Origin of the sequence: Stenotrophomonas rhizophila (genome assembly GCF_007667275.1) — a bacterium.
Lineage (GTDB): Bacteria > Pseudomonadota > Gammaproteobacteria > Xanthomonadales > Xanthomonadaceae > Stenotrophomonas > Stenotrophomonas maltophilia_AE.
Map to the genome: position 1 here is coordinate 115,344 of NZ_VDQT01000002.1, position 56,867 is coordinate 172,210.

Genomic DNA, 56,867 nt, shown 5'->3' on the forward strand with positions numbered 1-56,867 from the left:
TGCGCTCGGTCAACGCGATCATGTTCGCGCTGATGAGCGGCGATGCGCAGGCGCTGTCGGCGCAGTTCACCGTCAAGGTCGACGCACTGCCCGACAACGGCTGGCGCATGCACCTCACCCCGCGCTCGCCGATGCTGGCCAAGGTGTTCAGCGCGCTGGAACTGAGCGGTGACCGCTACGTGCGCGAGGTGCAGATCACCGAAGCCAACCAGGACGTCACCCGCATCCACTTCGCCGCCCTGAGCGAAACCCCGGCGCAGCTCAGCGCCGACGAGGGCCGCCGGTTTGAATGAGTCGTTGAACTCGGCCTGGCGCGAGAACGGGCGGTTGCAGCGCGCCTGGCGCTGGCTGGCGGTGGCCTGGCTGCTGGTGCTGGTCGGGCTGGGCCTGCAGCAGTGGCAGCTGTGGTCGACCGAAGCGCGGATCGACACCGACATCCTCGCGCTGCTGCCACAGGACGCGCACGATCGCCTGCTGTCCGACGTCACCCGGCGCATCGCCGACGCGAATTCGCGTCAGGTCGTGGTGCTGCTCGGCAGCACCGACGCTGCCCAGACCAAAGCCGCAGAAGCCGCCTTCCGCGCCACCATCACCCCACCAGATACCACCGTAGAGCGGGGCTCTGCCCCGCTGCACGCACACCCGGACCGCCCGGCGGCGCAGAGCCCCGCGCTACAGGAAAGCGGCTCGATCGAAGGCTGGTTCGACCAGGCGCGCGCCTTCTACGCGCCCTACCGCGATCGCCTGCTGACCGACCAGCAGCGCCAGCGCCTGCAGCAGGACTCCCCGGAAAGCCTTTCCGAATCCGCGCTCGCCGCGCTGTACGGCCCGATGGGCGCCCCGCGCCTCACCGACTGGCGCCAGGACCCGCTGTCGCTGTGGCCGCAGTGGTGGCAGGAACGCGCCCTCGGCTCCGGCCTGCGCATGGGCGACGACGGCCTGCTCGAAGCCGATGGCAAGCACTGGTCGGTGATCCAGTACGAAACCACCGGCTCGGCGTTCCAGCTCGATGGCGAACGCCACGTCGACCTGCTGCTCGATGCCGCCACCGCCGCCGCCACGAAACATGCGCCGGGGCTGGAAGTGCTGCGCGCGGGCGTGCCGCTGCATGCCGAGGCCGCCGCCGTGCAGGCCAACCGGGAAATCAACACCATCGGCTGGGGATCGCTGGCGGCCGTGCTGCTGCTGGTCTGGCTGGCGTTCCGCTCGCTGCGCCCGATCCTGCTGGTGGCCGCCTCGCTGCTGATCGGTTGCGGGGTCGCGCTCGCGGTCACCGTGCTGGTGTTCGGCAAGGTCCACGTGCTCACCCTGGTGTTCGGCGCATCGCTGGTCGGCGTGGCCGAGGACTACGGCATCCACTGGTTCGCGTCGCGCCAGGCCGAACCGGCCGACCGCCGGTGGAAACTGCTGCGGCACCTGCTGCCCGGCCTGTGGCTGGCGCTGCTGACCAGCGCGCTGGCGTACCTCGCGCTGGGCCTGGCCCCGTTCCCGGGCCTGCGCCAGATGGCGCTGTTCTCGGTAGTCGGCCTGGCCGCCGCGTTCCTGACCGTGATCTTCTGGTTCCCCTGGCTGGACGGCGGCGAAATCCGCAGCACGCGTTTCGCGCGCTGGCTGGGCGCCACCCTGGAGCGCTGGCCGCGCCTGCAGGGACGCCGCCCGGTCGGGTTGTTCCTGGGCGTGGTGGTGGTGCTGTCGGCGGCAGGCATCTGGCGGCTGCAGGCCGATGACAACCTGCGCAGCCTGCAGTCCTCGCCGATGGCGCTGATCAACCAGCAGATCCGCATCAGCCAGATGCTGGGCATGCCCAGTCCGGCGCAGTTCTACCTGGTGCAGGGCGACAACGCCGAACAGGTGCTGGAACGCGAGGAAGCGCTGATCGCGCGCCTGCGCGTGCTGTCGGCGGACAAGCAGATCGGCGGCTACCGCGCCATCAGCGACTGGCTGCCGTCGGTGCAGCGCCAGCGCGCCGATGCCGCGCTGACCGCGCGCGTCGAGCCGCAGGTACTGGCCGCCGTGGGCGAGGCCGTGGGCGAACCGCTGCAGCGCCCGGACTACGCCGCGCAGGACCTGCAGGCCGAGGCCTTCCTCGCGTCCCCGGCGGCCATGCCGTTCCGCCACCTGTGGCTGGGCGAAGTAGGGCAGGGCGTGGCCTCGGTGGTGATGGTCGACGACCTCTCGCGCGCCGATGCGCTGACCCTGCTGGAAGCGCAGGCCAAGGGTATCGAGGGCGTGCGCTGGGTCGACCGCACCGCCGATTTCTCCGCGCTGCTCAAGCATTACCGCAAGCTGATGAGCGCCCTGCTGCTGGTCGGCATCGTGCTGGTGTTCGCGGTGCTGTACTGGCGCTACCGCGCGCAGGCATGGCGGGTGTTCGCCCCCACGCTGGCGGCCGGCGCGCTCACCCTGGGCCTGCTTGGCCTGTTCGGGCAGCCGCTGCAGCTGTTCAACGTACTGGCGCTGATGCTGCTGCTGGGCATGGGCATCGACTACGGCATCTTCCTGATCGAACACCGGGGCGATGCCAGCGCCTGGTTGGCGGTGTGCGTGGGCGCGGCCAGTACCTGGCTCTCGTTCGGCCTGCTGGGCCTGTCGGCCACGCCGGCGCTGCGCGCGTTCGGCCTCACCCTGCTGTTCGGCATCGGCCTGGTCTGGCTGATCTCGCCCCTGTTCCGTCCACCGCCCCACGACGCACCGCACTGAGCGACCGCGCCGACCCCACTTTCCCTTGATCAAGGATGTATCGATGACTGCTGCACTGGAAACAACCGAAATCCTGGTGATCGGCGCAGGTCCCGCCGGGTCGGTCGCTGCCGCCATGCTGCGCCGGCAGGGCCGCCAGGTACTGATGCTGGAGCGCCAGCAGTTCCCGCGCTTCTCCATCGGCGAGAGCCTGCTGCCGCAGAGCATGGAATACATCGAAGCGGCCGGGCTGCTGCAGGACGTGGTCCAGGCCGGTTTCCAGTACAAGAACGGCGCGGCCTTCGTGCGCGGCGACCGCACCACCGAGTTCGATTTCCGCGACAAGTTCTCGCCGGGCTGGGGCACCACCTACCAGGTGCAGCGCGCCAACTTCGACGACGTGCTGGCCCGTGGCGCTGAGCGCATGGGCACCACCCTGCGTTTTGGCGATGAAGTGCTCTCGGTCGAGCCCGGCAGCCCAGCGCGCGTGCAGGTGCGCCGCCCGGATGGCAGCGAATACACCATCGAAGCCGGCTTCATCCTCGATGCCAGCGGTTTCGCCCGCCTGCTGCCGCGCCTGCTCAACCTCGAGTCGCCGTCGAACTTCCCGGTGCGTGGCGCGATCTTCTGCCACGTGCGCGACCACATCCCGGCCGACGCCAACTTCGACCGCAACAAGATCCTGATCACCACCCATCCCGAGCACGTGGACGTGTGGTACTGGACCATCCCGTTCTCCAACGGCTGCTGTTCGCTGGGCGTGGTGGCCGAACCGAGCTTCTTCGAGAAGTACCCCGGCACCGACCTGGAGAAGCTGCAGGCCATCGTCGGCGAAGACCCGAACCTGACCCGCCTGCTGAAGAACGCCGAATGGGCGGTGCTGCCGGTACGTACCATCACCGGGTATTCGGCCAACGTCAGTTCGCTGTGGGGCGAGGGCTACGCGCTGCTGGGCAACGCCGGCGAGTTCCTCGACCCGGTGTTTTCCTCGGGCGTGACCATCGCCTTCAAGTCCGCGCAGCTGGCCAGCGATTGCCTGGCGCGCCGCCATGCCGGCGAGCAGGTGGACTGGGAACGTGAATTCGCCGTGCCGCTGCGTGCCGGGGTGAAGACCTTCCGCCGCTTCGTCGAAGCCTGGTACGCCGGCGGTTTCCAGAAGATCATCTATCACCCCGATCCGCAGCCCGACGTGCGCCGCATGATCTCCTCGATCCTGGCCGGCTATGCGTGGGACACCAACAACCCGTACGTGGCCGATGACAGCGGCCGTCGCCTGCGGGTGCTGGAGGAACTGTGCACCGGCTGATCCTGACCCTGCTGCTGGGCGTGCTGCTGGCCGCCTGCGCCAGCACCCGCATGCCAGCGCCGCTGGTGCAGCTGCCGACCCTGCAGCTGGCGCCGTCGGCGCTGGCCGAGCCGCTGCAGCTGCAGCAGCGCCTGCAGTTCCGTTTCGGCAGCCACGAGCGCACGCTGGACGCGCTGCTGGAAGCCGACGGCGAGCAGGTGCGGCTGGCGGTGCAGGCGATGGGCCAGACCGGCGTGCGCATGGTCTGGGATGGACATACCCTGGAACAGACCCGCGCGCCCTGGCTGCCGCCACAGGTGCGCGGCGAGCGCGTGCTGGACGACCTTCAGTTCGCGCTGTGGCCGGCCGATGCCATCCGGGCTGCATTGCCGGCAGACTGGCGCCTGGTGGAGGCCGACGGTGGCCGCCGCCTGGAGCAGGCGGGCAAGGCATGGCTGGTGCTTGAACCGCTGGACGACGGGCAGGTGCGGCTGCGCAACCTGGCCGAAGGCTACGAACTGGTGATCGAATCGTTGGACATGGGACAGGCACGACAGTGAGCAGTACTGCGGTATATCTGAACGAGCTGGGCGTGATCTGTGCGCTGGGCAGCGGGCGCGCGCAGGTGCGCGACGGCCTGTTCGCCGACCAGCCCGGCGGCCTGCGCGACAACGACCAGATCCTCGCCGGCCGGACCCTGGCCCTGGGCGAAGTGACCGGCCCCTTGCCCGACCTGTCGGCGCTGCCGGTCGCCCTGCGCGGGCGCAACAATGCGCTGCTGGAAGCGGCGCTGCAGCAGATCCGCCCGGCGGTGGATGCCGCCGTGGCCCGCCATGGGGCCGACCGCGTCGCGGTGATCATCGGCACCAGCACCTCCGGCATCGGTGAATCCGAGGGCGCGCTGCGCCTGCAGGCCGACGAAGGCCGCTGGCCTGACGATTTCGATTACGCCCAGCAGGAAATGGGGACCTCGGCGCGTTTCGTGCGCGAACGCATCGGCAGCCTGGGCCCGGCCTGGACGATCTCCACCGCGTGTTCGTCCAGTGCCAAGGCGCTGATGTCCGCCGCGCGCCTGCTGCGCAGCGGCGTCGTCGACGCAGTGGTCGCCGGCGGCGCCGATTCGTTGTGCCGCTTCACCGTGGCCGGTTTCAGCGCGCTCGAGTCGGTGTCGGCGGCGCGCTGCAATCCGTTCTCGCGGCATCGCAACGGCATCAACATCGGCGAGGGCGCGGCGCTGTTCCTCATGAGCCGCGAGCCCGGGCCGGTGCGCCTGTCCGGCTGGGGCGAGTCGTCCGACGCCCACCACATGTCCGCGCCGGACCCGCAGGCGCGTGGCGCGATCGATGCCATGCAGCAGGCGCTGGAGCGCGCCGGGCTGGCGCCCGGGCAGGTCGATTACGTGAACCTGCACGGCACCGCCACTGGCCACAACGACGCCATGGAAAGCCTGGCGGTGGCCAGCGTGCTGGGCCCGCAGGTGCCGGCCAGCTCGACCAAACCGCTCACCGGGCACACTCTGGGTGCGTCCGGGGCGATCGAAGCGGCGCTGTGCTGGCTGACGTTGGCCGACAATCCCGACCAGCAGCTGCCCACGCACTGGTGGGATGGCCAGGTCGACGACGCGCTGCCGGCGCTGGCGCTGGTCGCGCCGGGCGCGCGCGCGGCCCGGCCGCTGCAGCATGTGCTCAGCCACTCGTTCGCCTTCGGTGGCAGCAATGCCGTGCTGGCGCTGGCACGGGGATGAGCATGCCGCTGCCCAGCGATATCGAAAGCCTGCTGCCGCACCGCGACAGCATGCGGCTGATCGACCGGGTGGTCGATTGGCAGCCTGAATCCATCGTCGTGGAGGTGGATGTACCCGAACGTGGCCTGTTCTCCGGCCCCGACGGGGTGCCGGCCTGGGTCGGCGTGGAGTACATGGCGCAGGCCATCGCCGCCTGGGCCGGGTGCCGCGCGCGGGCCGAAGGACGGCAGCCGTCGATCGGCTTCCTGCTCGGCACGCGGCGCTACACCGCCCACCAGCCGGCCTTCGCCCCGGGCGCCTGCCTGCGGGTGGAGGCACATTGCGAGCTGATGGGCGAAAATGGTCTGGGAATGTTTGCCTGCCGGATCCTGGCCGGCGAGCAGGAATTGGCGGTCGCCAACGTATCGGTGTTCGAACCACGCGATGCGATGGCCTATCTGGAGAGTGGAGAGGCATGACAGGGAATCTGACCGTGCTGGTGACTGGCGCCAGCCGGGGCATCGGCCGCGCCGTGGCGCTGCGTATCGCGCGCGACGGCTTCGACGTGGTGGTGCATTGCCGCAGCCGGATCGAGGAAGCGCAGGACGTGGTCGCGCAGATCCAGGCACTCGGCCGGCAGGCCCGCGTGCTGATGTTCGACGTGTCCGACCGCGAGGCCGCGCGTACGGCGCTGGAGGCTGATGTCGAGGCGCATGGCGCCTACTACGGCGTGGTCTGCAACGCGGGCATCGCCCGTGACGGCGCCTTCCCGGCCATGCCCGCCGAGGACTGGGACGCCGTGGTGCACACCAACCTGGACAGCTTCTACAACGTGCTGCACCCGCTGGTGATGCCGATGGTGCGGCGGCGCAAGCCGGGCCGCATCGTCACCCTGTCCTCGGTCTCGGGGCTGGTCGGCAATCGCGGCCAGACCAACTACAGCGCCGCCAAGGCCGGCATCATCGGCGCCACCAAGGCGCTGGCGCTGGAGCTGGCCAGCCGCGCGATCACCGTCAACTGCGTGGCGCCGGGCCTGATCGAGACCGAGATGGTCAACCAGGAAGTGCTCGACCACGCGCTCAAACTGATTCCTGCCGGGCGCATGGGCCAGCCGGACGAAGTCGCGCATGCGGTCTCCTTCCTGCTTTCCGAATCGGCGGGGTACATCACCCGCCAGGTGATCTCGGTCAACGGAGGCATGGTCTGATGCGCGCGCCCGAACGTCGTGTGGTGGTGACCGGTGCGGCCGCGATCAGCCCGCTGGGCAATGACTGGCCGAGCATCCGCGCGCGCCTGCATGCGCGCGAAAACGCGGTGCGCTACATCCCCGGCTGGGAGGTCTTCGATGGCCTGAACACCCGCCTGGCCGCACCGGCGGAAGACTTCGAGCTGCCATCCAACTACAATCGCAAGACCACCCGCAGCATGGGCAAGGTCGCGGTGATGTCGGTGCGCGCCACCGAGCTGGCGCTGGACGCGGCGGGCCTGCTCGGCCACCCGGTGCTGCGCAGCGGCCGGGCCGGCGTGGCTTACGGCTCGTCGTCGGGCAGCCATGAAGCGACCGCCGAATTCGGCCGCATGCTGCATGACCACACCACCGAAGGCATCAGCGCCACCACCTACCTGAAGATGATGAGCCACACCTCGCCGGTGAACATCGGCGTGTTCTTCGGCCTGTCCGGGCGGGTCTACACCACCTCCAGCGCCTGTACCTCGGGCAGCCAGGGCGTGGGCTCGGGGTATGAGGCGATCCGCAGCGGCAAGCAGACGGTGATGGTCACCGGCGGCGCCGAACAGCTCGATGCCACCGCCGCGGCGGTGTTCGACACCCTGTTCGCCACCAGCGTGCGCAACGACGCACCGCAGACCACCCCCAGCCCGTTCGACGCCAACCGCGACGGCCTGGTGCTGGGCGAGGGTGCCGGTACGCTGATCCTGGAAGAACTGGAACACGCGCGCGCACGCGGCGCCACCATCCTCGCCGAAGTGGTCGGCTACGGCACCAACAGCGACGGCCAGCACGTCACCCAGCCCACCGCCGAGACCATGGCCCAGGCCATGCGCCTGGCGCTGGAAGATGCCGGCCTGGAACCGGGCCAGATCGGCTACGTCAACGCACACGGCACCGCCACCGAACATGGCGACATCGCCGAGACCCAGGCCACCGCGCAGGTGTTCGGCGCCGGCATGCCGATCAGCTCGCTGAAGAGTTATGTCGGCCACATGCTGGGTGCGTGCGGCGCGTTCGAAGCCTGGGTCACCATCGAAATGATGCGCGAGGGCTGGTTTGCTCCGACCCTGAACCTGCACCAGGTCGACCCGCGCTGCGGCGAACTCGACTTCATCCGCGGCGAAGGGCGCCAGATGCAGCCCGAGTACGTGATGAGCAACAACTTCGCCTTCGGCGGCATCAACACCTCGTTGATCTTCCGCCGCTGGCAGGACTGAACACCCCCGCTTCACCAACAAGGAGAAAGTTGAATGCGTCGTTTTGCCCTGATTGCCACCGCTGCCCTGCTTGCCGTCGCCAGCACCGCCCAGGCCCGTGACACCCGCGTCGAGCTGCCGCTCGGCGAACTGCTCGGTTCCCAGGCCGCCAAGGATGCCGGTATCGACGGCAGCGTCCGTTTCTACCTGGCCGGCCAGAAGGTCAATGTCCTGGACCGCCTGGGCGAGGATGTGACCAACAAGAAGACCAACGCCGCCAACAAGAGCGACGAAGAGGCATGCCGCTGGGTGGCCCTGTCGGCGATCAAGGCCCTGCAGGACGGCGCGAAGTCGCGCGGCGCCAACGCCGTGGTCGACGTTGTCAGCTACTACAAGAAGAACGAATTCAAGAGCGCCACCAACTATGAGTGCTACGCCGGCACCATCCTCGCCGGCGTCGCCCTGAAGGGCACCTACGCAAAGGTGAAATAACGCAAAGCGTTATTTCACCGGTAGCAGCCGACCGTTGGTCGGATGGCCTTGCCACCGTCGTTCCCCGCGAACGACGGTGGCGGCTCTACCTGAACAACCCGACCACATTGATGAACCTGAATCTGTCCCGCGCCAACAAACCGGCGCCTTTCCCGGCAGATGGCTATCGGACCCGCGTGGTTTCCGACACAATCGACGTATCTATTCCCAGGGCGACCGCCCCGCGGGCAATGCAAGCCTACGTCTACAAAAGCCAACGCAAGCAGGACACCTACGTCTACCTCGCCGCCCGCGACGCCTTCGATGCACTTCCAGATGCATTGAACGCCACCCTGGCGCCGTTCGCATTCGTGCTGGAAGTCGCCCTGACCCCTGACCGTCGCCTCGCCCTGGCCGACGTCGAGCAGGTGCGCGCCAACCTGGCCGAACGCGGGTTCCACCTGCAGATGCCGCCGCCGCTGGTCGCGCCGGTGCGGGTCCCGCGCCGCGATGACCCGCGATGACTGAGTCCCTGCGCAGCCGCGCCATCGCCATTGCCGTCACCCTCGGCAGCCTGCTGTCGCTGGCCGTGGTGCTGGGCGGCGTGCCGGCAGCGCTGGGTGTCGCGCTGGCGCAGCCGGCGTTCGCGCTTGGCGTGTCCTGGTGGCGCCGCAGCCGCACGGTTCCCGCGCTGGCCCAGCTGGGCCGACAGGATCTGCCAGCGCTGGCCGCGCTGTGGTCGCTGGGGCCGGCGGCCTTCGCGTTGCTGGTGTCCTGGCCGCTGGGCGCGCTGCACGACAGCGGCAGCCTCGCTGCCGCACTCGGCCTGAGCGTGGCGGTGAGCGCCGCGCTGCTGGGGGTCTGGCGGACCTGGCCGCTCTGGAACGAAATCGAACGCAGTGACGGCAGCCTGGCGCGGCATTGGCGCAGCCTGGCCACGCGCGACCTCAGCGCCTGGCGCGGCCTGGCCGTGGCCGCCCTGGTCGTGGCCGTCTGCGCCCTGGTGGTGGTACCGGCATGGCCCGGCCTGCTGGCCGACAGCCTGCGCTGGCCGTTCGCACTGGCGGTGCTGATCGGTTCGCCGCTGGCCCACTTCGCCCTGCAGCGCATCGCCCCGGCCGACCCGCTGGCCGCACGCAGCGTGCTGGAGCCGGCCGACGCCGTATTCGCTGCCGCTGCCCACGACGATGGCACGAGCCAGCCATTGGAACCGCTGGGCCAGCATGAACGCCTGCCGGCGCTGTACGAGGCTGCGCGTAGTGGCCGCGTTGATCGGGCCTTGCAGCTGCTCGCCGCCGGCGCCGATCCGCATGGCCTGCCTGACCCGGGCTGGCGCGACCAGCGCAGCCTGGTGGTGCTGGCCGCCGTGCTGCCGGACCTGCGCCTGCTGCGCGAGCTGATCGCGCGCGGCGTCGGCGTCAATACGCCGCACCGCGGCATGACCCCGCTCCTGGCAGCGACCCGCGACAGCTGGCACGGCCGCCCCGAAGCGGTGATGACCCTGCTCGCCAACGGCGCCGATTCGCGCGCGGTCGACAGCGACGGCAACACCCCGCTGCATCATGCCGCCCGCAGTTCCGACCCCGGCGTGGCCGCACTGCTGCGCGACGCCGCCGCCGAGGTGGATGCCCTGAACCACGACGGCTGGTCGCCGCTCGCGGTGGCCTGCCAGGTCGGCAACTGGCGCCTGGCCCGGTTCCTGCTCGAGCGCGGTGCGCGCACTGAACCGGCTGACGGCACCCCGGTACTGCTGGCCGCGGCCGGCACCGAAGAAGACGATCCGGCCGGCGTACAGCTGCTGCTCAAGCACAAGGCCCGCGCCGACGCCCGCGACCGCCAGCGCCGCAGCGCCCTGCACGAAGCCGCCCTGGCCGGGCATGTGGACATCATCGACGTACTGCTGGCCGCGGGCGCCAACCTGGAAGCGCGCGACGCGCTGTCGCGCACGCCGTGGCTGGAAGCGGCGCGTGCCGGTCGCGCGGCGGTGGTCGAACACCTGCTGCCGCACAAGCCCGACCTGCATGCGCTGGACGTGGAAGGACGCAATGCGGTGCTGCTGGCGTGCATGGCCGACAGCGTGTCGCCGCTGCTGGTGCGCCGCCTGCTCGACCTGGGTATCGCCGCCGACGTGCCCGACCCGCAGGGGCGCCGCGCCGTGGACATTGCCGCCGCCGCCGGGCGCTGGGCCATCGTGTCGCTGCTGGACCGCAGCTATCCGCTGCCGGTCGCGGTCACCGATGGCCTCGCCGGCGCCGGCGACGCCGCGATCGAGCCGGGCGCGCCGAGCCTGCCGGACCGACCGCCGCTGGACCTGCTGCGCGAAGCGCTGGGCTTCGGCAATGTCGATGGCATGCCCACGCTGGCCCGCCTGTGTACGCCGGAGGAGCTGGGCGGCCTGCTGCACGACGCCGAACTGGCCCTGGACCCGCACGCGGTGGAATGGCTGCTGGCGCACGGCGCCGCGCCGGAAGTGCTGGATGCGTGCGGCGACACCCCGATGTTCGCGCTGCTGGCGCGCGGCATCGACGCGGTGCCGGCGCTGCAGGTGCTGCTGCGCCGGGGCGTGTCGCCGGCCGGTGCCGGCGGCCTGGCCCGCCTGCTGGCCGCCTGTGCCCAGCACGACCAGGCCGCGCGCGGCCTGGAACAGCTCGCGCTGGAACTGCTCGAGCGCGGTGCCGACCCGTTCGCGGCCTCGCCCGCAGGTGATCCGCCGCTGTCGCTGGCGGTGCGGCTGGGCTGGCTGCGCCTGCAGCAGGCCCTGCTGACCCTGGGCGTGGATCGCGAAGCCCGCGACAGCCACGGCATGACCGCCCTGCACCTGGCCACCGCGCTGGCCCGCGAGGGTTCGCTGAAGCTGCTGGTGCAGCAGGGCGCATCGCCCGAAGCACGCGCCGCCGACGGCCAGACCCCGCTGGGCGTGGCGCTGTCGATCGGCCGCCGCGACCTCGCCGACTGGCTGGACTGGCGGGTGTGGCCGCTGCCGCGCCGCGCGCTGCGTGCGGCCGACCTGCCGGCCGCGGCCATGGCCGGCGACGCGGATGCGGTGCGCCGTTTGAACGACTTGGGCTTTGCCGTCGACGTGGTCGATGCGCAGGGCTGCACCGCGCTGCTGCGTGCTGCAGGCGGCGGCCACCTTGCGGTGGTCGACCTGCTGCTGGCACGCGGCGCCAACCCGCAGCACGCTGCGGCCAGCGGGGCCACGCCGCTGTCGGCAGCGGTCAGCATGCGCCAGATCGACATCGTCTCGGCCCTGCTCGATGCCGGTGCCGAACTGGAATATCGCCTGCCCGGCGGGGTGACCGTGCTCATGCTGGCCTCGGCGCTCGGCCTGCCCGACATCGCCGCACGCCTGCTTACCGCCGGTGCCAACGTGCATGCCGGCGACGCCCAGCAGCTGGGCCCGCTGCACTGCGCCGCGCTGTATGGCTTCGGTGCGCGCGACCGCTCGCGCCTGCTGGCGCTGCTGGATACGCTGCTGCTGGCCGGCGCCGAACCCGACCAGGCCGCCGCCGGCGCGGTCACGCCGCTGCTGCTGCTGCTGGGCGCCCGTGCCGAGCCCGGCACCGCCTGCGACGAACAGGTGGTGCTGGCGGCGGTCGAGCGCCTGCTGGATGAAGAAGTGTCGCTGGACGTGCGCGACCCGCGCGGCTTCGGTCCGCTGCACCTGGCCGCCCTGCACGGGTTGCCGCTGCTGGTGCAGCGCCTGCTGCGTGCCGGCGCCGACCCCGACGTACGCGACGCCCTCAACCGCAGCCCGCGCGAGATCGCGGTGATGCGCGGTTTCATCGACGTGGCCGGCGAGTTCGAGCCGCGCGTGCCGGGCGTGTCCTCGATGGCAAGATTCCTGCGCGATAACGGGTAATCGCGGCGCGCCTCGTCAATCGCGGCGGTCGGCGTCGGTTCCGTCGGCGCGGCCGGCATCGGCCTCGAACAGGCGCATCAGGTCCGCCCTGGCGTCGCGCGAGGTCTGCATCACCGCGGCCTCGTCGTCGTAGACCAGGTACTGGTCGCGGAGCAGTTTTTCATCGTGCTCGCGGAAACGCTCCACGTGGTTGCGGGCCGTGTCGCCGGGGATGCCCAGCGCGGTCAGCACGCGCTCGCTCATGTCCAGGCTGGTCCCGAACACCTCGCGGAACGGTTCGGCCGACATGTCCATCAACCGCCAGGCATGCTGGCGGTTGCGCGCACGCGCCAGCACCACTGCATTTGGATACATGCGCCGGATCAACCGTGTCGCGTGCATGTTCGCGTCCGGATCATCCAGCGTGATCACGAACACGCGCACGTTCTCGCCGCCGGCCGCGCGCAGCATCTCCGGTCGGGTCGGGTCGCCGTAGTACAGCTTGTTGCCGAAACGACGCAGGTCCGACACCGTATCCGGGTTCGCTTCCAGTGCAATGAACGGGATCTTCTGCGCGGTCAGCAGGCGCGCCACCACCTGGCCGAAGCGGCCCATGCCGGCGATCATCACGCTGGGCTGGGTGCCGCCCGTGTCGATGGTGTCGGCCGCGGGCCTGTCGCCGGCGACCTCGTGTTCGCCGCCCAGCAACCGCAGCAGCCCGATCAGCAGCAGCGGCGTGAGCGCCATCGACAGGCCGACGATCGCCACCAGCCGGTCGTGGTTGGCGTTGCCGAGCAGGTTCGCGCGCTGCGCTTCGTTGAACACCACGAACGCGAACTCACCGCCCAGCCACAGCACGCTGCCGAGCAGCAGCGCGTGCCGCGTGCTCAGTCTGGCCAGCTTGCCGATGCCGAACAGCAGGCTGAACTTCACCACCAGCAGCACCGCCACCCCGAGCGCGATCGCCCACGGTTCGGCCACCACCCGGTCCAGGTCGATGCCCATGCCCACGGCGATGAAGAACAGGCCCAGCAACAATCCCTTGAACGGCTCGATCTGCGATTCCAGCTCATGCCGGAATTCCGAATCCGAGAGCAGCACGCCGGCCAGGAACGCGCCCAGGCTGGGGCTCAGACCCACCGTCTGCATGAACCACGCCGTGCCCAGCACCACCAGCAGCGCCATCGCGGTGAACACTTCCGGGCTGCGCGTGCGCGCCACGGTGTTGAACAGCCAGCGCAGCACCGGTCGCCCGCACAGGATCACCACCGCCAGTGCGCCCAGCGCCACCGCCACGTCGTTCCATTGCAGGGTTTCATTGCGGGCCCCGCCCAGCAGCGGAATCGCCGCCAGCAGCGGAATCGCGATCAGGTCCTGGAACAGCAGGATGGCAAAGCCCAGCCGGCCGTAATCGGTGTTGAGCCCCTTGTGTTCGGACAGCAGCTGCAGGCCCACCGCGGTGGACGACAGCGCCAGCGCGATGCCCACGATCAGCGCCCCCTTCCAGTGGAAGTGGTCCAGCATCAGCAGGCTGCCCAGCACCACCGCGCTCAGCGCCACCTGCGCGGTGCCGGCACCGAACACCGAGCGCCGCATCACCTTCAGCCGCGTGGGCGACAGCTCCAACCCGATCACGAACAGCAACATCACCACGCCGATCTCGGCCGCGCCGAGGATCCGGTCGGCGTCCTGTACGAAGCCCAGCCCGTCCGGGCCGAGCACCACGCCCGCCGCCAGGTAGCCCAGCACGGCACCCAGCCCGAGTTTCTTGAACACCGGCACCGCGATCACCGCAGCCAACAGCAACACCAGGGCCAGGACCAGCGCACCGCTATGCATGGGGAAACCTGCGCATCGCATCATCGGCCTGTCGCCGGCGGCCCATTATGCGGCCCGGCGCGTCAAACGACCTTCAACCGGGCCCGAACGAGGGCCCGCAAGGGGTTGACCCGGTCTGCGCGCGGGTCCAGACTGCCGCCCGCTGACCGCGCCGGCACGGTGCGCCCAGCGAAACCCTTCCGGAGTCCACACCCATGTCCAGCGACAGTAGAAGTCGACCTTGCTCGACGCCAGCGATGGCCACCGCCTGACACGGGACGGTTCGCCAGCGTTGGCGTCGCGCATACGCGATCCACAAGGCGAACCCCATGAACCAGAAAGACCTCCTGCGCCCGGCGGCCGATGCGGCCCTGGGCGCGCCCCTGCAGGACTTCAACACCGCCGACGCGGTGGAATACCTCAACACCCTGGAGCTGTCGCGCGCCGCCGACACGCTGGCCGCGTTGCCGCTGCCGCGTGCGGTGAAAATGCTCGAACAGCCCGAGCTGACCCGCAGTGGCGACCTGGTCGCCGCGTTGCCGGAAACCAAGGCGGCCGCGCTGCTGGGCCTGATGGCCGACGACCGCGCCACCGACATCGTCCATGAGCTGGACGAAGACGAACGCGCCCGGCTGATCCCGCTGCTCAGCGCCGAATCGCGCCAGGCCATCCAGCAGCTGCTCAGCTATCCCGCGCACACCGCCGGCGCATTGATGACCACCGAGTTCGTCAGCGTGCCGGCCGACTGGACAGTGGGCCGCACCCTGCAGCACATCCGCGAGGTCGAGCGCACCCGCGAAACCGTGTACGCCATCTACGTGCTCGACCCGCACAGCCAGGCCCTGCAGCAGGTGGTGACCATGCGCCGCCTGATCACCGGCCTGCCCGACGAGCCGATCCTGGAGGTTGCCCAGGTCAACCCGCCGGTGACCGTCGATGCCATGCTCGACCAGGAAGAAGTGGCGCAGCTGATCCGCCGCCACGACCTGCTGGCCATTCCGGTGGTGGACGCGCGCCAGCAGGTGCTGGGCATCGTCACCGTGGACGACATCCTCGATGCCCTGATCGAAGAATCCACCGAGGACGCGCACAAGTTCGGCGGCATGGAAGCGCTGGAAAAGCCGTACATGCAGATCGGTTTCTTCGAGATGCTGCGCAAGCGCGCCGGCTGGCTCAGCGTGCTGTTCCTCGGCGAAATGCTTACCGCCAGCGCCATGCAGCATTACGAGGACGAGCTGGCCCGCGCCGTGGTGCTGACCCTGTTCATTCCGCTGATCATGAGTTCGGGCGGCAACTCCGGCTCGCAGGCCACCTCGCTGCTGATCCGCAGCCTGGCGTTGCGTGAACTGCGCCTGCGCGACTGGTGGAAGGTGGCGCTGCGCGAAGTGCCGACCGGCATCACCCTGGGCGCCATCCTTGGCGTGCTGGCGATCATCCGCATCGTGTCCTGGCAGCTGCTCGGCCTGCACGACTACGGCGAGCACTGGCAGCTGCTGGCGCTGACCATCGGCGCGGCCCTGGTCGGCATCGTCACCTTCGGCTCGCTGTCCGGCTCGATGCTGCCGTTCATCCTGAAGCGTCTCGGCTTCGACCCGGCCAGCGCCTCGGCACCGTTCGTGGCGACCCTGGTCGACGTGACCGGGCTGGTGATCTATTTCAGCATCGCCGCGATGATCCTGCGCGGCACGCTCCTTTAGTTGGATGGGATCCGACCCTACCGCTGTCGCGCCATGCGTGTGGTACGGCATACCCCGTCGGCGCTGCTGGAACATCTGGCCTCTCCTGCGCGGGATCATCCCAACCGCACCGCGAGCCGTGTACCGTGTCACCACGTGTCCCGGTGACAGTTCGACCCGATGAGCATCTACCACCTGCAATCCGTGTTCCGCCCGCAATCGGTGGCCGTCGTCGGCGGCAGCCCGCGCGAGCGCTCCGCCGGCCGCGCGGTGATGCGCAACCTGCGCGCCACCGGCTTTCCCGGCAAGGTCGCCTGGATCAACCCGCGCTACGGCGAGATCGACGGCATCAGCACGGTCAAGCGGCTCAAGGACCTGGACTGGGTGCCCGAGCTGGTCGTCATCACCGCGCCGGCCAGCATCGTGCCGCAGGTGGTCGCCACCGCCGCCGAGCGCGGCGTGGCGGCCGCCATCATCCTCACCGCCAACCTCGGCCAGGGCCCAGGCTCGCTTGCCGAACAGGTCGAAGCCGCCGCGCGCCCCAAGGGCCTGCGCATCCTCGGTCCGCACTGCCTGGGCGTGATCGCGCCGCACGCCCGCCTCAACGCCAGCATCGCCGCGCATTTCCCGCAGGCCGGCGACCTGGCGCTGATCTCCGAATCCAGCGCGATTGCCGCGGCGCTGGTGGAGTGGGGCGTGGCACGCTCAGTCGGCTTTTCCGCCGTGGTCTCGCTCGGCGACGCACTCGACGTCGACTTCGGCGACCTGCTCGACTACTTCGCCACCGACTACCGCACCCGCGCGATCCTGCTCTACGTCGAACACATCCGCGACGCGCGCAAGTTCATGTCGGCCGCGCGCGCCGCCGCCCGCGCCAAACCGGTGGTGGTGGTCAAGTCCGGTCGCCACATCCGCATCGATCCGGACGGCGACACCCACGTGCAGGCGCTGGCCAGCTCCGACGCGGTGTATGGCGCTGCCTTCAACCGCGCCGGCCTGCTGCGGGTGAGCGCGCTGGACGAACTGTTCACCGCCGCCGAAACCCTGGGCCGGCTGGGCACCTTCCCCGGCCGGCGGCTGGCCATCCTCAGCAACGGTGGCGGGGTGGGGCGCCTGGCCGTGGACCAGCTGCTGGCGCTGCGCGGCAGCCTGGCCGAGCTCTCGCCCGGCACCATCGCCGAACTCGACGGCGTGCTGCCCGAGGGCTGGTCACGCAGCAACCCGGTCGACATCGTGGTCGACGCGGACGGCGATCGCTACGCGGCCGCCATCGATGCGCTGATGTCCGACCCCGGCAACGATGCGGTGCTGGTCGTCAACGTGCCCACCGCCTTCACTTCCTCGGCCGACGCGGCGCAGGCACTCACCCGCACGCTGGGCCTGCGTCCGCGCCACCACCGCGACAAGCCGGTGTTCGCGGTGTGGCTGGGCAACGACGACCGCGCCACCGCCACCCTCAACGCCGCGCGCGTGCCCACCTATCCGACCGAAGCCGAAGCCGTGCGCGGCTTCCAGCACCTGGTGCGCTACCGCGACGCGCAGGCCGCGCTGATGGAGACCCCGCCCAGCCTGCCGCAGGATTTCGTGGTCGATACCGCCGCCGCGCGCGCCATCGTCGACGCCGCGCTGGCGGCCGGCCAGCAGTGGCTGGACCCCATCGCCACCTACCAGCTGCTGACCGCCTACGGCATTCCGTCGGCGCCGGTGATGCAGGCGCGCGATGCGCATGAGGCCATGGACCTGGCCCAGCCGCTGCTGGAGCAGGGCGCCACGGTGGCGGTGAAGGTGTTCTCGGCCGACATTCCGCACAAGTCCGATGTCGATGGCGTGCGCCTGAACCTGGGCACGCTGCAGGCGGTGCAGGCCGCCGCCAGTTCGATCCTGGCGCGTGCCCACGAACTGCGCCCGAACGCGCGCATCGACGGCGTGCTGGTGCAGCCCACCATCGTGCGGCCCAAGGCGCGCGAATTGATCGCCGGCATTGCCGACGATCCCACCTTCGGTCCGGTGGTGGTGTTCGGCCGCGGCGGCACCGCGGTGGAAGTGATCGACGACAAGGCGCTGGCGCTGCCGCCGCTGGACCTGCGCCTTGCCCACGAGCTGATCGGCCGCACCCGCGTTTCACGCATCCTCAAGGCCTATCGCGACGTCCCGGCCGCCGACGAGCGCGCGGTCGCGCTGATCCTGGTCAAGCTGGCCCAGCTGGCCGCCGACATTCCCGAAGTGCGCACGCTGGACATCAATCCGCTGCTGGCCGACCGCGACGGGGTGATCGCGCTGGACGCGCGCGTGGCGATCGCCCCCTCGCGCAAGCTGCACAAGGGCCGCGGTCATCCACGTTTCGCCGTGTTCCCGTACCCGAAGGAGTGGGAGCGTACCCTCACCCTGTCCGACGGCGCACCTGCGTTCGTGCGCCCGGTGCGGCCGGAGGATGATGCATTGTTCCGCGCCTTCTTCGCCCGCGTGACCGACGATGACCTGCGCCTGCGCTTCTTCCAGTCGGTGAAGCATTTCAGCCACGAGTTCATCGCCCGCCTGACCCAGCTCGACTATGCCCGCTCCATCGCCCTGGTCGCGATCGATCCACGCAGCGGCGACATGCTCGGCGCTGTGCGCCTGCATGCGGATGCCGACTACGACCGCGGCGAATACGGCATCCTGATCCGTTCCGATCTCAAGGGCCACGGCATCGGCTGGCGGTTGATGACCATCATGATCGAGTACGCCCAGTGGCTCGGGCTGAACATCGTCGAAGGCCAGGTACTGCGCGAGAACAGCACCATGCTGGCGATGTGCCAGAGCCTGGGGTTCAAGACCAGGCTCGATCCCGACGACCCCACGGTAATGGTGGTGACCCTGCCGGTGCAGAGCGTGCAGGTGCCCGAGCCGCCGGAGGGCGTGATGCATTGAGCCGCGCGGGGCGGCTGCTGCAACACACCGGGCCGCAGGCGGTACGCCACCGCCGCCGCTATCGCCGACAATGACCGGATGACTGAACGCATTCCCCTGCTGTTGCTGCCCGGCCTGCTCAACGATGCCGAGCTCTGGAGCGCGCAGAGTGCCGCGCTCTCCGACATCGCCGACTGCACGGTTGGCGACCAGACCCGGGGCGAGACGATGCAGGCCGTGGTCGAGGACGTGCTGGCCCAGGCGCCGCAGCGTTTCGCCCTGGCCGGCTTCTCGCTGGGCGGCTTCGTGGCCCAGCAGATCCTCCGGGTCGCGCCCGAACGCGTGCTGCGGCTGGCGCTGATCGATACCTCGATCCATGCCGACTCCCCGGAACGCGCCGCCCAGCGCCAGTCGCAGCGCGCCAGCGTGCGCCTGCCCGGCGCCTTCCATGGTTTCGGCGACAAGCTGATGCGCAGTTACATCGACGCCTCACGCCTGGACGACTACGTGCTGGTGCAGCGCGTGCGCGACATGACCGCGCGGCTGGGCGCCGAGGTGTTCCTGCGCCAGAGCGCCCTGGACCGCATCGACGGCCACGACGTACTGGCCAGCTACCGCGACCCGTTGCTGATCCTCTGCGGCGCCAACGACCGCATCACCCCGCTGGCGATCAGCGAGGAGATGCATGCCCTGGCGCCCGGCTCAACCCTGGTGGTGCTGCCCGATTGCGGCCACCTGGCGCCAATGGAAAAGCCCGAGGAGGTAAGCGCCGCCATGCGTGAGTGGTTATCGGCCGGCGGGTAGGGTCGCATTCCGATCGACCGCCGATAACGGTGCCACCTTCTGTCGTGGCATGACCTCCGTCGAAGAAGCGCTCTCCGGCAGAGGTCATGCGTTCGCCGCGCCGGTCAGCGTGGTCGGCGGTTGATCGGGATCCAACCCTACCCACCCAGGCGTCCGACCTTCACTGGGCGATCGATCAATCCCACGCCGGCGCGATGCCGTCCGGGTTCGCCAGGCGCTGCCCACGATCCAGCGTGGCGATCTGCGCCATGTCCTCATCGCTCAACCGCAGGTCCGCCGCCAGCAGGTTGCTGGCCAGGTTCTCGCGCTTGGTCGACGACGGAATCACCGCGAAGCCCTGCTGCAGGGCCCAAGCCAGCGCAACCTGTGCCGGGGTGGCACCGTGGCGTTCGGCAATGGCCTGGATCACCGGGTCCTTGAGCACCTCACCGTAGGCCAGGCTCATGTAGGCGGTCACGTGGATGCCCTGCTCGCGCAGGAACGCGATCAGCGCGCGGTTCTGCAGGTACGGATGCACCTCGATCTGGTTGGTGGCAATGGCATCGGCGCCCAGGATCGCGATCGCCTGGCGGGTCAGGTCGATGGTGAAGTTGGAAATGCCGATCTGCCGGGTGAGCCCTTCGGCCCTGGCCTGCGCCAGCGCGCCCAGGTATTCCTTCATCGGCACCGCATCGTTCGGCGACGGCCAATGGATCAGGGTCAGGTCCACGTGGTCGGTGCGCAGCTTGCGCAGGCTTTCGCGCAGGCTGTCGAGCAACGCATCGTGTTCGAAGCTGGCGATCCACACCTTGGTGGTGATGAACAGATCTTCGCGCGCCACGCCGGACTCGGCGATGGCCTGGCCAACCTCGGCCTCGTTGCCGTAGATCTGTGCGGTATCGATGGCGCGGTAACCCACGTCCAGTGCGTTGCGGACCGAATCGATGACGGTCTGGCCCTTCAGGCGGAACGTGCCCAGGCCGAATGCGGGAATGCTCATGGAAACTCCTTCAGTGGGGGAAAATAAAGACTACGCCTGGCACAGCCAACCTGATGTAGAGCCGACCGTCGGTCGGCTGCTCTCACCTCAGTGCGCGGCGACGGCGATGCCCTCGGCGCGTTCGGCAACACCGTCGCGCCTGTCCAGCCGCCCGCTCAGTACGGTCAATCCGAGCGCGCCCAGCACCACCAGCGCGCCGATCCACGGCGTGTGCATCAGGCCCAGGTGGTCCACCACCAGCCCGCCCAGCGAGGCACCCATCGCGATGCCCACGTTGAACGCGGCGATGTTCAGGCCCGAGGCCACGTCCGCTGCCTGCGGTGCAAAGCGCTGCGCCTGCTTGACCACATACACCTGCAGCCCCGGCACGTTGCCGAACGCCACCGCGCCCAGCGCCAGCACCGTCAGCAGCACCAGCCAGGTGTTGTAGGCGGTGAAGGTCAATGCGAACAGGACGAGCGCCAGCAGCCCGAAGATCAGCTTGAGCGCGGGAATCGGCCCACGGCGGTCGGCCAGGCGGCCGCCCCACAGGTTGCCGATCGCCACCGACACGCCGTACACCAGCAATACGCCGCTGACCGCATTGGCCGAGAAACCGGTGACGTCCTGCAGGATCGACGCCAGATAGGTGAACGACAGGAACGTGCCGCCATAGCCCAGCGCGGTGATCGCATACACCAGCAGCAGGCGCGGTTGCGCCAGCACCGCCAGCTGCTGGCCGAACGTGGCCGGCTCGCTGCGTTGCAGGTTGCGCGGCACGAACAGCAGGCTGCCCAGCAGCGCCACGACGCCCAGCGCGGCCACCGCCAGGAACGTCGCGCGCCAGCCCAGGTGCTGGCCGATGAAGGTGCCCAGCGGCACGCCGGTGACCAGTGCCACGGTCAGGCCGGTGAACATGATCGCGATCGCACTGGCGGCCTTCTCCTTGGGCACCACCGAGGTGGCGATGATCGAACCGATCGAGAAGAACACGCCATGCGCCAAGCCGGTGAGCACGCGGGCCACGATCAGCGAGCCGTAGCTGGGCGCCATCCAGGCAATCACGTTGCCCAGCGTGAACAGCACCATCAGCGCCACCAGCAGGGTCTTGCGCGGTACCCGTCCGGTCAATGCGGTCAGCACCGGCGCGCCCACCGCCACGCCCAGCGCGTACAGGGACACCAGCAGACCGGCCGAGGGCAGGGACACGCCCAGGTCGGCGGCGATGGTCGGGATCAGCCCGACGATGACGAATTCAGTGGTGCCGATGGCGTACGCGCCCAGCGTCAACGCCAACAAGGCCAAGGGAATGCCACGGGACATGAGGGTTACCGGTGGAGGGAAGAAGCTGCGCAGTCTGCGCCCGGCACTCTTGCCGAAAAACCGGTCTTCACGCCAATGACTATTGCCTGGTGATCAATAATGCTCACCCCATCCGCAAACGCCCGCCATGAAGACCACCCTGGATGAGATGCAGGCATTCATCGCCGTGATCGACAGCGGCTCGATCACCGCTGCGGCCGAGCAGCTGGGCCAGACCACCTCCGGGGTCAGTCGCGCGCTGGGCCGACTGGAAGACAAGCTCGGCACCACGCTGCTGACCCGCACCACCCGCCGCCTGCAGCTCACCGAAGAGGGCGATGCTTTCTTGGCCCAGGCCCGCGCCATCGTGGCGTCGGTGGAGGCGGCCGAAGAGCAGATCGCCGCGCGCCGCGAGCGGCCAGCCGGGCGCCTGCGCGTGGACGCGGCCACCCCCTTCGTGCTGCACGTGATCGCCCCGCAGGTGGCCAGCTACCGTGCGCGGTATCCGGAGGTGGATCTGGAGATCAACAGCAGCGAGCGCTACATCGACCTGCTCGAGCGCCGCACTGACGTGGCCATCCGCATCGGCCCACTCGCAGATTCGACCCTGCACGCGCGTCCGCTGGGCCACAGCCGCCTGCGCGTACTGGCCAGCCCGGCCTACCTGCAGCAGCACGGCACCCCGGCCAGCGTGGCCGACCTGCGCCAGCACAGCCTGCTGGGCTTCAACGAACCGGACTCGCTGAACCACTGGCCACTCCCTGGCGACACCGATGCGCTGCTGCACATCCAGCCGGCGGTGCGCGTGTCCAGCGGCGAAACCCTGCGCCGGCTGGCCCTGGAAGGGGCGGGGGTGGTCTGCCTGTCCGACTTCATGACCCACCGCGACCGCGACGCGGGCACGCTGGTGCAGCTGCTGCCGGAACGGACCGTCGAGGTCCGGCAGCCGATCCACGCCGTCTACTACCGGAACACTGCGGTCTCGGCACGGATCACCAGCTTCCTCGATCACCTGGCCCAGGCCATGACCGGCCAGGCGTTCCTGCGGTAATCCCGGCCGTCCATCACCGGCCCGGCCTCCCTACGGTAGCGCCGGCCGTTGGCCGGCCCATGCAAGCGTCTCACCGTTCAGGAGAGCCGGCCAACGGCCGGCGCTACCGGATTGTCGCCAGATATGTAACTATTGGTGTTACATGAAATCCAGCAACCAATTCTCCGACGCGCTCCACATCATGGCCCACCTGGTCGGGCAGGCCGGGCCGCGCACTTCCGAACAGCTCGCCACCTGCCTGCCGACCCACCCGGTGGTGATCCGCCGGCTGCTCGCGGCGCTGCACAAAGGGGGCCTGGTCCACACCGTGCGCGGACACGGCGGTGGCAGCCAGCTGGCGCGCGACCCGGCCACCATCAGCCTGCACGACGTCTACCTCGCCATCGGTTCGCCGGCACTGCTGCATACCGGCGCGCGCGAGAGCGGGCGCGGCTGCCCCGTGCAGCAGGTGGTCAACGCCGCCCTCGACGAGAGCTACCAGCAGGCCCAGACCCTGCTCGAGCAGCGCCTGCGCGCCACCACCCTGGCCACGCTCGGCGATGCCTTCGCCCAGCATCTGGCCCTGCATGCAACAGGAGTTGCCCATGACCTTTGACGTCGTAATCGTCGGCGGCAGTTTCGCCGGCCTGTCCGCTGCAATGATGCTGGCGCGTGCGCGCCGCAGCGTGCTGGTGATCGACAGCGGCCTGCCGCGCAACCGTTTTGCCGCGCATTCCCACGGCGTGCTGGGGGTGGACGGCATCGCCGGCGGCGACCTGCTGCGCCAGGCCAAGGCGCAGCTGCTGGATTACCCCAGCGTGCGCTGGGCCAGCGACACCGCCATGGAGGCGCGGGCAACGGTCGACGGCTTCGCCGTGACCACCGCCGGCGGCGAGACCTGGGCGGCGCGCAAGCTGCTATTGGCCACCGGGATACGCGACGCACTGCCGGACCTGCCCGGGCTCGCCGAGCGGTGGGGCCACAGCGTGCTGCACTGCCCGTACTGCCACGGCTACGAGATCGGTGGCGGCGCGATCGGCCTGCTGGGTGGCCACGCGATGTCCGCGTTCATGGCCGGCCTGCTTGCCGATTGGGGCCAGGTCACGCTGTTCGCGCACGGGATGACCCTGGAGCCGGATGAGATCGCCACCCTGCAGCGACGCGGCGTGCAGATCGAAACCGAACAGGTGGTGGCGCTGGACGGTGACGCGCCGCAGTTGAGCGGTGCACGGCTCGCCGACGGTCGCCACATCGACCTGCGCGCGCTGTTCGTCACCACGCGCCAGCAGATGGGCTCGCCGCTGGTCGAGCAGTTGGGATGTGTCCTGGATGAAAGCCCGGTGGGCGTACTGGTGCGCGTGGACGCGCAGAAGCAGACCACGGTGCCCGGCGTATACGCCGCGGGCGACGCCACCGTCATGGGCAACATCACCCTGGCCAGCGCCGAAGGCGTGCGCGCCGGCGTCAGCATCCACCACGCACTCGTAGCCGAAGACGCCGCACCCAAAGCGGCGTAGAGCCGGGCTCTGCCCGGCTGGCCGGCCCGGCACCCCGTAGAGCCGGGCTCTGCCCGGCTGCTGCGCCCGGCACCGCGCAGCCACGCAGGGCGTGGCTCTACGCAGGCGGTTTCATTCGGCGCTGGCGGCGTTGAGCTGTTCGATGTCGTCCGCCGACAGCGCTACCTGCGCTGCCGCCAACACATCGTGCAGCTGCTCCACGCCGGTCGCGCTGACGATCGGGGCGGTAATCCCCGGTCGCGCGATCAACCACGCAATGGCCACCTGTGCCGCGGTTGCGTTGTGGCTGCCCGCCACATCATCCAGCGCCTCCAGAATGCGCATGCCGCGCGGGTTGACGTACTTCGCCACCACGCTGCTGCCACGCGCGCTGCTCTTGTCGGCATCCCCGGCGCTGCGGTACTTGCCGCTGAGGAAGCCGCTGGCCAGCGAGTAGTAGCTGATCACGCCCAGGTCATGCTCGCGCGCGACCGCTTCCAGCCCGCTCTCGTAACCGGCGCGGTCGTACAGGTTGTACTCCGGCTGCAGCGTCTCATAGCGCGGCAGCTTGTAATCGGCGGACACCTTGAGCGCGTCGCGCAGGCGTTCGGCGCTGTAATTGGACGCGCCGATCGCACGCACCTTGCCCTGTTCGATCAAGCGGCCGAACGCGGCCAGCGTGGTTTCCAGCGGCGTGGACTCATCATCCTCGTGCGCCTGGTACAGGTCGATCACATCGGTCTGCAGGCGCCGCAGCGAGTCCTCCACCGCCGCATTGATGTTGTCCGCGGACAGCCCGGGATGTTCGGCCCACTTTGCCACCTTGGTCGCCAACACTACTTTGTCGCGCTTGCCGCTGCGCTGGAACCAGCGGCCCAGGATCGTCTCCGATTCACCGCCCTGGTTGCCGGGCACCCAGGCCGAGTAGACATCGGCGGTATCGACCAGGCTGAAGCCCGCATCGACGAAGGCATCCAGCAACGCGAACGAGGTCTTCTCGTCCGCGCCCCAGCCGAAGACGTTGCCGCCGAACGCGATGGGAAGCACCTTCAGGCCGGAACGGCCGAGTTCACGGGGTGCGGTCATGGGCAATCCTCCAATCGAAAGCAATGTCACAGCATAAGTGCGTGTCGATGACACCGTTGCGGCGCGAGCCACAAAACAGCGTTCTGCTTCGCTGCATTGCAGTAACGTTTTGTGAACACCTTTGACATCGCGGCTGCTAGTCTCGCCGCATCCCGCCCACCGTAGGTGATCCGATGAAAGCCCGTTCGCTCAGCTGTGCCTGCCTGTTCACCGTTTCCACGCTGCTGCTTGCCGCGCCCGCCATGGCGATCAAGCCGGCCGGCCCCAATGCCCAGCCGGCCATCACCGCCGCGGTGCAGGCGGCCGTCGACGGCAAGGGCCGTACCCCGGAAAACGTGAAGCGCGATGCCTACCGCCACCCGGCGCAGACCCTGTCGTTCTTCGGCGTGGAACCGGGCAAGACCGTGGTGGAAATCACCCCGGGTGGTGGCTGGTACGCCGAAATCCTCGCCCCGCTGCTGCGTGACAAGGGCACCTATGTCGCCGCCGTGGTCGACCCGAAGGCCGTAGCCGAAGGCAGGGGCCGCGATTACCAGCAGCGCAGCCGCGACGGGCTGGAGAAGAAGTTCGCCGACAATCCGGCCCTGTACGACAAGGCGAAGGTCGTGGGCTATGACCCGAAGGCACCGGTCTTCGGCCCGGCCGGGTCGGCCGACGTCGTGCTGACCTTCCGCAACGTGCACAACTGGCGCAGCGCCAACCAGGCCGAAGGCATGTTCAAGGGCTTCTACAACGTGCTCAAGCCCGGTGGCGTGCTCGGCGTGGTCGAACACCGCGCCAAGGGCGACGTCGCGGCGGATGACAAGAGTGGCTACGTGGGCCAGGCCCAGGTGATCGCGATGGCCGAAGCCGCCGGTTTCAAGCTGGCCGGCAGCAGCGAGATCAATGCCAACCCGCGCGATACCAAGGACTACCCGAACGGCGTGTGGACCCTGCCGCCGACCAACCAGCACGAACCCGGCGATGCCGGGAAGTACAAGGCCATCGGCGAAAGCGACCGCATGACCCTGCGCTTCGTGAAGTAATGCGGGGCGCTGTCCGGCAACGGTGAGGCCGGCGCACGACCAACGGTCGTGCGCTACCGGTCGGAACCGGCGCAGCCCACCGGATCTGGATTGTTGGAGCCAACCGGGTCGGGACCATTGCATCCAACCCGGTCGGGACCGTTGCATCCAACCCGATCGGGACCGTTGCATCCAACCGGGCCGGGACCGTTGCATCCAACCGGGTCGGGACCGTTGCATCCAACCGGGTCGGGACCGTTGCATCCAACCCGGTCGCGACCGGCGGGACCCGCCCGGTAGGTACCGACCGTTGGTCGGTACGAAGGCAACCGAAGCCACGGAATGGGACAATGCCACCTCGCCACCCACGTCCCGCACCATGCTCATCGCCCTCAACAAGCCCTTCAACGTGCTGTGCCAGTTCACCGACAGCAGCCAGCCGCCACGCGCGACGCTGGCCGGGTTCGGCCTGCCGCCTGGCGTATATGCGGCCGGGCGGCTGGACTACGACAGCGAAGGCCTGCTGCTGCTGACCGATGACGGCCCCCTGGCCCACCGTCTCACCGATCCGCGCCACAAGGAAGACAAGACCTATTGGGTGCAGGTCGAGGGCACGCCCAGCGACGACCAGTTGCAGGCACTGCGCAGCGGCGTGCAGTTGAACGACGGGCCGACGTTGCCAGCAGGCGTGCAGCACCTGGATCCACCCGAGCTCTGGCCACGCACCCCACCGGTACGCTTCCGCAAGACCGTGCCCGACGCTTGGCTGGCGATCACCCTGCGCGAAGGCCGCAACCGCCAGGTGCGGCGCATGACCGCAGCGGTGGGCCTGCCCACGCTGCGCCTGGTCCGGGTCGCGATGGGCCCACATCGCCTCGACGGCCTGCAGCCCGGCGAATGGCGCCGGATCGACGCCTGAAAAAAAAACCGCCGGACAATGCCGGCGGTTTTTTACCTGCAACACGCCAGAAAAATCAGGCGTCGCTGCCGATGTCGCTATGTTCGTCAACCACGGTGCTGGTGCGGCGGTTGCGCGCGCTGATGCGCTCGGCCTGCCCATTCACCACGCTGCCGTTGGCCAGCTTCTTCTTCTGCTGCTTGCGATACAGCGCGTAGCCCAGCAGGCCCACGCCGACCGCCGCCACTGCGATGGTTGCTGCCGGGTTGCGGCGCACGGCCTTGGCCGCCACCTTGCTGCCGGTCTTCACCGCGCCGAGCGCCGCACCGGTCTTGAGCCAGTCGGTCGCCTGCGGGCCGAAGTGGCGCAGGTTGGTGCCGGCATGCTTCAGGCCATCGCCAGCGCTGCTGGCCAGATCCAGTGCACGCTCCAGGGCGCGGTCGGTAATAACGGTCAGTCTGCTCATGGGGGGTCCTTTTGCCTCGGTTCGAAATCCAGTGTCACCCGGGGGCCGTGTAGGGCGTGTTATCCAGCGCCCACGGTCCGGTCACGACGATAACCAATGTGCAGGATCGATTCAGCCAGCCACCAGCAACGCCCCGGGTAGAGCCACGCCCTGCGTGGCTGAGCTGCCGAACGCAGCCGACATCGCGCAGCCACGCAGGGCGTGGCTCTACGTGCCTCGTGGCTTGGCGCGGTGGGTGGCGTTGGCCGTCCACGGATCGTCCGGCCATGGGTGCCTGGGGTAGCGCCCCTTCATTTCCTTTTTGACCTCGGCATACGTGTTCGCCCAGAAGTTGCGCAGGTCCTGGGTGACCTGCAGCGGGCGGCCGCCGGGGGACAGCAGGTGCAGGGTAAGCGGCACGCGGCCATCCGCAATGCGCGGTGTATCGGCCAGCCCGAACAGCTCCTGCAGCTTCACCGCCAGCACCGGCGGCTGTGGCGTGCTGCCATCGGCCTCCAGCGCGTAGTGGATCGCACGCTCCATGCCCGACGGCACCGCCATCCGCACCGGCGCATGCCGGTCGATCGCCTGCCGCTGCGCCCACGGCACCGGCGATTTCAGCGCTTCGCCCAAGGCCGACTCGTCCAGCGCATCCAGCCGGGTCCTGCCATTGAACGCCGGGGTCAGCCATGTCGGCAACGACGCCATCAGCGCGGCGTCGGACACATCCGGCACCTCCAGCTCCGGCATCCACGCACGCAGCGCCAGCGCCCGCGCCTGCCACTGGCGCAGCCCCTCGGTCCACGGCAGAGCCTCCAGCCCCAGCTCCCGCACCGCCTCGGTCAGCGCCTGCGCCGCCTGCGCCGGATCCACGCGGCCGGCAGAGCGGCTGTCCAGCACGATGCGGTCGAAGCGGCTCTCGCGGCGCGCCACCAGCGCGCGTTTGTCCGCATCCCAGCGCACCACGTCCTGCTGCTGGAAACGGTCCGGGAAATCGCGCCGCAGCCGGCTCTCGTCCACCGGCGCGGCGCGCAGCAGCAGCGCATCGCGCGCCTCATAGCGCAGCTCAACCGCGACCAGCCAGGGCTCGCCGCGCAGGTCGCTGGGGTCGAACAGGCGCGCGCTGCGTCCGTTCGCCAACAGATAGCGCAGTGGGTCGGTAGGGTGGCGCGCGGCAATCCGGTCGGGGAACGCGTGCGCCAGCAGGTCGCCCAGCTGATGCGCTTCCACCGACGAAGGCGGAGCCGCATCGCAGCGCAGGCGCCGCCGCCACTGCTTGCTGGCCGCATCGATCGCCGCCAGTGCCGCGCGGTTGGCATCGTGCGGGGCGCGCCCCTGCCGGAACGCGGCCAGCGCGCGCCAACGCGCGGCCAGCGCATCGCCGCCTTGGCGCAACGGGTCGCGTGCCTCCACCAGTGCTGCCAGGTCGCAGGCCAGCGCCTGCTCGGCACCGCCGTCGGCGGCCAGTAGCATCGCCGCCAGGCGCGGGTGCGTGCCCAGCGCCAGCATGCGCCGGCCCAGCGGGGTCAGCGCACCGCTGTCGCCCAGCGCGCCCAGCCGTTGCAGCAGCTCGCGTGCCGCAGCCAGCGCGCCCACCGGCGGCGCGTCCACGAAGCGCAGGTCGTCGCTGCCCCAAGCGGCCAGTTCCAGCGCCAGCGAGGCCAGCTCCACCTGCGCCATCTCCGGCCGGCGCTGTGCCTCCAGCCGCTGCGACTGCGGCCACAGCCGCCACGCCCAGCCCTCGGCCACGCGCCCGGCACGGCCGGCGCGCTGGTCGGCCGAGGCCTGCGCGATGCTCACCACGTCCAACCGCGCAAAGCCGCTGTTGGGGTCGTAGCGCGGCTCGCGCGCCAGCCCGGCGTCGATCACCACCCGCACGCCGGGCAGGGTGACCGAGGACTCGGCCACGTTGGTGGCCAGCACCACCCGGCGCTTTCCCTGCGGGTCGGGCTGCAGCACGCGTGACTGCTGCTCCACCGGCAGCTCGCCGTGCAGCGGCAGCACCTGCACATCGGCCGGCAGCGCCTGCTCCAGTGCGGCCTGGGTACGGTTGATCTCGCGCTGGCCGGGCAGGAACACCAGGATGTCGCCGGGGTGTCCGGCCAGCGCCTGCTCCACCGCCCGCCGCGCCTGCGCCTCCAGCGATTCCTCGCGGCGCGCCGGAAAGTGGCTGATCGCCACCGGGAAACTGCGGCCTTCGCTGCTCAGTCGTGGCGCGTCCAGGAACTGCGCCAGCCGCTCGCCGTCCAGCGTAGCCGACATCACCACGATGCGCAGGTCCTCGCGCAGCTGCGCCTGCACGTCCAGCGCCAGCGCCAGGCCCAGGTCGGCGGACAGGTGGCGTTCGTGGAATTCATCGAACAGCAGCGCGCCCACGCCTTCCAGCATGGGGTCGTCCTGCAGCATGCGGGTCAGGATGCCTTCGGTCACCACCTCCACCCGGGTCCGCGCCGACACCTTGTTTTCGAAACGGATCCGGTAGCCGACCGTGTCACCGACCTCTTCGCCCAGCTGCCGCGCCATGAACTGCGCGGCGCTGCGTGCGGCCACGCGGCGCGGTTCCAGCATCAGGATCTTGCGGCCCTGCAGCCATGGCGCGTCCAGCAGCGCCAGCGGCACCTGGGTGGTCTTGCCGGCGCCGGGTGGCGCTTCCAGCACCAGCCGCGGATGCGTGGCCAGGTGTGCGGCGATCTGCGGCAGCAGCGGGGAAATGGGGAAAATCGGCGTGCTCATGCGGCAAGGATACGGGCCACGGCCAGGCACAGCGAGCGGCCGCGCGCGGACGGCACGTTACAATGGCCAGGTTAACCGTCCTGTAGCTGCCCCATGCACCTGATCGATATCGGCGCCAACCTCACCCACGACTCCTTCGACCGCGACCGCGACGCCGTGCTCGCGCGCGCGCGCGACGCTGGCGTGGTGCAGATGGTGCTGACCGGCGCCAGCCGCGAGCATTCGCCGCTGGCACTGGAACTGGCGCGCCAGCATCCCGGCTTCCTGTACGCCACTGCCGGCGTGCACCCGCACCACGCGGTGGAATACACCGACGAATGCGACGCCGAAATGCGCGCGCTGCATGCGCATGCCGAAGTGGTGGCGGTGGGCGAGTGCGGGCTGGATTACTTCCGCGACTTCGCTCCGCGCCCGGCCCAGCACCGCGCCTTCGAGCGCCAGCTGCAGCTGGCCAGCGACGTGCGCGGCAGCGATGGCGAACGCAAGCCGCTGTTCCTGCACCAGCGCGACGCGCATGCCGACTTCATGGCGCAGATGAAGAACTTCGACGGCCGCATCGGCGCAGCCGTCGTGCATTGCTTCACCGGCGAGCGCCAGGAGCTGTTCGACTACCTGGACCAGGACTGGTACATCGGCATCACCGGCTGGCTCTGCGACGAGCGCCGTGGCGCCCACCTGCGCGAACTGGTGAAGCACATTCCGGCCGAGCGGTTGATGATTGAAACCGACGCCCCGTACCTGCTGCCGCGCTCGCTGAAGCCGATGCCGAAGGATCGCCGCAACGAACCGATGTACCTCAAGCACATCGTCGAAGAGCTGGCACGGGATCGGGGCGAAGACGTGGAAACCACGGCAGCAAATGCAACAGCGGCAACGCGGACGTTCTTCCGCCTTCCGGCCGCGGGATGACGGGTGTGTCGCCTGGGTTTCGCGTCCCGGCCGCGGGATGACGGGTGTGTCGCCTGGGTTTCGCGTCCCGGCCGCGGGATGACGGGGTGTCGCCTTGGTCCCGCGTCCCGGTCGCGGAATGACGGACGTGTTGCCTTGGTAGGGTCGCATCCCGATCGACCGCCGATAACGGTGATCAACTCGATGGCGGCATGACCTGGAACGAAGGCGTCTCTCCGGCGGGCGCAATGCGTCAATGCACCGTTCAACGTTATCGGCGGTCGTCTGTCGACCGACCCTACCGCAGGGCGTCCTGCAGTCCTTCGCGGTACGTGTTGAACCTCGGTGCCCACGCCAATGCTTTGCGCGCCGCGCTGCTGTCGATCCGCTTGTTGCTGGCGTAGAAGCGCCGCAATGCGGGTGAAACATCGGGCGCATCCCACGCCTGCGCTGCCGGCATCGGCAACCCACTCAACCCCGCTGCATAGGCCAGCACGTCCTGCGGCGGCGCCGGCTCGTCATCGGCCAGCAGATACAGTGCGTCGGGCGCGGACAGCCGCATCGCCGCCACCACCGCGGTGGCCAGATCCTCCACATGCAGCCGGTTGAACACCAGGCCCGGCCGCAGCACATGCCGCGCACGACCTTCCGCCAGCTGCACCAGCGCATTGCGTCCGCGACCGTATATCCCCGGCAGGCGGAACACGGCCGACGCCACGTTGATCTCATTCGCGAACGCCCGCCACTGCCGTTCCGCCAGCAGGCGCCGCTGGGCGGTGGCATCCACGGCATCGGCCGCAGAGGTCTCGTCGACCCAGCAACCTGCGCGGTCGGCATACACGGCGGTGGAGGAGAGGTACCCGACCCAGCGCAGTGCAGGGCTTGCGCGCAGCTCCTCCGCCAACAACCGCAGCGCAGGATCACCGGCATCATCCGGCGGCAGCGTACACAGCACCGCCTCCGCAGCACGGATCGCGTCCCGCAACGTAGTGCCGGGCTCTGCCCGGCAAAGCCCTTCACCGTCCCCGGGCGCACCTGCCACCCACCGATGGCGAATCAACCCATCCTCCGGCGCTGCCCCGGGATCGCGGACCGTCCCACTGCACGCCACGCCGTGCGATTGCAGCAACCGGGCGACGTGCCGGCCGCTGTACCCCAATCCCAGCACCAGCACGCGTGCCGGTAGCGCGCCGCTCGTCACGCTCATCCCGCGCGCTGGCGCTGATAGGCCTGCAGGTGCGCGTACGCCACCGCCAGCAGCGGCGCTGTCTGGCCCGCCGCGCGCGCCCGCGCCAGCATGTCGCCGACGATCTGCTCGGCCTCCACCTGCTGGCCGGCTTCCAGATCGCGCAGCATCGACGCCTTCAGTGCCGATCCTTCCTGGGTGAGGGCGCCTAGCGCAATCGCGCGCGCCTTCTCCGGAATCGCCTCGCCCGCGGCTTCGGCCACCGCCAGGCATTCGTCGTACAGCCCCCGCAGCGCCGCCGCTCCATCATCGGTGGCCACGATCGTGCCCACATCCGCGCGCATCAGGCAGGTCGCCGCGGCCAGCGCGGTCAGGAACGTGTACTTGATCCACTGCTCCTGCCCGATCGCATCGCTGGCCACATGGTCCACCCCGGCCTGCACGCAGGCTGCTGCCAGAGCCAGCACGCGCGCACTGTTGCCGGGCGTATCGCGCTCGCCGAAGGTCAGCTTGGCGGCGGGCGCCAGATGCAGCACCGCACCGTCATCGGCCTTGGTCGCACTGATGAAGCACAGCCCGCCCAGCACCGCATCGCGGCCGAAACGGGCGTCCAGCGCCGCGTAATGGTGCAGGCCATTGAGGATCGGCAGCACCGTCGTGCGCGACGACACCGCCGGCGCAATCGCCTCGATGGAGCTGTCCAGGTCGTAGGCCTTGCAGCTGAGGATCACCAGGTCGAACGGCTGCTCCGCCGCCAGCGCAGGCAGCGCATCGGCGGTGACGTGGGCTGCCGGAAAGGTCGCATCGCCCAACGGGCTGCGGATGACCAGCCCATCGCGATCCAGCTGCGCGGCGCGGGCAGGGCGGACCAGGAAGGTGACGTCCACGCCCGCCTGGGCCAGGCGGCCGCCGAAGTAACCGCCGGTGCCACCGGCGCCGAGAATCAGTATGCGCATGAAAAACAGGTCGACAGGGTAGGGAAGCACCACCTTACCCCAAGCAGTGGCGCCTGTTTGCACAGGCACCACCGAGTGCGGACGTCAGTTGATTGCGCCGATGAACGCCTGGTCCTGGATGATAAGTTCTGCGTTGTGTTTGATCGTCTCATTGAGCGAGGCAAACACGTTGACGAACTTGCTGGTGTTGCGTTTGGTTTCCTTGACCTGGTCGTAGACCACCTTGCCATCCTTGTCCTTGACGACGTAGCGGATGCGCAGTGTCCAATCCACGCTGTAGCCCAGGTCGTCGATCAGGAATTCCTGGATCTGTCCGCTGAGCGCGTCGGCTTGCCCATCCATGGTGATACCCACCAAGCGCAGCTCGGAGAAGACGGCATCGCGCAGGATCACATCCACGTTGCGTTCGAACAGTACATCACCCATGGCCGTGTTACGGACCTGGTTCGGCTTGATCTCACCGCCCTTGGCCGGCAGGTATTCGAACGTGGTGACATTGACCTTGCCATGGGCCGACAACACCGAGCTGGGCGCGTAGTTGAGCGGAATGGGCTTGGTGGAACAGCCCGCAAGCGCGAGCAGGGCAAGTGCGAGACCGATGCATCCGAACGTATTCCGTGTGTTGCTAGAAACCATCCTGGTATCCCCTGTGGAGTGCTACACGAATAAAACCCGCCCCTGGCTTGGCCGGGGACGGGTTCGTTTGGGTGACGCCGACGTATTAAACGGTGGCCGGAGCCGCCGATCAAGAGGGGGTCAGCTGCGCATGCCAACGCCACGCTTGAGCAGCCACAGCGCCAGCGCGGTCAGTACCACCACGAAGCCGATCATCAGCGCATACGCCACCCACAGCGGCACGTCGCTGGTGCCCAGCAGGCCGTAGCGGAAGGCATTGACCATGTAGAAGATCGGGTTCGCGTGCGTGGCCGCTTCGGCCCACGTCGGCAGCAGCTTCACCGAATAGAACACGCCGCCCAGGTAGGTCAGCGGGGTCAGGATGAAGGTCGGCACGATCGCCACGTCATCGAACTTCTTGGCGTACACCGCATTGATGAACCCGGCCAGCGAGAAGATCGTCGCGCCCAGCAGCACCGTGGTCAGCGTCACCAGCGGGTGCGGAATGCGCACCGGGGTGAAGAACATGGCGATGATCAGCACGATGATGCCCACCATCAAGCCGCGCAGCACCGCACCGGCCACGTAGCCCCACAGGATCACCCAGTTCGGCATCGGGCTCACCAGCAGCTCTTCCACGTGGCGACCGAACTTCGCGCCGAAGAACGACGAACTGATGTTGCCGTAGCTGTTCTGGATCACGCTCATCATCACCAGTCCGGGCACGATGAACTGCATGTAGCTGTAGCCGCCCATCTCGCCCACGCGCGAGCCGATCAGCCCGCCGAAGATCAGGAAGTACAGCGTCATCGTGATCGCCGGCGGTACCAGCGTCTGCCCCCAGATGCGCAGGATGCGCGCTACTTCGCGGCGCACGATCGTCATCAGCGCGATCCGGTTGCGTTGGCCGTCGGTCAGGACCGGGGTCGGGGTGCTGCTCATGCCGCATTCTCCTGGTTGCCGGTGAGGCGCACGAACAGCTCCTCCAGGCGGTTGCTCTTGGTCCGCATCGAACGCACCCGGATCCCGGCCGCGTTCAGCGCCGCGAACACCCGGTTGAGGTCCATCGCGCGCGGCATGTCCACGTCCAGCGTGTGCCCGTCGATGGCGGTGATGGTGGTGCCTTCGATCACCGGCAGCTGCGCCGGCAGCTCACCGTCGATATCGAACAGGAACCCTTCCACGTCCAGCTTGGCCAGCAGCTCGCGCATCGGCCCCTGGGTCACGATCTGGCCGTGGTTGATGATGGCCAGGTTCCGGCACAGGTGCTCGGCTTCTTCCAGGTAGTGCGTGGTCAGGATAATCGTGGTGCCGGCCGCGTTGATCTCCTTCAGCACCCGCCACATGTCGCGGCGGATCTCGATGTCCACGCCGGCGGTGGGCTCGTCCAGGATCAGCAGGCGCGGGCGGGTCATCATCGCCCGGGCGATCATCAGCCGGCGCTTCATGCCGCCGGACAGCGTGCGGCTCATCACCTGCGCCTTTTCCCACAGGTGGGCGCGCTTGAGCTCCTCTTCGGCCATCTTCTCGGCCTCCGGGCGGGCCACACCGTAGAAGCCGGCGTAGTTGACCAGGATGTCGAAGGGCTTCTCGAACAGGTTGAAGTTGATCTCCTGGGGGACCAGGCCGATCAGGCGCATGGTGGCGCTGCGGTTGCGCACCAGGTCGCTGCCGAACACCTCGACCTGGCCCTCGCTCAGGTTCACCAGCGAGCTGATGATGCCGATCAGGGTGGACTTGCCGGCGCCGTTGGGGCCCAGCAGCGCGAAGAAATCGCCCGGGGCAACGTCCAGCGAAACCCCTTTGAGGGCCTGGGTGCCGTTGTCATAGGTCTTGCGGAGGTCGCGCACCCGCAGGGCGGGGGCGGTACTGGTCGCGGGGGAGGTCTGGGATGCCAAGCTCTTGCCTTCGCGCCCAAGGGTCGGCGCTGGATAGGGGCGGGGGAGCGGCTATTATAGGAGGCCCCGAGGGTTTGCCCCGGCTACACACTGTTTCCCAAATTCGTGCCTGTTCAATTCCCCCTCAAGCTGATCGACCGGCGCATGCTGGCCCCCACCGTCGGCCACTACCAGTTCCTGCGTGATGACGGCCAACCGCTGGATTTCCAGCCCGGACAGTTCATCCAGGTCCATTTCGAGTACGCCGACGGCACTGCCACCAAGCGCAGCTACTCGCTGGCTACCCTTCACGACCACGCCATGGCGCCCGGCGAAGCCGTTGATATTGCAGTCAGTTTCGTGCCCGGCGGGGCCGCCACTGCCCTGTTCGAGGGCCTGGACATCGGCGGCCACGTGACCGCCAGCGGCCCGTTCGGCCGGTTCTGCCTGATGCCGGGCGACCACAACGCCCGCTACCTGCTCATCGCCACCGGCACCGGGGTCACCCCGTACCGCTCCATGCTGCCGCTGCTGGCCACCGCCATGGCCGAGCGCGGGGTGGAGGCGGTGCTGCTGCAGGGCGCCCGCACCGCGGAAGAGCTGCTCTACAGCGACGACTTCTACGCCTTCGCCGCCGCCCACCCGGGCTTCCGCTACGTGCCGTGCCTGTCCCGCGAGCTGCCCGCCAACCCGCACCCGGACGTCCGCCACGGCTACGTGCAGCAGCACCTGGCCGAATTCGCCCCGAACCCGGCCACCGACATCGCCTACCTGTGCGGCAACCCGGACATGGTCGACGCGACCTTCGAGGCACTAAAGGAAGCAGGCCTGCCGACCCCGCAGGTGCGGCGCGAGAAGTACGTAAGCAGCAAGTAACCCGGCGCCCCCGCGTAGTGCCGGGCTCTGCCCGGCAACCTCACAGACCCCGTAGTGCCGGGCTCTGCCCGGCAGACAGTGCCGCACCAGGCTCGCAAGCGAGATACGTGGCCAGCGCACGATCCTCGATTTCTTACTCACCCTTCTCGCCGGTAGGCGCCAGGACAAGCTGCTTCACCAATCGATTCACGGCCGTCTGGATTCGCTGAGGATTGCAGGCGCTCTTCCCGCAGTTCTGATCGGTGACCAACGCGCTGAACTCGGCGCCGAACAAGCTCTCCGGGCGCCGGCTGGCCAGGTGCCTCAGAATGATCCGGTCCACTGGCTTCAAGTTGAGCCATTGCTCATGCAGCCCGGTCTCGCCCATCTCCTGCCGCCACCGCTCCAGGCCAACCCACGGATCCGAGGTCAGGCCGACGACCATGTGCAGGATGATCTGGTTCATGTAGAGCGGTACGTGCGAAATGCGCTGGAACACTTCTATCAGGGCCGCGACATCGATGGCCCGCCCCGTCATCTGCCGGAAGACGAAGGCGCGGTTCTCCACGAAGTCAATGCCCAGGTCGGGCAGCGTCAATGACAGCGCCGCATCGAACAGCGGCGCCTTGCGCTTCCGGAACATCTCATTGAGTGCGTCCCTGGAGGAGCCGGTAAAGAAGATCTTCAATTTCGGTTGCAGCTCGAGCATCGTGGCGCGGAAGGCGGCAACCAGGTCTTCATGCATACCCGTTGCGAGCGTCTGGAATTCGTCCAGGATCAGAAGCACCGGTTCATTACCGGATTGCGCCAGTTGTTGCATCGCAGTTCGTAGGCGACCTTGGAGATCAGCCGACGGGCCAGCAGTCGTCCACTCTGCATGTAGACCGGATCCGGCATACCCCGCCTTGGCCGTGAGCTTGTCCGGCTTCATCGCCTTCGCCAGAAAGCCTCTGGGACGCGCCGCAGCTTCCAGCTCCTCGACCAGTGCCACTTCGGGGTGATCCCGCCTTACCCACAGATCGATGTAACACGTCCGCCAACCCCAGGCCTCAGCAGCAGGCACCAGATCGTTCTTCACAAACAATGTCTTGCCCATCCGACGTGCGGCAAACATGGTGATCGCGTGCGTCAGGCCCGAGCGCAGCGCGTGATGGACGGCGTCGACCAACTGCTCTCGAGGGAAGTAGTGGCTGTCGGCCAACGTACTCATGAAAGGACCTTTCTCACGAAAATCGTGACTACGGATGCGGCAATACGATCCCACACCTGCTTCGGATGTTCCTTGATTGAACGCTCGGAATGGCTGAGCCGGAAACGTCAGTGAGCTCCAGATCGAGCTGTCGACGCGGCATCCGTGCTGCTTGCGTCACAGCAAAGGCACGCTCAACCAGTTTGCTGAAATCAAGAGGAACAAACGAATTCTCTTCGCTGGAAGCAAGGTGCATGGTGGCCCCCGGAGCGTAGAAACTCCGGAACGTGGTAGATGTACGCAATGTGTCGGGAGGGTGGCTAATACAACACCTTCTGGGGAATACGCCCGCCGGCTTTCCACGTTCCACGGTTTCTAACCTCCCGACTCCCTCGCCATTCCGGCGAGGGAGACACACTTTGGAGGTCTACCATGCAATCGCCCAGCGACACCGCGCCGTACGACGACCGCCCTTCCCACACCGCCCACCACCTGCCGGACCGCAGCTACATCCAGGCGCCGGCGTACGACGAGCCGCCGCCGGAGTTCCAGGACGAAGCATCGGTGCCCTTCCTGAAGCTGCGCGGCCGCTGGCTGCGGCAGATGGGATTCAACGTGGGTTCCAAGCTCAAGATCGAAGCCGACAAAGGCGTCATCACCATCACCGTGCTCGGCCAGCCCACCCTGCCGCGTCCCGGCGTGCCACGGCTTCTGCAGCGCACGATCGACCACAGCATGGTCGAAGCGGAACAGCGCCCGATCTGCCCGAATGGAGGGCTGGGCCTGTGAACCGGCGCGTGGTGATGGAAGTGCCGATGACCCCTTGGCTGCTGTACCAGTTCCGACTGGCCGCGTGGCGAAGCAACCAGAACCCTTCGCTGCTGCTGCGGAAGATGATGCGGGACTACGCGGCGCTGGAGTCGAACCCGAAGTCCATTGACCTCAGCGTGGTGAGCAACTCATGCCGACCGTCGCAGCTGGCCGGCGGTGCTGATGGTCTGTCGTAGACAGTCGGCAAATCAGCGCGTAAGCAGGGGGCGCCAGCGTCCCCTGCTCCAGTAACAACTCCAGGTTCTGCACCCGGCCCAGACTCGGGCCCCCGTGCACCCGACTCAATGAGTCGCCACCGGTCCGCGTGTCCCGCGTCCGGCAGCGAAATCCCAGGCCCCCCTTCGGTCACATCCAGCACGCCCGTCCGTCATGGCATGCTGAGACCCTTCACTCAAGGACGTGACCGAGCATGCAACGTGCGATCCGACCCCTCGCCACCGGCGCAGCCCTGCTGTTGCTGGCGGCCTGCCAACCCACCCCGGAAGCGCCGCCCGAGGGCGCCCAGCGCCAGTACGGTCAGCTGACCTTCAAGCCCTGCACCCTGACCAGTGCCCAGGCCAGCAGCAACGTGGAGGCCGAATGCGCCACGCTGCAGGTGCCGGAGAACCCGGCCGACCCCGGCGGGCGCAGGATCGGGCTGAACATCGCGCTGCTGGATACCGAGAACGAGGGCGAAGGCAAGCTGGACCCGGTGTTTTTCCTGGCCGGCGGGCCGGGCCAGTCGGCCACGCAGGTGGCGGCCATCGTCAACCAGTCGCTGCGCGACGTGCGCAAGAAGCGCGACATCATCCTGGTGGACCAGCGCGGCACCGGCAAATCCAACCCGCTCGACTGCGTGGACGCCGACGGCAAGGAGCTGGCGTTCGATGAGAACGCGGCAGCCACGCCGGAGGTCATCGCCGAGTTTGCCAAGCGCTGCGCGGCGAGCGTGGCGGGCCGTGCCGACACCCGTTTCTACACCACCACCGAAGCCATTGGCGACCTGGACAGCGTGCGCGCCGCGCTGGGCGTGGACAAGATCAACCTGGTCGGCGGTTCCTACGGCACCCGCGTGGCCCAGCAGTACGCCGCACGCTTCCCGCAGCACACCCGTGCGGTGGTGATCGACGGCGTGGCCCCGAATGACCTGGCGGTAGGCGGCGATTTCGCCAACACCTTCGAGTCGGCAATCGAGCTGCAGGTGGCCCAGTGCAGGAAGGACGCGGCCTGCGCCAAACGCTTCCCGGTCGATACCCGGACCCAGCTGCGCAACGTCATGACCACGCTGGCCAAGGCGCCGGTTGAAGTGGAGTATCGCGACCCGGGCACGGCGGTGGTGCGCCGCGACCCGATCAGTGCCGACACCGTGACCAGCCTGGCGTTCCTGTTCTCGTACATGCCGGAACTGTCCTCGCTGCTGCCGGTGGTGCTGGATGAAGCAGCGCAGGGCCGCTACGCACCGTTGATGTCGCTCAACAGCATGGCCACCCGCAACATGGCCGGGCAGATGAACCGGGGCATGCAGTGGTCGGTGATCTGCGCGGAAGATGCCGACCGTTACCAGGAAGCGCCAGCCGGCGACCGCCTGCTCGGTCCGGAGGTGGCGCGCATGTTCTTCGCCGCGTGCCCGGCCTGGAACGTGGGCACGCGCCCGAAGGACTTCACCGCACCGTTGAGCACCCAGGTGCCGGTGCTGCTGCTGTCCGGTGAGTTCGATCCGGTCACCCCGCCGCGCTACGCCGAGCAGGTGCTCAAGCACCTGCCGAACGGGCGCCATATCGTCGCCCGCGGCCAGGGCCACGGCACCCTCAATGCCGGTTGCATGCCGCGCCTGCTGGCGCAGTTCATGGACACCACCGACGCCAAGGCGCTCGATGCCTCCTGCCTGGACAGCCTCAGCCCGGTGCCGGCCTTCACCTCGTTCAACGGATGGGAACCATGATCGTCGCCGAGAACCTGCATAAAGCGTTCAAGACCAAGACCGGCCTGATCAAGGCGGTGGAGAACGTCGGCTTCCAGGCCGACGACGGCCGCATTACCGGCCTGCTCGGCCCCAACGGTGCCGGCAAGACCACCACGATGCGCATGCTCTACACGCTGATGACGCCCGACCAGGGCCGGGTGCTGGTGGATGGCCTGGACGCCGCCACCCACGCGGTGGACGTGCGCCGCCGCCTGGCGGTGCTGCCCGACGCGCGCGGCGTGTACAAGCGGCTGACCGCGCGCGAAAACATCGCCTACTTCGGTGAACTGCACGGCATGAAGAGCGCGCAGATCCGCGAGCGCACCAAGGTGCTGTCGAAGGCACTGGACATGGAAGACATCCTGGACCGCCAGACCGACGGCTTCTCGCAGGGCCAGCGCACCAAGACCGCCATCGCGCGCGCGCTGGTGCACGACCCGCGCAACGTGATCCTGGACGAGCCCACCAACGGCCTGGACGTGATGACCACCCGTGCGCTGCGTGGCTTCCTGCGCGAGCTGCGCAATGAAGGTCGCTGCGTGATCTTCTCCAGCCACATCATGCAGGAGGTGGCCGCGCTGTGCGACAGCATCGTGGTCATCGCCAAGGGCACGGTGATGGCGGCGGGAACGGCCGATGAGCTGCGCGCGCAGACCGGCGAAGCGAACCTGGAAGATGCCTTCGTGAAAGCGATCGGCGATGAAGAAGGACTGCACGCATGAGCGCGTTTGCCACGATATTGACCGTAATGCGCAAGGAGCTGCGCGATCTCTCGCGTGACCGCCGTACCCTTGCGCTCACCCTGCTGCTCGGGCCGTTGCTGTACCCGATCCTGATCCTGGGCATGGGCAAGCTGTCCGAAAGCCGCTTCAAGACCCAGATCGACAAGCCGCTTGAGATTCCCACCATCGGCCGCGAAAACGCCCCCAACCTGGTGCGCTTCCTGGCGGCGCAGGGGCTGAACGCGGTGGATCCGCCGAAGGACCTGACCGCCGCCATCCGCGACCAGCGGATCGACATCGCGCTGCGCATCAGCCCGGACTTCGGCAAGGACTGGGCCGAAGGTCGCCCGGCACTGGTGGAGATCGTGCAGGACAGCACGCGGCGTGATGCCGACATCCCCAACGCGCGGCTGAAGGCGGCCCTGGGCGGCTACAGCCAGCAGGTCGGGTCACTGCGGCTGCTGGCGCGCGGCATCGATGCCCAGGTGGCACGCCCGCTGGACGTGGCCACCCAGGACCTGGCCACGGCCGAGGCCAAGCGTGGGGTGATGATGTCGCTGCTGCTGCCGGTGCTGCTCACCATCACGTCCTTCCTGGGCGGCGCTTATCTGGTGATGGACACCACCGCCGGCGAACGTGAGCGGCAGTCGCTGGAGCCGTTGCTGGCCACCCCGGCCAAGCGCAGCGCCATCGTCAGCGGCAAGATCGCCGCCGCCTGCGTGGTGGGCGTGGTTTCGCTGCTGCTGACCCTGCTGGCGTTCAAGCTCAGCGCGCAGCTCTCCACCGGTGCGGCGGCGCGGCAGCTCAACATGGGCCTGCTGTCGATGCTGCAGATGCTCTTCGTGATGATGCCGATCCTGTTCATCGGTACTTCGCTGCTGACCTTCCTGTCAGCTGCCGCCAAGAGCATGAAGGAGGCGCAGAGCCACATGACCTGGCTGATGCTGCTGCCGATGCTGCCCGGCTACGCGCTGATGGTGTACCCGGTGAAAAGTGCGCTGTGGCAGCTGGCGGTGCCGTTCCTGGCGCAGAACCAGATGCTGCTGAAGATCATCCGCCACGAACCGATCAGCGCGCAGATGTGGGCTGTGTACCTGGGAGCGGGGTTCGGGCTGGCGGCGCTGCTGTGGTTCGCGGCGGTGCGCCGGTACCACCAGGAGCGGCTGGCGATTTCGGGCTGATGTTCCCGTGGCGGTGTACCGACCAACGGTCGGTACCTACCGCCGCCGCCAACCGGCAGGCATCGACCGTTGCTCAACCCGGTAGGTATCGACCGTTGGTCGATACGCACGCAAAAAAAAAACCCGGATCGCTCCGGGGTTTTTTTTCATCGAAGCGGACCGATCAACCGCCCGGCGCGAACGCCAGCGTGCGACGGGTGGTGGTCGGGGCCGACACCGGTTCGAACTTCCACTTCTTCACCGCGCCCAGTGCTTCGCGGTCGAAGATGCGGGCCGGGGTGGCGCGCAGCACGCGCGCATTGGTGACCGAACCGTCGGTGCCCACGGTGATTTCCACCAGCACTTCGCCCGAGGTGCCCGAACGCAGCGCGTCGGCCGGGTAGCGCGGGGCCGGCGTGCTGATCGGGCGCAGGGTGGCAGCGGCAGCCGGTGCGGCGGCCGGCTGGCGGGCGGCAGCGGCCTGGGCAGCGGCGGCGGCCTGCTGGCGCTGTTCCGCTTCGCGGCGCGCCGCGGCCTGGCGCTCGCCGTCCTGGCGTTCGCTTTCACGGCGGGCGGCGTCCTGCTGCGCGGCGATCTGCCTGGCCGCTTCCGCCTCGCTGGCCTGCTGCTGGCGCTGCTGGTCGGCGAGCTGCTTGGCCTTGTTCTCGGCGTCCTTCTTGACCTTGTCGGTCTCTTCCTGGGTCCGGGTCAGCGCGGTTTCCATGCCCTTGGTGATGCCGCTCTTCAGGCGCGGCAGGGCCGGTGCGGTGGGATCCACCTTCTCGATCAGCGCGACCAGGCGCTGGCCTTCGGCGAAGTCCTCGCGCGCCAGGCTCTGCTCGGCGGCGATCAGGGTGTACGGCTGCAGGTCGGTCAGCGCGCTCTTGATCGAGGCGTCGTCCGGGGTCTTTTCGCGCAGCGCCAGGTAGTACTCCATGGCGTTGTCGCCGGCCGGGGCGTACATGCGGTTCTCGCGCAGGGCCTTGCTGGCCAGCTCGCGCAGTTCCTCAGGACCCTTCGACTGGACCTCGGCCGAAACGGCCGGTGCCGGCGTGGCGGCCGGTGCAGTTGCGGTCGGTGCGGCCGGTGCAGTCGTGGCCGGTGCGGATTCATCCTTGCCCGAGCAGGCGGCCAGAGCCACCACCAGGGTCAGCGGCACCAGCAGGCGCGCCTTGGCGTTCGTGTTGACGTGCGACATCCAACTCCCCTTTGAAGAACGACGATACGTAAGGCCTGATGCGGTCAGGCCGACCGAAGCCCCAGGACGTTTCCCAGCGTCCGGCGCGGTACAGCAGGTGCCCAATCTAGCATCCCCGCGCCCTGCTTGGCAGGGCGCGGGACAGGGCAGGGCGGCAGCGGGTGCGGCCCCGCCGACGCCGGGGTGTCCGGTCAGTGCGCCAGCGACTTGCTCGGCGTGTGGGACATCAGCTTGTCGGTGTAGGCGATGCCGATCGCCGACAGGATGAATGCGGCATGGATGATGGTCTGCCACATCACGCCGGTGCCGGTCATGGTGGTGCACACCAGGGTGGCGTCCGGACCGTACTTGGCCACCATGTCCGCGGCAGCGGCATAATAGGCCTCGGTCCGGCACAGCGGCACGCCCTCCAGGTTGCCCGCGCCAATGAAGGTCTTGAGCAGGTGGATCGAGGAGATGCCGATGATCGACAGGGCCAGCTTCACCTTCAGCACGCTGGCGTTGACGTGGCTCAGCCACTCCGGCTGATCGGGGTGGTTCTCCAGGCGCAGGCGCGAAACGAAGGTTTCATAGCCGCCCACGATGACCATCACCAGCAGGTTGGAGATCATCACCACGTCGATCAGGCCCAGCACCAGCAGCATGATTTCCTGCTCGCCCATGCTGTTGGCCTTGTGCAGCAGGTGCCACAGCTCCTTGCCGAACAGGAACACGTAGACGCACTGCGCCAGGATCAGGCCCAGGTACAGCGGCAGCTGCAGCCAGCGCGAGGCGAAGATCAGGGACGACAGGGGGCTGATGGGCTTTTCGGTCGAGCTCATGCTGGAATGCTGCGTTGCGGGGGACGCCGCAGAGTAGCGGGCCTTCATGACCCTGCCAAGCCAACTGACGCACTAGACTCGGGATTCCTGAACCGCTGGGTCCTGTCATGATCGACCTGTATTACTGGCCTACCCCGAATGGCCACAAAGTCACCCTGCTGCTGGAGGAGCTGGGCCTGCCGTACACCCTCAAGCCGGTGAACATCGGCAGCGGCGACCAGTTCAAGCCGGAATTCCTGGCGATTTCCCCCAACAACAAGATGCCCGCGCTGGTCGACCACCAGCCCACCGACGGCGGCGCTCCGCAGAGCGTGTTCGAGTCGGGCGCGATCCTGCTGTACCTGGCCGAGAAGACCGGGAAATTCCTGCCGGCCGATACCCGCGGCCGGGTAGCGGTGCTGGAGTGGCTGTTCTGGCAGATGGCTGGCCTTGGCCCGATGAGCGGCCAGATGGGCCACTTCACCGTGTACGCCCCGGAGCAGATTCCGTACGCGATCGAGCGCTATGGCAATGAAGTTCGCCGCCTGCACGGGGTGATGGACAAGCGCCTGGCCAGCAGCGCGTTCCTGGCCGGGGACGACTACAGCATCGCCGACATGGCCAGCTACCCGTGGATCGGCGCGTACGACAAGCTGCCCCCGGACTTCGCCGCGTTCCCGAACCTGAAGCGCTGGCACGACGCCATCGCCGCGCGCCCGGCCACCCAGCGCGCCTATGCGCTGAAGCACAAGGTGAACCCGGACGCCGGCAAGCCCCTGAGTGAAGAAGAGCGCAGGCACCTTTTCGGCCAGCGGTAACCAGGCGGCATCGCCGCCGGTTTACCGCGGTAGAGCCGGGCACCCGCCCCCCGGTTTTGGTTACGATGGTCCGCTCCCGACCGCCCCACCGGACCGGGAACGCCCAGCCGCCGCCGGAAGATTCCATGCGCCACCTTGTAGCCTCGCTCGCCCTCATGCTCGCCTCGACCACCATCGCCCACGCCGAAAAGCTCACCCTGGATGCCATCACCGGTCCGTTGCCGCTGTCCGGCCCGACCCTGATGAAGCCGAAGGTGGCCCCGGACGGCTCGCGGGTGAGCTTCCTGCGCGGCAAGGAAGCCGACCGCAACCAGCTGGACCTGTGGGCCTACGACATCGGCAGTGGCCAGACCCGCCTGCTGGTCGATTCCAAGGTGGTGCTGCCCGGCGATGAAACCCTGAGCGATGCCGAAAAGGCGCGCCGCGAACGCCAGCGCATCGCCGCCATGACCGGCATCGTCGATTACCAGTGGTCGCCCGATGCACGCACCCTGCTGTTCCCGCTGGGCGGCGAACTGTACCTGTACGACCTGGGCAAGCAGGGCAAGGCGGCCGTGCGCCAGCTCACCCACGGCGAAGGGTTCGCCACCGACGCCAAGCTGTCGCCGAAGGGTGGTTTCGTCAGCTTCGTGCGCGAGCGCAACCTGTGGGTGATCGACCTGGCCAGCGGCAAGCAGGTCCAGCTCACCCGCGATGGCAGCGACACCATCGGCAATGGCGTGGCTGAGTTCGTCGCCGACGAGGAGATGGACCGCCACACCGGTTACTGGTGGGCGCCGGACGACTCGGCCATCGCCTTCGCGCGCATCGACGAATCGCCGGTGCCGGTGCAGAAGCGCTATGAGATGTACGCCGACCGCACCGAGATGATCGAACAGCGCTACCCGGCCGCCGGCGACCACAACGTCACCGTCAAGCTGGGCGTGGTCGCCCCGCGTGCCGATGCCGCGCCGCGCTGGGTCGACCTTGGCCGCAACCCGGACATCTACCTGGCCCGCGTCGATTGGCGCGACCCGCAGCGCCTGACCTTCCAGCGCCAGTCGCGCGACCAGAAGACCCTGGAGCTGATCCAGGCCAACCTGCAGAGCGGCAAACAGCACACGCTGGCCACCGAAACCTCGCCGACCTGGGTGCCGCTGCACAACAGCCTGCACTTCCTCGCCCAGGGCGGCTTCCTGTGGTCGTCCGAACGCAGCGGCTTCCAGCACCTGTACCGCGTGTCCGATGACGGCAGGACCGTCACCGCGCTGACCTCGGGCAATTGGCCGGTGGACGAACTGCTCGCGGTCGACGAAGCCGCCGGCAAGGTCTACTTCCGTGCCGGCGTGGACTCCTCGCGCGAAAGCCAGATCTACGCCGTGCCCCTGCAGGGCGGCCCGCTGCAGCGCCTGTCGCAGGCGCCGGGCATGCACAGTGCCAGTTTCGCGAAGAATGCCAGCGTGTACGTGGACAGCTGGTCCAACACCACCACGCCGCCGCAGATCGCGCTGCACCGTGCCAACGGTGAAAATATCGCCACGCTGGTGGAAAACAACCTGCAGGATCCCGGTCATCCGTACGCACGCTACCTGGACGCGCAGCGCCCGGTCGAGTTCGGCACCCTCACCGCCGCCGACGGCCGTACTCCGCTGAACTACAGCCTGATCAAGCCGACCGGCTTCGATCCGTCCAAGCGCTACCCGGTGACGGTGTACGTGTACGGCGGGCCGGCCAGCCAGACCGTCACCGACAGCTGGCCCGGCCGTGGCGACCATCTCTTCAACCAGTACCTGGCCCAGCACGGTTACGTGGTGTTTTCGCTCGACAACCGCGGCACCCCGCGTCGTGGCCGCGATTTCGGCGGCGCGCTGTACGGTGTGCAGGGCACGGTGGAAGTGGCCGACCAGCTCAAGGGCGTGGAATGGCTGAAGCAGCAGCCGTGGGTGGACCCGGCGCGGATCGGCGTGCAGGGCTGGTCCAACGGCGGCTACATGACCCTGATGCTGCTTGCCAAGGCGTCGGACCAGTACGCCTGTGGCGTGGCCGGGGCGCCGGTGACCGACTGGGGCCTCTACGACACCCACTACACCGAGCGCTACATGGACCTGCCGGCCCGCAATGCCAAGGGCTATGAGGAGGCCCGCGTGCTGGCCCACATCGACGGCCTGCGCTCGCGCCTGCTGCTGATCCACGGCATGGCCGACGACAATGTGCTGTTCACCAACTCCACCGAGCTGATGAGCGCGCTGCAGAAGCGTGGCCAGCCGTTCGAGCTCATGACCTACCCGGGGGCCAAGCACGGCCTGTCCGGCAGCAACGCGCTGCACCGTTACCGCCTGGCCGAGGATTTCCTGGCCCGCTGCCTGACCCCGTAACCCGGTCGATGCCCCCGCCCCCCCCGCCCGGCGGGGGTCATGACCTCCGGCCGATTGCCGCGTTCGGCCGGAGTGCGTAGGGTCGCAGGAATACCGCCCCTCGGAGTCCTGCATGAAGCCGCTTGCCCTTGCCGTTGCGTTGGCCCTCTTCGTCCCCGCCGCGCTCAGTGCGCCGCCGGCCTTCGCTGTCACCCCTGCGGTCAAGAAGGCGCCGGCCACGCCTGCATGGGTCGCGCGCAGCAATGAGCTGGCGCAGATCCTGCTCGATGCGCAGGGTCCGTTCCAGCCGGAAGAAACCGGCTTCTTCGGCGTCCCCGGCTATGACGACAAGGTCGCCGATTTCGGCCCGGACAACGCCAAGCGCTACCGCGCGGCGATGGCCAAGGCCCGCGACACGCTGCAGGCGAAGCTGGCCACCGAGCGCGACCCGAACGTGCGCCAGGACCTGGCGATCATGATCGCCGCGGCCAACGAGAGCATCGAAGGCAGCGAGCTCAACGAAAAGTACCTGCTGCCGTGGAGCGACACCCCGCAGACCGTGTTCAGCGGCATCAACCTGCTGCTGTCCGACCAGGTACCGGCCGAGCGCCGCGCCAAGGCGCTGGACCGGTTGAAGGCCTACGCCGGCCTGGCGCCGGGCACCACCGCCATCACCACGCTGTCGCGCCAGCGCTATGAAGAGCGCCTGGCCGCCGGCAGCCTGCTGCAGCCGACGAAGATCGAGGTCGAGCAGTCGCTGGCCAACGTCGACACCTACATCACCGGCATCGAAAAGCTGTTCGACAAGTACAAGGTCGCCGGTGCCGACGAAGCACTGAAGACCATCGCCACCCAGCTGCGCGAGTACCGCGACTGGACCCGGGCCGAGGTCCTGCCCAAGGCCCGCGCCGACGCGCGCCTGCCGGCGCCGCTGTATGCGTTCCAGCTCAAGCGCGTGGGCATCGACATCGACCCGCAGCTGCTGATGCAGCGGGCGCAGCTGGAATTCATGGAAACCCGTTCGGCGATGCGCCAGCTCGCCCCGCTGGTGGTGAAGGCCAAGGGCCTGAAGGTGGCCGACCCGACCGACCCGGTGGCGGTGATCCGCGCGTTGAAGGGCGACAAGATCGCCGACGACCAGCTCGAGCACCACTACCGTGGCGTGATCGATGCGATCGACCCGATCATCCGCGAACAGAAGATCGTCGACGTGCCGCAGCGCCCGATGCAGATGCGCCTGGGCTCGGCCGCCGAAAGCGCCGCCTCGCCGGCGCCGCATTTCCTGCCCGCGCCGCTGGTGGGCAACACCGGCCAGCAGGGCACCTTCGTGCTGCCGCTGGGCAACCCCGCCGCCGGCGACAAGGCCGCGCAGTACGACGACTTCAATTTCGGCTCGGCGGCGTGGACGCTGAGCGCGCACGAAGGCCGCCCCGGCCATGAGCTGCAGTTCACCGCGATGGTGGAGCGCGGCGTATCGCTGGCGCGCACCATGTTCGCGTTCAACTCGGTCAACGTGGAAGGCTGGGCGCTGTACGCGGAAGCCGAAATGGTGCCGTACGAACCGCTGGACGGTCAGCTGATCGCCCTGCAGTTCCGCCTGCTGCGTGCCGCCCGCGCGATGCTCGACCCGATGCTCAACCTGGGCCTGATCGACCGTGCCAAGGCCGAGCGCGTTCTGATCGAAGAAGTGGGCCTGTCCAAGGCGATGGCGACCCAGGAACTGGACCGCTACATGGTGCGCATGCCCGGCCAGGCAGGCAGCTACTTCTACGGCTACACCCGCATCCTGGAACTGCGCATGCAGACCGAGCTGGCGCTGGGCGAGAAGTTCGACCGCCTGGCCTTCAACAACTTCCTGCTCGACCAGGGCCTGCTGCCGCCGGACCAGCTGGCCAAGGCGGTCAACGAAGTGTTCATTCCGCGGTACAAGGCAAAGTAATCACCTCCGCGTGGGCCACGACCAACGGTCGTGGCCTACCGACCCTGTGGTAGGTCACGACCGTTGGTCGTGACCGGCTTTCACCGCGTCGGCGTGATCGTCTGCACCGGCAGCCGCTCCGCCGGCGGCGGGTTGGGCACCCAGATTGCCACCCCGGCCGCACGCCGCTGGGTGGTCGGAATGCCGATACCCACGCCGCCGCCGCTGTGCGAGCCGTAACTGCCGCCGCCGACCGAAAGGCCGCCGCCGGAACTGCTGGACGCCACGCCCATCAGGATCACCCCATTGGCGCCCAGCGCCGCCGCTTCCTTCTTCAGCCGCGCCACGGCCGCATCGGTCTGGCCCTGGGTGCCGAAGCCCACCGCGCTGGAGGACTCCAGCTGCGCGATTTCGATCGAGCCCGGCGGCGGGGTCGAATAGATCTGCACCAGTGCCGGGTCGGTAGGGGGGCGGGTCTGGCCCAGCATCACCCGGGACGTGTTGGCGCAGCCGGTCATCACCAGCAGCACGCCGAGCAGCGGAAGGATTCGAATGTTCATGGGTCCACCCCTTGTAGGGCCTGGTCGGCCTGCGCCTGGATCATCCGGGCTGGCCGCTGAATCCGCGCCAACCTGTTCCGGCAAACCGTACCACCGCCGCAGTGAGCCTGCCGCATCCCGTTCTTGCCGCCGCCATCACGCGCCGCTGGCGGCGTGGTCGCTACGCTGCCGCGAGCATTTTCAGGAAGGGGAAAGGGGCATGGGACTGATCAGTCTGCTGTGGGGCGTGCTGGCGCTGTTGTGGATGATCCTGGCGCTGATACCGCTGCTGGGCTGGGGCAACTGGTTCCTGATCCCGTTTGCCGCAGTGGGCGCGGTGATCGGCGCGCTGGGCATCCTGTTCACCCACCCGACCAAGCGCGGCCGCGCCTGGACCGGCCTGCTGCTGAATGCCGTGGTGGTCGTGGTGGGAATCGTGCGGTTGTCGCTGGGCGGTGGGGTCATCTGACAGGCCTGCGTGCGACGTAGGGTCGCACTGGCGAAGGTGTCGCAGGCAAGGGCGTAGAATGCCTGCCCCATGATCATTCGTCCCCGCCCCCACGGCTGGCAGCTGCTGTACATCCTGCGCGGCTCCATCGTGCCTGCCATCGCGCCCAAGGTGGCGGCGATCTTCGTGCTCGCCGTCGCCGTGGCGGCTTTCGCCGAATTCGCCCACCCGCCCGGCATCGAGCGGGTCTCGGTGGCGCCGTTCACCCTGCTCGGGCTGGTGCTGTCGATCTTCCTCAGCTTCCGCAACAACGCCTGCTTCGACCGCTGGTGGGAAGCGCGCAAGCTCTGGGGCCAGCTCATCTATGAGCTGCGCAGCCTGGCGCGGCTGTGCAGCACGCTGCTGGCCGGACAGCCGGCGCGTGCCGACCGCATCAGTCGCCTGGGGATCGGGTTCGCGCATGCGCTGGCCGCCCGCCTGCGTGGGCAGGACGCCGCGCTGGCCGGGCTGCCGTGGGTGCCGGAGGCCGACCGGGACCGCTATGCGCAGCGCCAGAACGTACCCGACCAGCTGCTGGCGATGATCGCGGCGGAAACCACGGCGGCGCTGCGCGCCGGCGACATCGACAGCATCCTGTTTTCCCAGTTCGAAGCCCGCCTGCATGCGCTGTCCAGCGTCCAGGCCGGCTGCGAGCGGATCCTGCTGACCCCCCTTCCATTCGCCTACACCCTGCTGCTGCACCGCTGCGCGTGGATGTTCTGCGTGCTGCTTCCGTTCGGCCTGGCCAGTTCGCTGGGCTGGGCCACCCCGGTGGTGTCGGCGGTGCTGGCCTATGCCTTCTTCGGGCTGGACCAGCTGGGCGAAGAGATGGAAGAGCCGTTCGGACTGGAACCGAACGACCTGCCGCTGGATGCGATGGTGCGCACCATCGAAATCGACCTGCTCGACAGCCTGGGCGTGCGCCCGCTGCCGGAGCCCCTGCAACCGCAGCGCTACCTGCTGCAGTAACCCACCCCGTTGGAGCATTCCATGGCCCACCCCGACTATCGCCCCCGCCGCATGCGCCACGACGAGTTCTCGCGCCGGCTGATGCGCGAGAACACGCTGACCACCGACGACCTGATCTACCCGGTGTTCGTGCACGAACTGGCCGGGCGCGCGCCGGTGGCGTCGATGCCGGGCGTGGAACGCCTGTCCATCGATGAGCTGCTGAAAGTGGCCGAAGAAGCGCTGGAGCTGGGCATTCCGGTGATCGACCTGTTCCCGGTGATCGACCCGGCCGGCAAATCGCTGGATGCCGCCGCGGCGTGGGATGAAAACGGTCTGGCGCAGCGTGCGATCCGCGCGCTGAAGTCGCGTTTCCCCGAGCTGGGGGTGATGACCGACGTGGCACTGGACCCGTACACCACGCACGGCCAGGACGGGATCATCGACGACAAGGGCTATGTGCTCAACGACATCACCGTGGCCGCGCTGGTGAAGCAGTCGCTGTCGCATGCCGAGGCCGGGGTGGACATCATCTCGCCGTCGGACATGATGGACGGCCGCATCGGCGCGATCCGCCGTGCGCTGGACGCCCAGAAGCACGTCAACGTGCGCATCATGGCGTACTCGGCCAAGTACGCCTCGGCGTTCTACGGTCCGTTCCGCGACGCGGTGGGCAGCTCGGCCAGCCTCGGCAAGGCCGACAAGAAGACCTACCAGATGGATCCGGCCAACGGCGACGAGGCCATGCGCGAAATCGCGCTGGACCTGGAGGAGGGCGCGGACATGGTGATGGTCAAGCCGGGCATGCCCTACCTGGACCTGGTGCGGCGGGTGAAGCAGCAGTTCGGCGTGCCGACCTTCGCGTACCAGGTCAGCGGCGAGTACGCGATGATGAAGGCGGCCTTCGCCAATGGCTGGCTGGACGAACGCGCCTGCGTGCTGGAGTCGCTGATCGGTTTCAAGCGGGCCGGCGCCGACGGCGTGCTGACCTATTTCGCCCCGCAGGTGGCGCGTTGGCTGCGCGAGCGCTGACAATACCCGCCATTACGTACAACAGGACGACGACGATGCAGACGATGGGATGGGTGCAGTGGCTGACCTGGGGCACCGGGGTCACCGTCTTCGCGGTGGTGATCGCCCTGATCATCCGCAGCGCGGTGCGTGCCTCCCGGCGCGCGCCGGAACAGCCGTCGGCCGCTGCCCGCCTGGCCCGCGAAGCCAACCTGTCGCCCACGGTGCAGGCCGAACTGGCCGCGCTGAACCAGCGCAAGGACAACGGCGAGATCAGCGAAGCCGAGTACGAACAGCAGCGCGCCGCGCTGCTGCGCGCGCACTGAACACCGCCGCACCGGCCGGGTGTGCCCGCACCGGATGTCGATGCACCGGCGGGTAGGGTCGGTTCCCAAACGACCGCCGATGGCAGTGATCGGCGCTGGGACGCATGACCTTCGCCGGAGGCGCTTCTCCGTCACAGGTCATGCCCTACCGCGGTGACCAACGTTATCGGCGGTCGATAGGGATGCGACCCTGCCGGCATCCAGTCACTGCGGGCGTCCGCAATCTATACAGATCCAACCCGCCCGCCCTGGGCGACCGCGCCTGCCCGGCCACCACCACCTCGCTGGGCTTGGACGCATCCACCACCGGCGCGCCGGTCTGCCCGTCGGCGGTATTGAACGACAGCCCTAGCGGCACCGCCGCCGTGCCGTAATCGCAGCCCACCTGCCATACCTGCGAATGCCCATCCGCCAAGCGGGTGAACAACAGCGCCCCGCCCGTGCCCAGCCAATCGCCCCCCAGCTCATCGGCCGCGCTGTTGAGCGGTGCCGGTAGTGCCACGACCTCCGCTACGTCGCTGCCCCGCACTGCGGCGCGATACAGGTCGAATCCGCCCTGGCCACCCTTGCCATTGCGCGCGAACAGCAGCGCCTGCCCATCGGCGCGCAGCGCAGGCCGACGCTCATCGGCGCGGGTGTTGATCGCCTCCGGCAGCGCCGTCACGGGGCCCGCCCCACCGTCGGCCAGCACCGCCACCCGGTACAGGTCGAAGCCACCGCGCCCGCCGGCGCGGTTGGAGGCAAACCACAGCGTGGTCCCGTCATGGCTGAAAAAGGGGTCGGTCTCGTCGCCCGCCGTGTTCAAGGCCAGCGGCGCCGGATCCTGCCAGCGCCCGTCGCGCAGCCGGGCCTGCCACAGGTCCCAGCCGCCGGCGCCGCCCGGCCGGTCGCTGGCCCACACGATGCGCTGCCCGTCCGGGGAAATCGTGGCCTGGGCCTCGTTGGCCTTGGTCGAGACCACGCCCATGCCTTCGATGCCGAATTCGGAAAGCGCCATCGCGCCCGGTGCGGAGAGTAAACTCACGCTCAGCGCGAGCAGAGACAAGGGAGTGCGCATCGTCGCTTCCATTGGGGTTCGTGTTTCAATCCAGGCCGGAGTTTAAGACACCCATGACCGCCCGTTACGCCGTATTCGGCCAGCCCATCGCCCACTCGCTGTCGCCGTACATCCACGCCGAGTTCGCCCGCCAGGAAGACATCGCGCTGGACTACCAGGCCATTGAAGCCAGTGCCGCGCAGTTCCCGGCCGTGCTGGAGGCGTTCGCCGCCGACGGCGGCATGGGTGCCAACGTGACCGCGCCGCTCAAGGAAGTCGCCTTCGCGCTGTGCAGCACCTTCACCTCGCGGGCCAAGTTGGCCGGTTCGGTCAACACCCTGCTGCGCAAGGGCGACAGCTGGCACGGCGATACCACCGACGGCGTCGGCCTGGTGCGCGACCTCACCGAACGGCACCTGCTGGACCTGCGTGGTCGCCGCGTGCTGCTGCTCGGCGCCGGTGGCTCGGCGCGCAGCGTTGCCCCGGCCCTTCTGGACGCCGGCATCCTCGAGCTCATGGTGGTCAACCGCACCTCCGAACGCGCAGACGAGCTGGTGGACGCCATCGGTGAGCCGAACCGCGCCAAGACCCGCCACTGGGAAGACCTGGATGCCCTTGGCGATTTCGAACTGATCGTCAATGCCACCTCCGCCGGCCGCGATCCCACGGCCAACTTCGTACTGCCGATGTCGCTGGTCAACAGCATGACCACCGCAGTGGACCTGAACTACGGCGAGGCTGCCATTGCCTTCCTGGCGTGGGCGCGCGCAATGGGCTGCCGCAACACTGTCGACGGCCTGGGCATGCTGGTCGAGCAGGCCGCCACCAGTTTCCAGCAGTGGCATGAAACGCGCCCGGCAACCGACGAGGTCTACGCAAAACTGCGCGAGCGTGCTGCGCTGGCGGCGGCGGAATGAACGCCAGCATGGATCTCCTGCTCAGCCTGCTGGGCATGGCCGCCATACGCCTGCCGGTGCTGATCGCGCTGGGCATTTCCCTGGTCTGGGTGGTGGACACCCCGCGCGGGGCCATCCGCACCGTTGCGCTGTGGGCGCTGGGCCTGCTGGCGGTCGCAACGCTGGCCGGGCTGGCCCTGAACATCGTGCCGGTCTGGCTGGTCGAAACCGGCAACTATGGCAACGTCCAGGCGCTGTCGTGGTGGCTGGGTGGCGGCCACTTCCTGTTGGGCATCGTCGAGGCGCTGGGCACCGTGCTGCTGGTCTGGGCCATGACCCGCGCGCTGCGCAACCGCGCCCGCCCCGCCGCCTGAGCGCAGGCCAGGGGCATCGCGGTACCCGGTCACGGATCTGAACCGACGCGGAAAACCCTGCGTCGGTTACGGTCCCCGGACGTGAGAAAATACCCGCCTGATCCAGGCAGGACCCTCACGGCGTGACCGAAAAAGTTGAAGCCCCGCGCGCGCTGAACGACGAGCTCAAGACCGTCATCCGCGATGCCTACGCCAAGCTGCAGGCCAATACCCCCGGCTTCAGCACGCGGCGTTCGCAGAGCCAGATGATCGGCGTGGTCTCGCGTGCGCTGTCGCAGAGCGGCGGCGTCGGCGTGGTCGAGGCCCCGACCGGGGTCGGCAAGAGCCTGGGCTACCTCACCGCCGGGGTGCCGATCGCCCTGGCCACGAAGAAGAAGCTGGTGATCAGCACCGGCACCGTGGCGCTGCAGTCGCAGCTGGTCGAGCGCGACATTCCCAATTTCCTAAAGGCCACCGGCCTGGAGGCCACCGTGGCCCTGGCCAAGGGCCGCACCCGCTACCTGTGCACCCGCAATGCCGCCGAGGCGCATGGCGACGGCGCCCAGGAGGGCATGTTCGAAGACGAGCAGCCGCTGTTCGACCGGCCGCTGGCGCCGATCGAAATGGACCTGGCGCAGAAGCTCGGCAAGGACTTCGTCGAGGGGCGCTGGAACGGCGACCTGGACAACGCGCCCGACACCATCAGCCCGTCGCTGCGCTCGCGCATCACCACCCCGGCCTCCGGCTGTGCCGGGCGCAAGTGCGCCTACTCCGCCCAGTGCGCGGTGCTGCGTGCGCGCAACACCGTGCGCGACGCACAGATCGTGGTCACCAATCACGCCCTGCTGCTGTCGGCGCTGTCCATTGGCGAAAGCGATAATGGCCAACCGCTTATCGCGCCGCCGTCGGACATGCTGCTGGTGCTCGACGAAGGCCACCACATCGGCAACGTGGCCATCGACCAGGGCGCGGCCAGCCTGGCCCTGGACGACATGGCCAAGCGCACCGGGCGCCTGCAGATCGTGATCGCGGCCGCCTACCGCGCGGTGGGCAAGGACAAGCTGGGCAACCTGCTGCCCAACGAGGCGATCGACGTCGCCGCGCGGGTCAGCAAGCAGCTGCGCGCCTTCCGCGACGTGGTCGAGCGCAGCTGGCAGCCCGATCCCAGCGCGCAGGAGCCGATGTGGCGCGCACCGAACGGACGCCTGCCGGAGATCTGGATGGCCGACATTGAGGCGTTGGCCGACGACACCCGCGCGCTGTTCAACTGGGCCCACGCCGCGCAGTCGCAGGTGGCCAAGGGCAAGCCCGAAGATGCCGCGCGCGAGCGCCTGCAGCGCACCTTGGGCATGGCGCTGGAAATGATCGAACAGCAGCACAACCTGTGGACCGCCTGGCGCCGCGAAGACAAGGAAGGC

At 68.6% G+C, this 56,867-nt stretch carries 52 protein-coding genes (2 of these 52 cut by a window edge); 36 read left to right on the top strand and 16 right to left on the bottom strand.

Annotated features, from left to right (window positions below):
- From FSZ13_RS06660 to FSZ13_RS06710, 11 genes are all read left to right on the top strand, one after another.
- Nucleotides 1–293, top strand: partial view of a LolA family protein gene (locus tag FSZ13_RS06660; RefSeq protein WP_145478681.1) — the 3' portion only. It extends 334 nt beyond the left edge of the window; the window shows 293 of its 627 coding nt (coding positions 335–627); the start codon falls outside the window, past its left edge; its stop codon occupies nt 291–293.
- A 4-nt stretch (nt 294–297) separates the two neighbouring features.
- Nucleotides 298–2,700: an MMPL family transporter gene (locus tag FSZ13_RS06665; RefSeq protein WP_260844111.1), complete on the top strand. Its 2,403-nt coding sequence runs from the start codon at nt 298–300 to the stop codon at nt 2,698–2,700.
- A gap of 43 nt (nt 2,701–2,743) precedes the next feature.
- Nucleotides 2,744–3,985, top strand: a complete 1,242-nt coding sequence (locus FSZ13_RS06670; protein ID WP_145478684.1) for an NAD(P)/FAD-dependent oxidoreductase — start codon at nt 2,744–2,746, stop codon at nt 3,983–3,985.
- Entirely contained in the window at nt 3,973–4,524 is a 552-nt protein-coding gene (locus FSZ13_RS06675; protein WP_145478686.1) for a DUF3261 domain-containing protein, read from the top strand. Before FSZ13_RS06670 ends, FSZ13_RS06675 begins: the two co-directional genes overlap by 13 nt.
- Nucleotides 4,521–5,708 carry a beta-ketoacyl-[acyl-carrier-protein] synthase family protein gene (locus tag FSZ13_RS06680; RefSeq protein ID WP_145478688.1) on the top strand — a complete coding sequence of 396 codons (1,188 nt, stop codon included), beginning with the start codon at nt 4,521–4,523 and terminating at the stop codon, nt 5,706–5,708. Before FSZ13_RS06675 ends, FSZ13_RS06680 begins: the two co-directional genes overlap by 4 nt.
- Nucleotides 5,705–6,166, top strand: a complete 462-nt coding sequence (locus FSZ13_RS06685) for a hotdog family protein (RefSeq protein ID WP_186308862.1) — start codon at nt 5,705–5,707, stop codon at nt 6,164–6,166. The genes FSZ13_RS06680 and FSZ13_RS06685 overlap by 4 nt, the downstream gene beginning before the upstream one ends.
- Nucleotides 6,163–6,894, top strand: a complete 732-nt coding sequence (fabG, locus tag FSZ13_RS06690) for a 3-oxoacyl-ACP reductase FabG (protein WP_145478690.1) — start codon at nt 6,163–6,165, stop codon at nt 6,892–6,894. The genes FSZ13_RS06685 and fabG overlap by 4 nt, the downstream gene beginning before the upstream one ends.
- A complete protein-coding gene (locus FSZ13_RS06695) occupies nt 6,894–8,135 on the top strand; it encodes a beta-ketoacyl-ACP synthase (protein ID WP_145478692.1) in 1,242 nt (413 codons plus the stop codon). The genes fabG and FSZ13_RS06695 overlap by 1 nt, the downstream gene beginning before the upstream one ends.
- Before the next feature lie 33 nt (nt 8,136–8,168).
- The gene (locus tag FSZ13_RS06700; protein ID WP_145478694.1) at nt 8,169–8,606 is read left to right on the top strand and encodes an excinuclease ATPase subunit; all 438 of its coding nucleotides are present in this window, start codon (nt 8,169–8,171) and stop codon (nt 8,604–8,606) included.
- A 230-nt stretch (nt 8,607–8,836) separates the two neighbouring features.
- Nucleotides 8,837–9,109 carry a YcgL domain-containing protein gene (locus FSZ13_RS06705; protein ID WP_145479485.1) on the top strand — a complete coding sequence of 91 codons (273 nt, stop codon included), beginning with the start codon at nt 8,837–8,839 and terminating at the stop codon, nt 9,107–9,109.
- The gene (locus FSZ13_RS06710; protein ID WP_145478695.1) at nt 9,106–12,447 is read left to right on the top strand and encodes an ankyrin repeat domain-containing protein; all 3,342 of its coding nucleotides are present in this window, start codon (nt 9,106–9,108) and stop codon (nt 12,445–12,447) included. Before FSZ13_RS06705 ends, FSZ13_RS06710 begins: the two co-directional genes overlap by 4 nt.
- 15 nt (nt 12,448–12,462) lie before the next feature.
- On the opposite strand, the gene FSZ13_RS06715 is transcribed toward FSZ13_RS06710, so the two are convergent.
- Entirely contained in the window at nt 12,463–14,265 is a 1,803-nt protein-coding gene (locus tag FSZ13_RS06715) for a monovalent cation:proton antiporter-2 (CPA2) family protein (protein WP_145478697.1), read from the bottom strand.
- Between the two features lie 308 nt (nt 14,266–14,573).
- On the opposite strand from FSZ13_RS06715, the gene mgtE reads away from it, so the two are divergent.
- The 3 genes from mgtE (at nt 14,574) to FSZ13_RS06735 (ending at nt 19,613) form a co-directional block, all read left to right on the top strand.
- Nucleotides 14,574–15,941, top strand: coding sequence for a magnesium transporter (mgtE, locus tag FSZ13_RS06725; protein ID WP_145478699.1), 1,368 nt, complete (start codon nt 14,574–14,576; stop codon nt 15,939–15,941).
- 159 nt (nt 15,942–16,100) lie between these two features.
- Nucleotides 16,101–18,830, top strand: coding sequence for a bifunctional acetate--CoA ligase family protein/GNAT family N-acetyltransferase (locus tag FSZ13_RS06730; RefSeq protein ID WP_145478701.1), 2,730 nt, complete (start codon nt 16,101–16,103; stop codon nt 18,828–18,830).
- A gap of 78 nt (nt 18,831–18,908) precedes the next feature.
- On the top strand, nt 18,909–19,613 hold the full coding sequence (locus FSZ13_RS06735) for an alpha/beta fold hydrolase (RefSeq protein WP_145478702.1): 705 nt from the start codon (nt 18,909–18,911) through the stop codon (nt 19,611–19,613).
- Nucleotides 19,614–19,788: 175 nt separating this feature from the next.
- Here the strand turns inward: FSZ13_RS06735 and dkgB are convergent, their stop codons facing one another.
- Both dkgB and FSZ13_RS06745 read right to left on the bottom strand, forming a co-directional pair.
- Complete coding sequence (gene dkgB / locus FSZ13_RS06740; protein WP_145478704.1) at nt 19,789–20,592, bottom strand: 2,5-didehydrogluconate reductase DkgB; 804 nt, start codon at nt 20,590–20,592, stop codon at nt 19,789–19,791.
- Between the two features lie 87 nt (nt 20,593–20,679).
- Nucleotides 20,680–21,894: an MFS transporter gene (locus tag FSZ13_RS06745; protein WP_145478706.1), complete on the bottom strand. Its 1,215-nt coding sequence runs from the start codon at nt 21,892–21,894 to the stop codon at nt 20,680–20,682.
- Nucleotides 21,895–22,021: 127 nt separating this feature from the next.
- Between FSZ13_RS06745 and FSZ13_RS06750 the strand changes: the two genes are divergently transcribed.
- From FSZ13_RS06750 to FSZ13_RS06760, 3 genes are all read left to right on the top strand, one after another.
- Nucleotides 22,022–22,924, top strand: a complete 903-nt coding sequence (locus FSZ13_RS06750) for a LysR family transcriptional regulator (protein ID WP_145478708.1) — start codon at nt 22,022–22,024, stop codon at nt 22,922–22,924.
- Nucleotides 22,925–23,066: 142 nt separating this feature from the next.
- Nucleotides 23,067–23,519, top strand: coding sequence for an Rrf2 family transcriptional regulator (locus tag FSZ13_RS06755; protein WP_145478709.1), 453 nt, complete (start codon nt 23,067–23,069; stop codon nt 23,517–23,519).
- Nucleotides 23,509–24,420: an NAD(P)/FAD-dependent oxidoreductase gene (locus FSZ13_RS06760; protein WP_145478711.1), complete on the top strand. Its 912-nt coding sequence runs from the start codon at nt 23,509–23,511 to the stop codon at nt 24,418–24,420. Before FSZ13_RS06755 ends, FSZ13_RS06760 begins: the two co-directional genes overlap by 11 nt.
- Before the next feature lie 111 nt (nt 24,421–24,531).
- Here FSZ13_RS06760 and FSZ13_RS06765 read toward each other — a convergent pair whose 3' ends face one another.
- Complete coding sequence (locus FSZ13_RS06765) at nt 24,532–25,485, bottom strand: aldo/keto reductase (protein WP_145478712.1); 954 nt, start codon at nt 25,483–25,485, stop codon at nt 24,532–24,534.
- Between the two features lie 173 nt (nt 25,486–25,658).
- Between FSZ13_RS06765 and FSZ13_RS06770 the strand changes: the two genes are divergently transcribed.
- Nucleotides 25,659–26,510, top strand: a complete 852-nt coding sequence (locus FSZ13_RS06770) for a class I SAM-dependent methyltransferase (RefSeq protein ID WP_145478715.1) — start codon at nt 25,659–25,661, stop codon at nt 26,508–26,510.
- Nucleotides 26,511–26,868: 358 nt separating this feature from the next.
- Nucleotides 26,869–27,408, top strand: a complete 540-nt coding sequence (locus tag FSZ13_RS06780) for a pseudouridine synthase (protein WP_145478718.1) — start codon at nt 26,869–26,871, stop codon at nt 27,406–27,408.
- Nucleotides 27,409–27,463: 55 nt separating this feature from the next.
- Here the strand turns inward: FSZ13_RS06780 and FSZ13_RS06785 are convergent, their stop codons facing one another.
- The gene (locus tag FSZ13_RS06785; protein ID WP_145478720.1) at nt 27,464–27,853 is read right to left on the bottom strand and encodes a hypothetical protein; all 390 of its coding nucleotides are present in this window, start codon (nt 27,851–27,853) and stop codon (nt 27,464–27,466) included.
- Between the two features lie 207 nt (nt 27,854–28,060).
- Entirely contained in the window at nt 28,061–30,565 is a 2,505-nt protein-coding gene (gene hrpB / locus FSZ13_RS06790; RefSeq protein WP_145478722.1) for an ATP-dependent helicase HrpB, read from the bottom strand.
- 93 nt (nt 30,566–30,658) lie between these two features.
- Between hrpB and FSZ13_RS06795 the strand changes: the two genes are divergently transcribed.
- The gene (locus tag FSZ13_RS06795; RefSeq protein WP_145478724.1) at nt 30,659–31,474 is read left to right on the top strand and encodes a TatD family hydrolase; all 816 of its coding nucleotides are present in this window, start codon (nt 30,659–30,661) and stop codon (nt 31,472–31,474) included.
- Nucleotides 31,475–31,751: 277 nt separating this feature from the next.
- On the opposite strand, the gene FSZ13_RS06800 is transcribed toward FSZ13_RS06795, so the two are convergent.
- The 5 genes from FSZ13_RS06800 to FSZ13_RS06820 all read right to left on the bottom strand — a co-directional run bounded on the left by FSZ13_RS06800 (nt 31,752) and on the right by FSZ13_RS06820 (nt 36,108).
- Entirely contained in the window at nt 31,752–32,660 is a 909-nt protein-coding gene (locus tag FSZ13_RS06800) for an epimerase (protein ID WP_145478726.1), read from the bottom strand.
- Complete coding sequence (gene panE, locus FSZ13_RS06805; protein ID WP_145478728.1) at nt 32,657–33,595, bottom strand: 2-dehydropantoate 2-reductase; 939 nt, start codon at nt 33,593–33,595, stop codon at nt 32,657–32,659. Before panE ends, FSZ13_RS06800 begins: the two co-directional genes overlap by 4 nt.
- Nucleotides 33,596–33,679: 84 nt before the next feature.
- On the bottom strand, nt 33,680–34,117 hold the full coding sequence (locus FSZ13_RS06810) for a hypothetical protein (protein WP_145478730.1): 438 nt from the start codon (nt 34,115–34,117) through the stop codon (nt 33,680–33,682).
- Between the two features lie 234 nt (nt 34,118–34,351).
- A complete protein-coding gene (locus tag FSZ13_RS06815) occupies nt 34,352–35,152 on the bottom strand; it encodes an ABC transporter permease (RefSeq protein ID WP_145478732.1) in 801 nt (266 codons plus the stop codon).
- Nucleotides 35,149–36,108, bottom strand: a complete 960-nt coding sequence (locus FSZ13_RS06820) for an ABC transporter ATP-binding protein (RefSeq protein ID WP_145478734.1) — start codon at nt 36,106–36,108, stop codon at nt 35,149–35,151. Before FSZ13_RS06820 ends, FSZ13_RS06815 begins: the two co-directional genes overlap by 4 nt.
- A 105-nt stretch (nt 36,109–36,213) precedes the next feature.
- Between FSZ13_RS06820 and FSZ13_RS06825 the strand changes: the two genes are divergently transcribed.
- On the top strand, nt 36,214–36,963 hold the full coding sequence (locus tag FSZ13_RS06825) for a ferredoxin--NADP reductase (protein ID WP_145478735.1): 750 nt from the start codon (nt 36,214–36,216) through the stop codon (nt 36,961–36,963).
- Nucleotides 36,964–37,096: 133 nt separating this feature from the next.
- Here the strand turns inward: FSZ13_RS06825 and FSZ13_RS06830 are convergent, their stop codons facing one another.
- Nucleotides 37,097–38,152: a hypothetical protein gene (locus tag FSZ13_RS06830; protein ID WP_145478737.1), complete on the bottom strand. Its 1,056-nt coding sequence runs from the start codon at nt 38,150–38,152 to the stop codon at nt 37,097–37,099.
- Between the two features lie 411 nt (nt 38,153–38,563).
- On the opposite strand from FSZ13_RS06830, the gene FSZ13_RS06835 reads away from it, so the two are divergent.
- From FSZ13_RS06835 to FSZ13_RS06855, 5 genes are all read left to right on the top strand, one after another.
- On the top strand, nt 38,564–38,920 hold the full coding sequence (locus FSZ13_RS06835; RefSeq protein WP_145478739.1) for a SymE family type I addiction module toxin: 357 nt from the start codon (nt 38,564–38,566) through the stop codon (nt 38,918–38,920).
- Nucleotides 38,921–38,946: 26 nt separating this feature from the next.
- A complete protein-coding gene (locus tag FSZ13_RS06840; RefSeq protein ID WP_145478741.1) occupies nt 38,947–39,138 on the top strand; it encodes a hypothetical protein in 192 nt (63 codons plus the stop codon).
- Between the two features lie 233 nt (nt 39,139–39,371).
- Nucleotides 39,372–40,883, top strand: a complete 1,512-nt coding sequence (locus FSZ13_RS06845) for an alpha/beta hydrolase (protein ID WP_145478743.1) — start codon at nt 39,372–39,374, stop codon at nt 40,881–40,883.
- Nucleotides 40,880–41,626, top strand: coding sequence for an ATP-binding cassette domain-containing protein (locus FSZ13_RS06850; protein ID WP_145478745.1), 747 nt, complete (start codon nt 40,880–40,882; stop codon nt 41,624–41,626). The genes FSZ13_RS06845 and FSZ13_RS06850 overlap by 4 nt, the downstream gene beginning before the upstream one ends.
- Nucleotides 41,623–42,807, top strand: coding sequence for an ABC transporter permease (locus FSZ13_RS06855; RefSeq protein WP_145478747.1), 1,185 nt, complete (start codon nt 41,623–41,625; stop codon nt 42,805–42,807). Before FSZ13_RS06850 ends, FSZ13_RS06855 begins: the two co-directional genes overlap by 4 nt.
- Nucleotides 42,808–42,970: 163 nt before the next feature.
- Here the strand turns inward: FSZ13_RS06855 and FSZ13_RS06860 are convergent, their stop codons facing one another.
- Nucleotides 42,971–43,984, bottom strand: a complete 1,014-nt coding sequence (locus FSZ13_RS06860; protein WP_145478749.1) for an energy transducer TonB — start codon at nt 43,982–43,984, stop codon at nt 42,971–42,973.
- Nucleotides 43,985–44,175: 191 nt separating this feature from the next.
- Complete coding sequence (locus FSZ13_RS06865; RefSeq protein ID WP_145478751.1) at nt 44,176–44,805, bottom strand: TIGR00645 family protein; 630 nt, start codon at nt 44,803–44,805, stop codon at nt 44,176–44,178.
- Nucleotides 44,806–44,912: 107 nt separating this feature from the next.
- Here FSZ13_RS06865 and FSZ13_RS06870 point away from each other — a divergent pair, with 107 nt between their 5' ends.
- The 3 genes from FSZ13_RS06870 (at nt 44,913) to FSZ13_RS06880 (ending at nt 49,874) form a co-directional block, all read left to right on the top strand.
- Entirely contained in the window at nt 44,913–45,602 is a 690-nt protein-coding gene (locus FSZ13_RS06870; RefSeq protein WP_145478753.1) for a glutathione S-transferase N-terminal domain-containing protein, read from the top strand.
- Between the two features lie 125 nt (nt 45,603–45,727).
- Entirely contained in the window at nt 45,728–47,956 is a 2,229-nt protein-coding gene (locus FSZ13_RS06875; protein WP_145478754.1) for a S9 family peptidase, read from the top strand.
- 112 nt (nt 47,957–48,068) lie between these two features.
- Nucleotides 48,069–49,874 carry a DUF885 domain-containing protein gene (locus FSZ13_RS06880; RefSeq protein WP_145478756.1) on the top strand — a complete coding sequence of 602 codons (1,806 nt, stop codon included), beginning with the start codon at nt 48,069–48,071 and terminating at the stop codon, nt 49,872–49,874.
- Nucleotides 49,875–49,954: 80 nt separating this feature from the next.
- Here FSZ13_RS06880 and FSZ13_RS06885 read toward each other — a convergent pair whose 3' ends face one another.
- Nucleotides 49,955–50,413 carry a hypothetical protein gene (locus FSZ13_RS06885; RefSeq protein WP_145478758.1) on the bottom strand — a complete coding sequence of 153 codons (459 nt, stop codon included), beginning with the start codon at nt 50,411–50,413 and terminating at the stop codon, nt 49,955–49,957.
- Nucleotides 50,414–50,612: 199 nt separating this feature from the next.
- On the opposite strand from FSZ13_RS06885, the gene FSZ13_RS06890 reads away from it, so the two are divergent.
- The 4 genes from FSZ13_RS06890 (at nt 50,613) to FSZ13_RS06905 (ending at nt 53,164) form a co-directional block, all read left to right on the top strand.
- On the top strand, nt 50,613–50,861 hold the full coding sequence (locus FSZ13_RS06890) for a hypothetical protein (RefSeq protein WP_145478760.1): 249 nt from the start codon (nt 50,613–50,615) through the stop codon (nt 50,859–50,861).
- A 69-nt stretch (nt 50,862–50,930) separates the two neighbouring features.
- Nucleotides 50,931–51,848, top strand: a complete 918-nt coding sequence (locus tag FSZ13_RS06895; RefSeq protein ID WP_145478762.1) for a bestrophin family protein — start codon at nt 50,931–50,933, stop codon at nt 51,846–51,848.
- 21 nt (nt 51,849–51,869) lie between these two features.
- Nucleotides 51,870–52,859 (top strand): porphobilinogen synthase, encoded by a 990-nt coding sequence (hemB, locus tag FSZ13_RS06900; protein ID WP_145478764.1) that lies wholly within the window; start codon nt 51,870–51,872, stop codon nt 52,857–52,859.
- Nucleotides 52,860–52,894: 35 nt separating this feature from the next.
- A complete protein-coding gene (locus tag FSZ13_RS06905) occupies nt 52,895–53,164 on the top strand; it encodes an SHOCT domain-containing protein (RefSeq protein ID WP_145478766.1) in 270 nt (89 codons plus the stop codon).
- Nucleotides 53,165–53,327: 163 nt separating this feature from the next.
- Here the strand turns inward: FSZ13_RS06905 and FSZ13_RS06910 are convergent, their stop codons facing one another.
- A complete protein-coding gene (locus tag FSZ13_RS06910; RefSeq protein WP_145478767.1) occupies nt 53,328–54,221 on the bottom strand; it encodes a PD40 domain-containing protein in 894 nt (297 codons plus the stop codon).
- 53 nt (nt 54,222–54,274) lie between these two features.
- Here FSZ13_RS06910 and aroE point away from each other — a divergent pair, with 53 nt between their 5' ends.
- From aroE to dinG, 3 genes are all read left to right on the top strand, one after another.
- Entirely contained in the window at nt 54,275–55,117 is an 843-nt protein-coding gene (gene aroE, locus FSZ13_RS06915; protein ID WP_145478777.1) for a shikimate dehydrogenase, read from the top strand.
- An 8-nt stretch (nt 55,118–55,125) separates the two neighbouring features.
- Nucleotides 55,126–55,470 (top strand): hypothetical protein, encoded by a 345-nt coding sequence (locus FSZ13_RS06920; RefSeq protein ID WP_145478779.1) that lies wholly within the window; start codon nt 55,126–55,128, stop codon nt 55,468–55,470.
- Between the two features lie 122 nt (nt 55,471–55,592).
- Nucleotides 55,593–56,867: the 5' portion of an ATP-dependent DNA helicase DinG gene (gene dinG / locus FSZ13_RS06925; RefSeq protein ID WP_145478781.1), read on the top strand. Its footprint extends 828 nt past the window's final position; only the first 1,275 of its 2,103 coding nucleotides appear in the window; it begins with the start codon at nt 55,593–55,595; its stop codon lies beyond the right edge, outside the window.

Coding starts and splice junctions, on each gene's coding strand:
- FSZ13_RS06705 (WP_145479485.1), top strand. CDS start 8,837: ATGCAAGCCTACGTCTACAAAAGCCAACGCAAGCAGGACACCTACGTC.
- FSZ13_RS06715 (WP_145478697.1), bottom strand. CDS start 14,265: ATGCATAGCGGTGCGCTGGTCCTGGCCCTGGTGTTGCTGTTGGCTGCG.
- FSZ13_RS06815 (WP_145478732.1), bottom strand. CDS start 35,152: ATGAGCAGCACCCCGACCCCGGTCCTGACCGACGGCCAACGCAACCGG.
- FSZ13_RS06920 (WP_145478779.1), top strand. CDS start 55,126: ATGGATCTCCTGCTCAGCCTGCTGGGCATGGCCGCCATACGCCTGCCG.
- FSZ13_RS06890 (WP_145478760.1), top strand. CDS start 50,613: ATGGGACTGATCAGTCTGCTGTGGGGCGTGCTGGCGCTGTTGTGGATG.
- FSZ13_RS06765 (WP_145478712.1), bottom strand. CDS start 25,485: ATGACCGCACCCCGTGAACTCGGCCGTTCCGGCCTGAAGGTGCTTCCC.
- FSZ13_RS06785 (WP_145478720.1), bottom strand. CDS start 27,853: ATGAGCAGACTGACCGTTATTACCGACCGCGCCCTGGAGCGTGCACTG.
- FSZ13_RS06860 (WP_145478749.1), bottom strand. CDS start 43,984: ATGTCGCACGTCAACACGAACGCCAAGGCGCGCCTGCTGGTGCCGCTG.
- FSZ13_RS06910 (WP_145478767.1), bottom strand. CDS start 54,221: ATGCGCACTCCCTTGTCTCTGCTCGCGCTGAGCGTGAGTTTACTCTCC.
- FSZ13_RS06780 (WP_145478718.1), top strand. CDS start 26,869: ATGCTCATCGCCCTCAACAAGCCCTTCAACGTGCTGTGCCAGTTCACC.
- FSZ13_RS06855 (WP_145478747.1), top strand. CDS start 41,623: ATGAGCGCGTTTGCCACGATATTGACCGTAATGCGCAAGGAGCTGCGC.
- FSZ13_RS06685 (WP_186308862.1), top strand. CDS start 5,705: ATGAGCATGCCGCTGCCCAGCGATATCGAAAGCCTGCTGCCGCACCGC.
- mgtE (WP_145478699.1), top strand. CDS start 14,574: ATGAACCAGAAAGACCTCCTGCGCCCGGCGGCCGATGCGGCCCTGGGC.
- FSZ13_RS06750 (WP_145478708.1), top strand. CDS start 22,022: ATGAAGACCACCCTGGATGAGATGCAGGCATTCATCGCCGTGATCGAC.
- FSZ13_RS06895 (WP_145478762.1), top strand. CDS start 50,931: ATGATCATTCGTCCCCGCCCCCACGGCTGGCAGCTGCTGTACATCCTG.
- panE (WP_145478728.1), bottom strand. CDS start 33,595: ATGCGCATACTGATTCTCGGCGCCGGTGGCACCGGCGGTTACTTCGGC.
- FSZ13_RS06875 (WP_145478754.1), top strand. CDS start 45,728: ATGCGCCACCTTGTAGCCTCGCTCGCCCTCATGCTCGCCTCGACCACC.
- dkgB (WP_145478704.1), bottom strand. CDS start 20,592: ATGAGCATTCCCGCATTCGGCCTGGGCACGTTCCGCCTGAAGGGCCAG.
- FSZ13_RS06695 (WP_145478692.1), top strand. CDS start 6,894: ATGCGCGCGCCCGAACGTCGTGTGGTGGTGACCGGTGCGGCCGCGATC.
- aroE (WP_145478777.1), top strand. CDS start 54,275: ATGACCGCCCGTTACGCCGTATTCGGCCAGCCCATCGCCCACTCGCTG.
- FSZ13_RS06800 (WP_145478726.1), bottom strand. CDS start 32,660: ATGAGCGTGACGAGCGGCGCGCTACCGGCACGCGTGCTGGTGCTGGGA.
- FSZ13_RS06710 (WP_145478695.1), top strand. CDS start 9,106: ATGACTGAGTCCCTGCGCAGCCGCGCCATCGCCATTGCCGTCACCCTC.
- FSZ13_RS06730 (WP_145478701.1), top strand. CDS start 16,101: ATGAGCATCTACCACCTGCAATCCGTGTTCCGCCCGCAATCGGTGGCC.
- FSZ13_RS06760 (WP_145478711.1), top strand. CDS start 23,509: ATGACCTTTGACGTCGTAATCGTCGGCGGCAGTTTCGCCGGCCTGTCC.
- FSZ13_RS06865 (WP_145478751.1), bottom strand. CDS start 44,805: ATGAGCTCGACCGAAAAGCCCATCAGCCCCCTGTCGTCCCTGATCTTC.
- FSZ13_RS06755 (WP_145478709.1), top strand. CDS start 23,067: ATGAAATCCAGCAACCAATTCTCCGACGCGCTCCACATCATGGCCCAC.
- FSZ13_RS06770 (WP_145478715.1), top strand. CDS start 25,659: ATGAAAGCCCGTTCGCTCAGCTGTGCCTGCCTGTTCACCGTTTCCACG.
- FSZ13_RS06830 (WP_145478737.1), bottom strand. CDS start 38,152: ATGAGTACGTTGGCCGACAGCCACTACTTCCCTCGAGAGCAGTTGGTC.
- fabG (WP_145478690.1), top strand. CDS start 6,163: ATGACAGGGAATCTGACCGTGCTGGTGACTGGCGCCAGCCGGGGCATC.
- FSZ13_RS06795 (WP_145478724.1), top strand. CDS start 30,659: ATGCACCTGATCGATATCGGCGCCAACCTCACCCACGACTCCTTCGAC.
- FSZ13_RS06835 (WP_145478739.1), top strand. CDS start 38,564: ATGCAATCGCCCAGCGACACCGCGCCGTACGACGACCGCCCTTCCCAC.
- FSZ13_RS06670 (WP_145478684.1), top strand. CDS start 2,744: ATGACTGCTGCACTGGAAACAACCGAAATCCTGGTGATCGGCGCAGGT.
- FSZ13_RS06735 (WP_145478702.1), top strand. CDS start 18,909: ATGACTGAACGCATTCCCCTGCTGTTGCTGCCCGGCCTGCTCAACGAT.
- FSZ13_RS06870 (WP_145478753.1), top strand. CDS start 44,913: ATGATCGACCTGTATTACTGGCCTACCCCGAATGGCCACAAAGTCACC.
- FSZ13_RS06850 (WP_145478745.1), top strand. CDS start 40,880: ATGATCGTCGCCGAGAACCTGCATAAAGCGTTCAAGACCAAGACCGGC.
- FSZ13_RS06905 (WP_145478766.1), top strand. CDS start 52,895: ATGCAGACGATGGGATGGGTGCAGTGGCTGACCTGGGGCACCGGGGTC.
- FSZ13_RS06880 (WP_145478756.1), top strand. CDS start 48,069: ATGAAGCCGCTTGCCCTTGCCGTTGCGTTGGCCCTCTTCGTCCCCGCC.
- FSZ13_RS06840 (WP_145478741.1), top strand. CDS start 38,947: ATGACCCCTTGGCTGCTGTACCAGTTCCGACTGGCCGCGTGGCGAAGC.
- FSZ13_RS06700 (WP_145478694.1), top strand. CDS start 8,169: ATGCGTCGTTTTGCCCTGATTGCCACCGCTGCCCTGCTTGCCGTCGCC.
- hrpB (WP_145478722.1), bottom strand. CDS start 30,565: ATGAGCACGCCGATTTTCCCCATTTCCCCGCTGCTGCCGCAGATCGCC.
- FSZ13_RS06745 (WP_145478706.1), bottom strand. CDS start 21,894: ATGTCCCGTGGCATTCCCTTGGCCTTGTTGGCGTTGACGCTGGGCGCG.
- hemB (WP_145478764.1), top strand. CDS start 51,870: ATGGCCCACCCCGACTATCGCCCCCGCCGCATGCGCCACGACGAGTTC.
- FSZ13_RS06845 (WP_145478743.1), top strand. CDS start 39,372: ATGCAACGTGCGATCCGACCCCTCGCCACCGGCGCAGCCCTGCTGTTG.
- FSZ13_RS06885 (WP_145478758.1), bottom strand. CDS start 50,413: ATGAACATTCGAATCCTTCCGCTGCTCGGCGTGCTGCTGGTGATGACC.